The 56,745-nt window shown below is 65.4% G+C and carries 49 protein-coding genes and 2 tRNA genes (1 of these 51 only partly in view); 29 read left to right on the top strand and 22 right to left on the bottom strand.

All coding sequences use genetic code 11. The features are described 5' to 3' along the window. Positions 1-1,579: the 5' portion of a DNA repair protein RecN gene (gene recN, locus IOC61_RS09135; RefSeq protein ID WP_195688522.1), read on the bottom strand. The gene continues 95 nt to the left of window position 1, outside the view; only the first 1,579 of its 1,674 coding nucleotides appear in the window; its start codon is at positions 1,577-1,579; its stop codon lies off the left edge, out of view. A gap of 274 nt (positions 1,580-1,853) precedes the next feature. Between recN and grpE the strand changes: the two genes are divergently transcribed. The 3 genes from grpE to dnaJ all read left to right on the top strand — a co-directional run bounded on the left by grpE (position 1,854) and on the right by dnaJ (position 5,796). Continuing rightward, positions 1,854-2,483: a nucleotide exchange factor GrpE gene (gene grpE / locus IOC61_RS09130; RefSeq protein WP_195688521.1), complete on the top strand. Its 630-nt coding sequence runs from the start codon at positions 1,854-1,856 to the stop codon at positions 2,481-2,483. A 125-nt stretch (positions 2,484-2,608) separates the two neighbouring features. Beyond that, positions 2,609-4,540, top strand: coding sequence for a molecular chaperone DnaK (gene dnaK / locus IOC61_RS09125; RefSeq protein ID WP_195688520.1), 1,932 nt, complete (start codon positions 2,609-2,611; stop codon positions 4,538-4,540). Positions 4,541-4,644: 104 nt separating this feature from the next. Next, entirely contained in the window at positions 4,645-5,796 is a 1,152-nt protein-coding gene (gene dnaJ, locus IOC61_RS09120; RefSeq protein ID WP_195688519.1) for a molecular chaperone DnaJ, read from the top strand. Positions 5,797-5,890: 94 nt separating this feature from the next. On the opposite strand, the gene IOC61_RS09115 is transcribed toward dnaJ, so the two are convergent. After that, complete coding sequence (locus IOC61_RS09115; RefSeq protein ID WP_195688518.1) at positions 5,891-6,508, bottom strand: HNH endonuclease; 618 nt, start codon at positions 6,506-6,508, stop codon at positions 5,891-5,893. 381 nt (positions 6,509-6,889) lie between these two features. Next, positions 6,890-7,855, bottom strand: coding sequence for a magnesium/cobalt transporter CorA (gene corA / locus IOC61_RS09110; protein ID WP_195688517.1), 966 nt, complete (start codon positions 7,853-7,855; stop codon positions 6,890-6,892). Positions 7,856-8,034: 179 nt separating this feature from the next. Between corA and IOC61_RS09105 the strand changes: the two genes are divergently transcribed. The 6 genes from IOC61_RS09105 (at position 8,035) to greA (ending at position 15,378) form a co-directional block, all read left to right on the top strand. Next, on the top strand, positions 8,035-8,313 hold the full coding sequence (locus tag IOC61_RS09105; RefSeq protein WP_195688516.1) for a DUF2218 domain-containing protein: 279 nt from the start codon (positions 8,035-8,037) through the stop codon (positions 8,311-8,313). Then, entirely contained in the window at positions 8,310-9,224 is a 915-nt protein-coding gene (locus tag IOC61_RS09100) for a DMT family transporter (protein WP_324254708.1), read from the top strand. The genes IOC61_RS09105 and IOC61_RS09100 overlap by 4 nt, the downstream gene beginning before the upstream one ends. Before the next feature lie 57 nt (positions 9,225-9,281). Beyond that, the gene (dapB, locus tag IOC61_RS09095; protein ID WP_195688515.1) at positions 9,282-10,088 is read left to right on the top strand and encodes a 4-hydroxy-tetrahydrodipicolinate reductase; all 807 of its coding nucleotides are present in this window, start codon (positions 9,282-9,284) and stop codon (positions 10,086-10,088) included. A gap of 368 nt (positions 10,089-10,456) precedes the next feature. After that, entirely contained in the window at positions 10,457-11,605 is a 1,149-nt protein-coding gene (carA, locus tag IOC61_RS09090) for a glutamine-hydrolyzing carbamoyl-phosphate synthase small subunit (RefSeq protein WP_195688514.1), read from the top strand. 69 nt (positions 11,606-11,674) lie between these two features. Further along, the gene (carB, locus tag IOC61_RS09085) at positions 11,675-14,905 is read left to right on the top strand and encodes a carbamoyl-phosphate synthase large subunit (protein ID WP_195688513.1); all 3,231 of its coding nucleotides are present in this window, start codon (positions 11,675-11,677) and stop codon (positions 14,903-14,905) included. Then, positions 14,902-15,378, top strand: a complete 477-nt coding sequence (gene greA, locus IOC61_RS09080; protein ID WP_195688512.1) for a transcription elongation factor GreA — start codon at positions 14,902-14,904, stop codon at positions 15,376-15,378. Before carB ends, greA begins: the two co-directional genes overlap by 4 nt. Before the next feature lie 246 nt (positions 15,379-15,624). Here the strand turns inward: greA and yhbY are convergent, their stop codons facing one another. After that, positions 15,625-15,951: a ribosome assembly RNA-binding protein YhbY gene (gene yhbY, locus IOC61_RS09075; protein ID WP_195688511.1), complete on the bottom strand. Its 327-nt coding sequence runs from the start codon at positions 15,949-15,951 to the stop codon at positions 15,625-15,627. Between the two features lie 167 nt (positions 15,952-16,118). Here yhbY and rlmE point away from each other — a divergent pair, with 167 nt between their 5' ends. The 15 genes from rlmE (at position 16,119) to pnp (ending at position 31,949) form a co-directional block, all read left to right on the top strand. Further along, entirely contained in the window at positions 16,119-16,778 is a 660-nt protein-coding gene (gene rlmE, locus IOC61_RS09070; RefSeq protein ID WP_195688510.1) for a 23S rRNA (uridine(2552)-2'-O)-methyltransferase RlmE, read from the top strand. Positions 16,779-16,980: 202 nt separating this feature from the next. Further along, positions 16,981-18,966, top strand: a complete 1,986-nt coding sequence (gene ftsH, locus IOC61_RS09065; RefSeq protein WP_195688509.1) for an ATP-dependent zinc metalloprotease FtsH — start codon at positions 16,981-16,983, stop codon at positions 18,964-18,966. Between the two features lie 228 nt (positions 18,967-19,194). Next, positions 19,195-19,980 (top strand): dihydropteroate synthase, encoded by a 786-nt coding sequence (folP, locus tag IOC61_RS09060; RefSeq protein WP_311430735.1) that lies wholly within the window; start codon positions 19,195-19,197, stop codon positions 19,978-19,980. Next, entirely contained in the window at positions 19,980-21,338 is a 1,359-nt protein-coding gene (gene glmM, locus IOC61_RS09055; protein WP_195688507.1) for a phosphoglucosamine mutase, read from the top strand. The genes folP and glmM overlap by 1 nt, the downstream gene beginning before the upstream one ends. A 90-nt stretch (positions 21,339-21,428) precedes the next feature. Further along, entirely contained in the window at positions 21,429-22,178 is a 750-nt protein-coding gene (gene tpiA, locus IOC61_RS09050) for a triose-phosphate isomerase (RefSeq protein ID WP_195688506.1), read from the top strand. 4 nt (positions 22,179-22,182) lie between these two features. Next, on the top strand, positions 22,183-22,545 hold the full coding sequence (gene secG / locus IOC61_RS09045; RefSeq protein WP_195688505.1) for a preprotein translocase subunit SecG: 363 nt from the start codon (positions 22,183-22,185) through the stop codon (positions 22,543-22,545). Between the two features lie 34 nt (positions 22,546-22,579). Beyond that, positions 22,580-22,666, top strand: a tRNA-Leu gene (locus IOC61_RS09040). 142 nt (positions 22,667-22,808) lie between these two features. Next, positions 22,809-22,885 (top strand) — tRNA-Met (locus IOC61_RS09035). Between the two features lie 243 nt (positions 22,886-23,128). Then, positions 23,129-23,590, top strand: coding sequence for a ribosome maturation factor RimP (rimP, locus tag IOC61_RS09030; RefSeq protein WP_195688504.1), 462 nt, complete (start codon positions 23,129-23,131; stop codon positions 23,588-23,590). A gap of 82 nt (positions 23,591-23,672) precedes the next feature. Beyond that, the gene (gene nusA / locus IOC61_RS09025) at positions 23,673-25,163 is read left to right on the top strand and encodes a transcription termination factor NusA (RefSeq protein WP_195688503.1); all 1,491 of its coding nucleotides are present in this window, start codon (positions 23,673-23,675) and stop codon (positions 25,161-25,163) included. Positions 25,164-25,280: 117 nt separating this feature from the next. Beyond that, positions 25,281-27,809: a translation initiation factor IF-2 gene (infB, locus tag IOC61_RS09020; RefSeq protein WP_195688502.1), complete on the top strand. Its 2,529-nt coding sequence runs from the start codon at positions 25,281-25,283 to the stop codon at positions 27,807-27,809. 16 nt (positions 27,810-27,825) lie between these two features. Beyond that, positions 27,826-28,233, top strand: a complete 408-nt coding sequence (gene rbfA / locus IOC61_RS09015; protein ID WP_132042116.1) for a 30S ribosome-binding factor RbfA — start codon at positions 27,826-27,828, stop codon at positions 28,231-28,233. Further along, complete coding sequence (gene truB, locus IOC61_RS09010; protein ID WP_195688501.1) at positions 28,233-29,150, top strand: tRNA pseudouridine(55) synthase TruB; 918 nt, start codon at positions 28,233-28,235, stop codon at positions 29,148-29,150. The genes rbfA and truB overlap by 1 nt, the downstream gene beginning before the upstream one ends. 78 nt (positions 29,151-29,228) lie before the next feature. Further along, positions 29,229-29,498 (top strand): 30S ribosomal protein S15, encoded by a 270-nt coding sequence (rpsO, locus tag IOC61_RS09005; protein WP_110070029.1) that lies wholly within the window; start codon positions 29,229-29,231, stop codon positions 29,496-29,498. Between the two features lie 315 nt (positions 29,499-29,813). Next, positions 29,814-31,949, top strand: coding sequence for a polyribonucleotide nucleotidyltransferase (gene pnp / locus IOC61_RS09000; protein ID WP_195688500.1), 2,136 nt, complete (start codon positions 29,814-29,816; stop codon positions 31,947-31,949). A gap of 107 nt (positions 31,950-32,056) precedes the next feature. Here the strand turns inward: pnp and IOC61_RS08995 are convergent, their stop codons facing one another. The 11 genes from IOC61_RS08995 to dksA form a co-directional block, all read right to left on the bottom strand. Further along, positions 32,057-33,232, bottom strand: a complete 1,176-nt coding sequence (locus tag IOC61_RS08995; protein ID WP_195688499.1) for an acetyl-CoA C-acetyltransferase — start codon at positions 33,230-33,232, stop codon at positions 32,057-32,059. Between the two features lie 180 nt (positions 33,233-33,412). Continuing rightward, positions 33,413-33,793, bottom strand: coding sequence for an aspartate 1-decarboxylase (panD, locus tag IOC61_RS08990; RefSeq protein ID WP_195688498.1), 381 nt, complete (start codon positions 33,791-33,793; stop codon positions 33,413-33,415). A 28-nt stretch (positions 33,794-33,821) separates the two neighbouring features. Further along, positions 33,822-34,670 carry a pantoate--beta-alanine ligase gene (gene panC / locus IOC61_RS08985; protein ID WP_195688497.1) on the bottom strand — a complete coding sequence of 283 codons (849 nt, stop codon included), beginning with the start codon at positions 34,668-34,670 and terminating at the stop codon, positions 33,822-33,824. Positions 34,671-34,761: 91 nt separating this feature from the next. Beyond that, positions 34,762-35,553 carry a 3-methyl-2-oxobutanoate hydroxymethyltransferase gene (panB, locus tag IOC61_RS08980; protein ID WP_195688496.1) on the bottom strand — a complete coding sequence of 264 codons (792 nt, stop codon included), beginning with the start codon at positions 35,551-35,553 and terminating at the stop codon, positions 34,762-34,764. A gap of 112 nt (positions 35,554-35,665) precedes the next feature. After that, on the bottom strand, positions 35,666-36,166 hold the full coding sequence (gene folK / locus IOC61_RS08975) for a 2-amino-4-hydroxy-6-hydroxymethyldihydropteridine diphosphokinase (protein WP_195688495.1): 501 nt from the start codon (positions 36,164-36,166) through the stop codon (positions 35,666-35,668). After that, positions 36,163-37,569, bottom strand: a complete 1,407-nt coding sequence (pcnB, locus tag IOC61_RS08970) for a polynucleotide adenylyltransferase PcnB (RefSeq protein ID WP_195688494.1) — start codon at positions 37,567-37,569, stop codon at positions 36,163-36,165. The genes folK and pcnB overlap by 4 nt, the downstream gene beginning before the upstream one ends. An 897-nt stretch (positions 37,570-38,466) precedes the next feature. Continuing rightward, on the bottom strand, positions 38,467-39,870 hold the full coding sequence (locus tag IOC61_RS08965; protein WP_195688493.1) for a sigma-54-dependent transcriptional regulator: 1,404 nt from the start codon (positions 39,868-39,870) through the stop codon (positions 38,467-38,469). Beyond that, a complete protein-coding gene (locus IOC61_RS08960; protein WP_195688492.1) occupies positions 39,867-42,803 on the bottom strand; it encodes an ATP-binding protein in 2,937 nt (978 codons plus the stop codon). The genes IOC61_RS08965 and IOC61_RS08960 overlap by 4 nt, the downstream gene beginning before the upstream one ends. Before the next feature lie 89 nt (positions 42,804-42,892). Continuing rightward, positions 42,893-43,069 (bottom strand): hypothetical protein, encoded by a 177-nt coding sequence (locus IOC61_RS08955; RefSeq protein WP_195688491.1) that lies wholly within the window; start codon positions 43,067-43,069, stop codon positions 42,893-42,895. Between the two features lie 16 nt (positions 43,070-43,085). Then, entirely contained in the window at positions 43,086-43,988 is a 903-nt protein-coding gene (gene gluQRS, locus IOC61_RS08950; protein WP_195688490.1) for a tRNA glutamyl-Q(34) synthetase GluQRS, read from the bottom strand. Positions 43,989-44,072: 84 nt separating this feature from the next. Beyond that, positions 44,073-44,510 carry an RNA polymerase-binding protein DksA gene (gene dksA, locus IOC61_RS08945; protein WP_132042104.1) on the bottom strand — a complete coding sequence of 146 codons (438 nt, stop codon included), beginning with the start codon at positions 44,508-44,510 and terminating at the stop codon, positions 44,073-44,075. Positions 44,511-44,763: 253 nt separating this feature from the next. Between dksA and IOC61_RS08940 the strand changes: the two genes are divergently transcribed. Next, complete coding sequence (locus IOC61_RS08940) at positions 44,764-45,924, top strand: pyridoxal phosphate-dependent aminotransferase (protein WP_195688489.1); 1,161 nt, start codon at positions 44,764-44,766, stop codon at positions 45,922-45,924. A gap of 9 nt (positions 45,925-45,933) precedes the next feature. Continuing rightward, positions 45,934-46,692: a DNA/RNA nuclease SfsA gene (gene sfsA / locus IOC61_RS08935; RefSeq protein WP_195688488.1), complete on the top strand. Its 759-nt coding sequence runs from the start codon at positions 45,934-45,936 to the stop codon at positions 46,690-46,692. A 42-nt stretch (positions 46,693-46,734) separates the two neighbouring features. Here the strand turns inward: sfsA and IOC61_RS08930 are convergent, their stop codons facing one another. The 6 genes from IOC61_RS08930 to IOC61_RS08905 form a co-directional block, all read right to left on the bottom strand. Further along, on the bottom strand, positions 46,735-47,190 hold the full coding sequence (locus tag IOC61_RS08930; RefSeq protein ID WP_195688487.1) for a DUF4426 domain-containing protein: 456 nt from the start codon (positions 47,188-47,190) through the stop codon (positions 46,735-46,737). 56 nt (positions 47,191-47,246) lie between these two features. Continuing rightward, positions 47,247-47,843, bottom strand: a complete 597-nt coding sequence (metW, locus tag IOC61_RS08925; RefSeq protein ID WP_195688486.1) for a methionine biosynthesis protein MetW — start codon at positions 47,841-47,843, stop codon at positions 47,247-47,249. After that, positions 47,840-48,997 (bottom strand): homoserine O-succinyltransferase MetX, encoded by a 1,158-nt coding sequence (metX, locus tag IOC61_RS08920; protein ID WP_195688485.1) that lies wholly within the window; start codon positions 48,995-48,997, stop codon positions 47,840-47,842. The genes metW and metX overlap by 4 nt, the downstream gene beginning before the upstream one ends. Before the next feature lie 42 nt (positions 48,998-49,039). Then, complete coding sequence (locus IOC61_RS08915) at positions 49,040-49,633, bottom strand: YggT family protein (RefSeq protein ID WP_195688484.1); 594 nt, start codon at positions 49,631-49,633, stop codon at positions 49,040-49,042. Positions 49,634-49,685: 52 nt separating this feature from the next. Next, positions 49,686-50,510 (bottom strand): pyrroline-5-carboxylate reductase, encoded by an 825-nt coding sequence (proC, locus tag IOC61_RS08910; protein ID WP_195688483.1) that lies wholly within the window; start codon positions 50,508-50,510, stop codon positions 49,686-49,688. Between the two features lie 74 nt (positions 50,511-50,584). Further along, positions 50,585-51,292: a YggS family pyridoxal phosphate-dependent enzyme gene (locus tag IOC61_RS08905; RefSeq protein WP_195688482.1), complete on the bottom strand. Its 708-nt coding sequence runs from the start codon at positions 51,290-51,292 to the stop codon at positions 50,585-50,587. Between the two features lie 80 nt (positions 51,293-51,372). Here IOC61_RS08905 and IOC61_RS08900 point away from each other — a divergent pair, with 80 nt between their 5' ends. Both IOC61_RS08900 and IOC61_RS08895 read left to right on the top strand, forming a co-directional pair. Continuing rightward, a complete protein-coding gene (locus IOC61_RS08900) occupies positions 51,373-52,401 on the top strand; it encodes a type IV pilus twitching motility protein PilT (RefSeq protein ID WP_195688481.1) in 1,029 nt (342 codons plus the stop codon). 56 nt (positions 52,402-52,457) lie between these two features. Continuing rightward, positions 52,458-53,603, top strand: a complete 1,146-nt coding sequence (locus IOC61_RS08895) for a PilT/PilU family type 4a pilus ATPase (RefSeq protein ID WP_195688480.1) — start codon at positions 52,458-52,460, stop codon at positions 53,601-53,603. A 22-nt stretch (positions 53,604-53,625) separates the two neighbouring features. On the opposite strand, the gene IOC61_RS08890 is transcribed toward IOC61_RS08895, so the two are convergent. After that, entirely contained in the window at positions 53,626-54,765 is a 1,140-nt protein-coding gene (locus IOC61_RS08890; RefSeq protein ID WP_195688479.1) for an anhydro-N-acetylmuramic acid kinase, read from the bottom strand. A 114-nt stretch (positions 54,766-54,879) separates the two neighbouring features. On the opposite strand from IOC61_RS08890, the gene tyrS reads away from it, so the two are divergent. Next, a complete protein-coding gene (gene tyrS / locus IOC61_RS08885; protein ID WP_195688478.1) occupies positions 54,880-56,079 on the top strand; it encodes a tyrosine--tRNA ligase in 1,200 nt (399 codons plus the stop codon). Positions 56,080-56,745: the final 666 nt, after the last annotated feature.

The following is a 56,745-nucleotide window of genomic DNA, read 5'->3' as shown; positions in this document are numbered from 1 at the left end:
CGCCGACCCGGCCGGCCTCATCGAGCAGTGCCATGCGGGTCAGGGTGGTGTCGCCCTCGGCCTGCTTCTCGATATGTAGATGGCGGTGGGCCTGAGCCGCCACCTGGGGCAGGTGGGTCACCGTCATCACCTGCCCCTGTTCGCCGAGCCGGCGCAGCAGCTGGCCGACGATCTCGGCGGTGGCGCCGGAGATACCCACATCCACCTCGTCGAACACCAGGCTGGGGATGGTGGAGTGGCGTGCCGCCACCACCTGGATCGCCAGGCTGATGCGCGACAGCTCGCCCCCCGAGGCGACCTTGGCCAGTGGCCGTGCTGGCTGGCCGGGATTGGCGGCAATCAGGAAGCGCACGCTGTCCAGCCCTTCGGCGGCGGGCGTCTCACGCTCGCTCACCTCGACCTCGAAGCATGCCTTGCCCATGGCCAGGAAGGCGAGCTGCTCCTGCACGGCCTCGCCGAAGCGTGCGGCCGCCTGGCGGCGCGCCTCGCCTACCTCCCGGGCCAGGCGCTTCCACTCCTCGCGCAGGGCCTCGACCTCGGCGGAGAGGCTGTCCAGGTCCTGGTCACCCTCCTCGAGGGTCGCCAGCTCGGCCTGCAGGTCCTGATGCAGCGCCAGCAGCTCCTCGGGCATCACATGGTGCTTGCGTGCCAGGCGGTGCACGGCCCCCAGGCGCTCATCCACCCAGGCCAGGCGCTCGGGGTCGAGCTCGGTATCCGCGGCGAGGTGGGTCAGTTCGCGGGCCGCCTCCTCGACCTGGATGCGCGCCTCCCCGAGCATGGCCAGCGTCTCCGCCAGGCGGCCTCGGTCGCAGCCAGGCAGCGTTTCGAGCCGAGTGATCGCCTGGGTGAGGCAGCTGATGGCGCCACCCTCGTCGCTGTCGCAGCACTCGCTGGCGAACTGCGCCTCGCGCAGGCGCTCCTCGGCGTGGGCCAGCTCCTCCTGCTCCTCCTCCAGGGCCTTCAGTTCGCCCTCGGCGAGGCCCAGCTGGTCGAGCTCCTCGACCTGGTAGCGCACCAGCTGGCGGCGGGCGCTCAGCTCGTCGCCATCCTCGGCCAGGCGCTTGAGCCGTCGCCGGGCGGCCTGCCAGGCGCGAAAGCGCTCGGCCATGCTGGCGACGGTGTCGCGATGTCCGGCGAAGTCGTCGAGCAGGCGCAGATGGGTCTCCTCGCGCAACAGCTGCTGATGGGCATGCTGTCCATGCACCTCGATCAAGTGCTCACCCAGGCCGCGCAGATCGGCGATCGTCACCGGCTGGCCGTTGATCCATGCCTTGGAGCGGCCGTTGGCACTGACCACTCGCCGCAGCAGGCAGTCGTCGCCGGGCAGCTCCCGGGCGGCCAGCCAGTCCCGGGCTTGGGGCAGGTCGGTGATATCGAAGCGGGCGGAGAGGTCGGCGCGCTCCCGGCCGTGGCGCACGCTGGCGGCATCGGCGCGCTCGCCCAGGCAGAGGCCGAGGGCCCCGAGCAGGATCGATTTGCCGGCGCCGGTCTCGCCGGTGATGGCGGTCATGCCGCCGGCGAGCTCCAGCTCGAGATGGTCGACGATGGCGAAGTCGCGAATGGCAAGTTCCGTCAGCATGGTGTCTCCCCGGGCGGGCCTGTCTGCTGGCTACTGTTCATGCATACAAGAATTGAGTTTTTATACAGTAGTTCAGGGCTCCCGACAATGCACGGTCGGTCGATGAAACCTGGTTTGAAAAACGAGTTGAATCGCGAGTTGAGACTCGATGCCTTGAGTTCCGACGAGGCGTCCCCATATAGCGGGCATAACCGTTTCACGTAGCCATACATGCAGCATCGGCGCCCTCGCGACGCCGTTTTCGCACCCTAGACAAGCGCTTCAGGAGAGACCCATGGCCAAAGACCCCCAGACCCCGCTGGACGAGGAGCTCAAGCGCCACGAGGAGGAGGCAGAGCCCCAGGCCGAGCCGGAGCTCGTGGAAGGTGAGCTGGAGGACGCGGCCGAGGCCGCTGATCAGGCCGACCAGGCAGCAGCGGAGAGTGACAACCCCGAGGCCGAGGTGCTGGCGGCCCGTGTCGAGGAGCTCGAGCAGAGTGTAACGGAGGCCAAGGACCAGGCGCTGCGCGCCGCCGCCGAGGCCCAGAACGTACGCCGCCGCGCCGAGCAGGACGCCGAGAAGGCGCGCAAGTTCGCCCTGGAGAAGTTCGTCAAGGAGCTGCTGCCGGTGGTCGACAGCCTCGAGAAGGCGCTGGAGGCCATGGCCGACGGGGCGAGCGAGAGCCATCGCGAAGGTGTCTCCATGACCCTCAAGCTGCAGCTCGATGTGCTCGGCAAGTTCGGCGTCGAGGTGGTGGACCCCGCCGGTGAGCCCTTCGACCCGCAGTACCACGAGGCCATGGCCATGGTGCCCAACCCCGAGCTCGACCCCAACAGCGTGATGGAGGTGGTCCAGAAGGGCTATCTGCTCAACGGTCGCCTGGTGCGTCCGGCCATGGTGGTGGTCAGCCAGGCTGCCGGCTGAACGGCAACAAATCCGGGTCGCAGGGCTTGAAAAGTTCTCCGCGGCCCCCAGATAGAAAGCAACTCCGCGGCGCAGGCCGCTGAATACCACTCCTGAATACATCACACGACTTTCGAGGATTTCCTATGGGACGCATCATCGGAATTGACCTGGGTACCACTAACTCCTGTCTCGCCGTGCTCGACGGTGACAGCGCCAAGGTGATCGAGAACGCCGAGGGTACCCGCACAACACCTTCCGTCATCGCCTACACCGATGATGGCGAGACGCTGGTTGGGCAGTCGGCCAAGCGCCAGGCGGTCACCAACCCCGAGAACACCCTGTATGCCATCAAGCGCCTGATCGGTCGTCGCTACAAGGACGACGTGGTCCAGAAGGACATCAAGATGGTGCCCTACAAGATCGCCGAGGCCGACAATGGCGACGCCTGGGTCGAGGTGAAGGGCAAGAAGCTGGCACCGCCCCAGGTCAGCGCCGAAGTGCTGAAGAAGATGAAGAAGACCGCGGAAGACTACCTGGGTGAGGAAGTCACCGAGGCGGTCATCACCGTGCCGGCCTACTTCAACGACAGCCAGCGCCAGGCCACCAAGGACGCGGGTCGCATCGCCGGCCTCGAGGTCAAGCGCATCATCAACGAGCCGACCGCGGCGGCGCTGGCCTACGGCATGGACAAGTCGCGTGGCGACAAGACCATCGCTGTCTACGACCTGGGCGGCGGCACCTTCGATATCTCCATCATCGAGGTGGCGGATGTCGACGGCGAGACTCAGTTCGAGGTGCTGGCCACCAACGGTGACACCTTCCTGGGTGGTGAGGACTTCGACCTGGCGCTGATCAACTACCTGGTCGACCAGTTCAAGAGCGACAGCGGCATCGACCTGTCCGGCGACAACCTGGCCATGCAGCGCCTCAAGGAAGCCGCCGAGAAGGCCAAGATCGAGCTCTCCAGCGCCCAGCAGACCGACGTCAACCTGCCGTACATCACGGCCGACAACACCGGTCCCAAGCACCTCAACGTCAAGGTGACCCGTGCCAAGCTCGAGTCGCTGGTCGAGGACCTGGTCAAGCGCTCTCTCGAGCCCTGCAAGACCGCGCTCAAGGATGCCGGCCTGTCCGCCTCCGAGATCGATGACGTCATCCTGGTCGGTGGTCAGACCCGCATGCCCATGGTCCAGCAGTCGGTTGCCGACTTCTTCGGCAAGGACGCCCGCAAGGACGTCAACCCGGACGAGGCCGTGGCCGTGGGTGCTGCCATCCAGGGCGGTGTGCTGGGTGGCGACGTCAAGGACGTGCTGCTGCTCGACGTCACGCCGCTGACCCTGGGCATCGAGACCCTGGGTGGCGTGATGACGCCGCTGATCGAGAAGAACACCACCATCCCGACCAAGAAGACCCAGACCTTCTCAACCGCGGATGACAACCAGACCGCCGTGACCATTCACGTGCTGCAGGGTGAGCGCAAGCAGGCGGGCGGCAACAAGTCACTGGGTCGCTTCGACCTGGCCGACATTCCGCCGGCACCGCGCGGCGTGCCGCAGATCGAGGTCGCCTTCGACCTGGACGCCAACGGCATCCTCAACGTGTCCGCCAAGGACAAGGCCACCGGCAAGGAGCAGTCGATCGTCATCAAGGCCTCCAGCGGTCTCTCCGACGACGAGATCGAGCAGATGGTCCAGGACGCCGAGGCCCACGCCGACGAGGACAAGAAGTTCGAGGAGCTGGTTCAGCTGCGCAACCAGGCCGATGGCATGGTCCACGCTGCACGCAAGACCGTGGAAGAAGCCGGTGAGCACGCCACCGACGAAGAGAAGGAAGCCATCGAAAGCGCCGCCAAGGAGCTGGAAGAGGCCATCAAGGGTGACGACAAGGACGACATCCAGGCCAAGCTCGACAAGCTGACCGAGGCCTCCGGCAACCTGGCGCAGAAGATGTACGCCGCCCAGGCCGAAGCCGGCCAGCAGGAAGGTGCCGAGGCGGGCGACGCCGATGCCAAGCCGGAAGATGACGTGGTCGACGCCGAGTACGAAGAAGTCAACGACGACCAGAAGAAGCAGTAAACTACGCATCTGAACGACGCATCTAAGCCATGGATGACACCAGCGCGGGGGCCTGACTCCCGCGTTGGTGTTTCCGAGGGACCGCGACGGAGGCGGACAGACCCATGTCCAAACGCGACTATTACGAGGTGCTGGGCGTAGAGCGCGGTGCCGATACCAAAGAGATCAAGAAGGCCTACCGCCGGCTCGCCCAGAAATTCCATCCCGACCGCAATCCGGATGATGACGGCGCGGCGGAGAAGTTTCGCGAGGTCTCCGAGGCCTACGAGGTACTCAGCGACAGCGAGAAGCGTGCCGCCTATGACCAGTTCGGTCATGCCGGCGTTGATGGCCAGGGTGGTGGCTTCGGCGGAGGCGGCTTCGGTGGCGCCGGTGCCGGTGGCTTCAGCGATATCTTCGGTGACGTATTCGGCGATATCTTCGGCGGCGGCGGTGGCCGGCGTCACCCCAACGCTCCGGCCCGTGGCAGCGACCTGCGCTACAACCTCGAGCTCGACCTCGAGGATGCCGTATCCGGCACCAGCGTGGATATCCGTGTGCCGCGCCATATCGAGTGTGAGCGCTGTGACGGCGACGGTGCCGAGCCGGGCTCCAGCAAGGAGACCTGCCCGACCTGTTCCGGCCACGGTCAGGTGCGCATGCAGCAGGGCTTCTTCGCCGTGCAGCAGACCTGCCCGACCTGTCATGGCTCCGGTCAGCACATCAAGGTGCCCTGCCACAAGTGTAATGGCGAGGGGCGTGTACGCGAGACCCGCACCCTGTCGGTGAAGATTCCCGCCGGCGTGGATACCGGCGACCGTATTCGTCTCAACGGCGAAGGGGAAGCCGGCATCAACGGCGGCCCGCCCGGGGATCTCTATGTGCAGGTGAATCTCAAGCCCCACCCGATCTTCCAGCGCGACGGCCGCAACCTGCAGTGCGAGGTGCCGATCAACTTCGTCGATGCGGCGCTGGGTGGCGAGCTCGAGGTGCCCACCCTGGCGGGGCGGGTCAAGCTGAAGATCCCGGCCGAGACCCAGACCGGCAAGCTTTTCCGCCTGCGGGGCAAGGGCGTCAAGCCGGTGCGCGGTGGCGCGCCTGGCGACCTGATCTGCAAGGTGGTGATCGAGACGCCGGTGAAGCTCACGGAAGAACAGAAGGAGCTGCTGCGTCAGTTCCAGGACAGCCTGGGTGGTTCCAGCAGTGCCCACCACTCGCCCAAGAAGAGCGGCTTCTTCGACGGCGTGAAGAAGTTCTTCGAGGATATGAAGCCGTAGCGGCTTTCTTCCTGGCAAGCGCCTGGCAGGGCCCCGTCACCTCTCGGTGACGGGGCCCTGCTGCATTTCAAGGCATGACTCATCAAGGCATGTTTCAGCGCCGCAGGTGGTCCAGGCGCCAGGCCAGGGCCTCGGAGGCGGGCCGCCAGCGCTCATTCCTGGGCAGCACCAGCGGCTGGCGATCGAGGCGGCACAGCCAGTCGTTGTCCGCTACCAGATGGTCCACCGCGGGGCTGACATGCCAGTGGTGATCCGGTCCCGGCGCGATCAGGTGGTTATCCATGGCCCAGTGCAGGTTGGGAGTTAGCGCCAGGCCGTTGCTCGGCCGGTCGTCCTGGGTAACGCTGAAGGGAATCAGGTGGGCCGCCTCGACCAGGTAGCGATAGTCGGGAGTGATATAGCGCAGCCGGCTGGCCGCGCAGCGATAGTCGTAGGCTTCCAGTACCAGCGAGCGAAAGGCGGCTGAGCGGGCGGGGGCCGGGGCGGCCTCCTTGATCCCGTCGGCGAGTCGTTCCGGATGCCGCTGGTAGTCGCCGCTGGCCAGTTCGGTGTCGAGGTAGCTCATCAGGCGCTCGAGCGTAGCCTTGTCATCGCCAAGGTAGCGATGGGCCAGCAAGGAGCAGGCCTCGCGGGCGAGGTCGCTCTTCTGCAGGGCGGCGAACAGCTCGTCATCGAGCCGGGCAGAGCTGAAGCGCTCGAGCAGCTGATTCATCGATCTTGGCTGACCCAGCTGGTCGGCCACGGGGGCCAGGCTATCGGCGTAATCGGGTGACCAGAGCTTGCCTGAGGGACCTTCTCGGTTCCTCAGTGCCCATATGGGCATCCATGGCCGAGCGCGATGCCGTTCCCCCGTTACAATCTCAAAAATATCGTGATATCGAGCGATCAGTCGGGTATCGAGAGAGACTCGAAGGGATGGGATATGACCTGCTTGAATTTCGCAGATGATTGCCAGCAAAAGGCATGGCTGATGAGGGGCAGGTTTCCCGGTACTAAGATCAACCTTGAGTCGTGACAGGCATTCTAGCCTCTTATGCATTGCTCCCTCCCTTTTGATCTCGCATTTCCGGTTCATGACACCTGGAAACCGCGCTTACAGCCACCCGGCTCGGCGGAAGCGTCGATAGAGGCCGCCGCAGGCGCCACCCATGGCCAGCAGGGCCAGAGGGTAGCCAATCCGCCAGTCGAGCTCGGGCATATGGGTGAAGTTCATTCCCCAGATGCCGGCGAAGATGGTGGCCACGCCGAAGATCGCCGCCCAGGCGGCGAGCCGTTTGTTCACCTCGCCCTCGTCGATGGCCACCATCGAAAGGTTCACCTGGATGGCGGTGATGATCATCTCGCGGATGGTGTCCACCGCCGACTCGATGCGGTGCAGGTGGTCGTAGACGTCGCGGAAGTACTCCCGGGTTTCGCGGCAGAGTGCCGGCACCCGGCCGCCGAACAGATGACTGACCGCCTCGCCCAGCGGCATGGCGGCGTGCTTCAGCTGCATGGTCTGGCGCTTGAGCTGGTAGAGCCGCTCCAGGCTGGTGCGAGCCGACCCTTGAACGAAGATCTGGTCCTCGATGCTCTCCAGCTCCGCCTCCAGTGCCTGCACCATCGGGAAGTAGTGGTCGACCACCGCATCCAGCAGCGCGTAAAGCACGAAGGCCGGCCCCTGGCTGAGCAGCTTGGGGTCGCTCTCGCAGCGCCTGCGCACCTCGGCGAAGCCCTGGCCCGGGTGCAGTCGCACCGAGAGCACGTAGCCGGGGCCGGCGAATACCGCCACCTGCCCAGACTGCAATTCGCCCTCGGTCATGGAGACCATGTGCATGATCATGAACAGCGCCGAGTCATACTCCTCGAGCTTGGGGCGCTGATCACCCTTCAGGGTGTCCTCCACGGCCAGCTCATGAAGGCCGAACGCCTCCTGGTAGTGTGCCATCTCCTGTGCGCTGGGGTCGTGCAAGGCCACCCAGACAAAGCGGTCGGGTTGCCCCAGGTAGTCGCCGATCTGGTCGGGCTGGATATCGTGCAAGCGGTGGCCCTTGTCGTAGACCACACAGTTGATGAGCATTGGCTAACTCTCCCGGTCATGACTGGTGTCCTGGATAGCCCTAGTGTGCCAGGAAGTCACCCGATGTGACTCCCGTTGGCGCCGGTGGCATGGAGGGCTGCGTAGGCGGGGAGGGGGTGGCGTTCCACGAGGCGGCATCATAGTCTGAAGCCTCGACATTTCTGCAGAGGATAAGCGTTATGCCTATTTCACGCGCCGAGTTGCACGCCGAGGATGCGGCGGCCCTGATCGATCAGCTCTGCAAGCGATGGGCCGGTGCCAAGGAGATAGATCGTGCCAGCGATCCGGTGCAGGTGACCTTCGAGGAGGGCAGTTGCTACCTGCAGGCCCAGCCAGACAAGCTGCTGGTGGTGGTGGAGGCTCTGGATGATGAGAGCCACGACGAACTCGAGCGCCAGGTGGACAATGCCCTGGATGAGCTCCGGGGCGTCGAGCTGGATATCGTCTGGGAGGCGTGAGCCAGAACGTCACCCTCCGTGGCGCCCACCTCGGCATGCTGGTGTGGGCGATTCTGGTAGGGCTCTCCTTTCCCGTGGTGGGGCTGATGAGCGAGCTGCCGCCGCTGCTGCTTACCGCCCTGCGCTTCGCCATCGCCTGTGCCGGCCTCTATCTGCTGGCCAGGCGTTCGGCGAACTTCGTGCCGTGTAGGCAAAGCCTGTTGCTCTATGCGCTGATGGGGACATGTCTGGCCGGCTTCTTCGCGGCGATGTTCTGGGCCGCCCATCACGCCACGGCACTCTCCATGGCGACCCTGTATGTCACGGTACCGCTGCTGGCCTTCCTGTTGGGGCGAGGGTTGCGAGTGGAGGCCCCGGGCTGGCGGCTGCCGGTGATCCTCGCCCTGGGGGCCGTTGGTGCTCTGGGGCTGGCTGTTGCCGAGGGGTGGCAACAGGGCGGCGAGCTGAGTTTCGGCCTCGGCGAGGCGGTGTTCTTCGCGGGCTGTCTCTCCTCGGCGCTCTATCCGGTGCTTAGCCGCTGGGGGTTGGCCAAAGAGTATCTGCCGGAGTCGGCGGCGGTACGTACCTTCTGGAGCCTGGGGCTGGGGGGCGCGCTGGTCGGCGCGCTGGGACTCGCCACCGAGCCACTGAGGCATCTTGCGAACATGACCGCCCTGGACCTGGCGCTACTGGTCTATCTGGGACTCTGCTCCAGCGCCCTGACCTTCTGGCTGATGCAGCGAGCCACTGCGGCGCTGACCCCAGGAGTGGTCACCGCTTACGGCTATCTGGTGCCTTTCGTCTCCATGATGCTGCTATTCATACGCTCGCCGCAGCAGATCGGCTGGGTGTGGCTGCCCGGCAGCCTGACGGTACTGCTGGCCATGGTGCTGCTGATGCGGCATGAGCGGCCTTCGCCACGGCTGGGGTAGCCTTCGCTCTGATATACTCCGGTCATTCGCCAACCTACCGCTTACGCAGGAGTTCCTATGACCCGTATCGCCATCGTCGGTGTCGCCGGCCGCATGGGCCGCACCCTGGTCAACGCCGTTCAGCAGGATGATGGCGCCACCCTGGCGGGGGGCATCGTCGAGCCGGGCAGTACGCTGGCGGGAGCCGATATCGGCGAGCTGGCGGGAGTCGGCAGGCTGGGCGTGGCCGCCGTGGAGTCGCTGGAGGCCATCGTCGATGACTTCGATGTGCTGATCGACTTCACCGCCCCCCAGGTCACGCTGGCCAACCTGGCGTTCTGTGCCGAGCATGGCAAGCGCATGGTGATCGGGACCACCGGGCTTGCCGATGAGGAGCTGGCCACGCTGGAGAGCTACAGCGAGCGGCTGCCCTTCGTCTTCGCGCCCAATATGAGCGTCGGGGTCAATCTGACCCTCAAGCTCCTGGAAACCGCGGCCAAGGCGCTGGGCGACGAGGGCTATGATATCGAGGTGATCGAGGCGCACCATCGCCACAAGGTGGATGCGCCCTCCGGCACGGCGCTCAAGATGGGCGAGGTAATGGCCGATGCCCTGGAGCGTCCGCTCAAGGAGTACGGTGTATACGAGCGTGTAGGTCAGTGTGGTCCGCGCAGCGACAAGGAGATCGGCTTCGCCACCGTGCGCGCCGGGGATATCGTCGGTGAGCATACGGTGATGTTCGCCACCGAGGGTGAGCGCATCGAGATCACTCACAAGGCCTCCAGTCGCATGACCTTTGCCAAGGGCGCGGTGCGCGCGGCACGCTGGGTCGCCGGTCAGGGCAACGGCCGCTATGCGATGCAGGACGTGCTCGGTCTGGAGTGACTCGGTCAGGAGTGAGGGGCCCCTCGGGGTCAGACCCCAGCGATGACGGCCCTGCTCGCAAGGTGCTCCAGCACTGTGCCGTTACCTCGGCGGGGGTCTGACCCCGTAGGGTAATAGCCCTGACCATGGTGGCGGGGGGTAGTCGCCGGGCAGCGATTCCTGTAATATCCCCAAAATTTTGGCCGGGCGCATGGGTGAGAGCCCCTTCACAGCGCTTGTTGCTTCGGCCCCCAGAGTTCTGAGCACATCAGTTCCGAGCGAATGACAACAAGCGGGATGAAACCGGTCCATATCAGGTTTCATCCCGCTTTTTTGCGACTGGCGTACGGCGGCGCTGAGAATCCCTTGACGAGCAGGAGGACGTTACCTTGAACAGACCCGCGATACTGGCCCTGGAAGACGGCAGTGTGTTTCATGGCACGGCGATTGGCGCCGATGGACAGACCAGCGGTGAGGTGGTGTTCAATACGGCCATGACCGGCTATCAGGAGATTCTTACCGATCCCTCTTATGCTCGCCAGATCGTCACCCTGACCTACCCTCATATCGGCAATACCGGCGTCAATGCCGAGGACGTGGAGTCCAGTGGCATCGCCGCCGCCGGCCTGGTGATTCGCGACCTGCCGCTGCTGGCCAGCAACTTCCGCTGCGAGCAGACCCTCTCCGACTATCTCAAGAGCCAGAATGTGCTGGGCATCGCCGAGATCGACACCCGTCGCCTGACCCGCCTGCTGCGTGACAAGGGTGCCCAGAACGGCGCGATTCTGGCCGGTACCGAGGCCGAGGGTGAGGATGTCGTCGAGCGTGCACTGGCCGCCGCCCGTGACTTCCCGGGCCTTGCGGGCATGGATCTGGCCAAGGTGGTCTCCTGCAAGGCGCCCTACGAGTGGACCGAGGGCGTGTGGACCCTGGGTCAGGGCTACAACGACGCCAGCCAGGGCGAGCGTCCCTTCCATGTGGTGGCCTACGACTTCGGCGTGAAGTACAACATCCTGCGCATGCTGGCCTCCCGCGGCTGTCGTCTCAGCGTGGTACCGGCCCAGACTCCGGCTGCCGAAGTGCTGGCGATGAACCCGGATGGGATCTTCCTCTCCAACGGTCCCGGTGACCCCGAGCCCTGCGACTACGCCATCACGGCGATCCAGGAGCTCCTCGAGAGCGGGATTCCGATGTTCGGCATCTGCCTGGGGCATCAGCTGCTGGCGCTGGCCAGCGGTGCCAGCACCATGAAGATGAACCACGGCCACCACGGCGCCAACCATCCGGTGCAGGATCTCGATAGCGGCCGCGTGATGATCACCAGCCAGAACCACGGCTTCGCCGCCGACGAGGCACAGCTGCCGGCCAACCTGCGTGCCACCCACCGTTCGCTGTTCGACGGCACCCTGCAGGGGGTCGAGCGCACCGACTGCCCGGCCTTCAGCTTCCAGGGGCACCCCGAGGCGAGCCCGGGCCCGTGCGACGTGGCGCCGCTGTTCGAACGATTCGTCGAGATGATGCGAGCTCGCGGGGCCTGAGTTAGCGCTTAGAGCCAGTTAGAGCCAGAGATACGTCACCACTCGTCACCTACTTCTGCGGGAAGCACCATGCCCAAGCGTACCGACATCCAGAGCATCCTGATCATTGGCGCCGGCCCTATCGTCATCGGCCAGGCGTGTGAATTCGACTACTCCGGCGCCCAGGCCTGCAAGGCGCTGCGCGAGGAGGGCTACCGGGTCATCCTGGTCAACTCCAACCCGGCCACCATCATGACCGACCCGGCCATGGCCGATGCCACCTATATCGAGCCGATCACCTGGCAGGCGGTGGAGAAGATCATCGAGGCCGAGAAGCCGGATGCCATTCTGCCCACCATGGGCGGGCAGACCGCGCTCAACTGCGCCCTGGAGCTGGACAAGCATGGCGTGCTGACCAAGCATGGCGTGGAGATGATCGGTGCCAATGCCGATGCCATCAACAAGGCCGAGGACCGTGACCTCTTCGACCAGGCCATGAAGCGCATCGGTCTGGAGTGCCCCAAGGCCAAGGTGGCTCACACCATGGACGAGGCCTGGGAGATCCAGGGCGAGCTCGGCTTCCCGGTGATCATCCGCCCCTCCTACACCATGGGCGGCTCCGGCGGTGGCGTGGCCTACAACAAGGAGGAGTTCGAGGAGATCTGTACCCGCGGCTTCGAACTCTCCAACAACCACGAGCTGCTGATCGACGAGTCGCTGCTGGGGTGGAAGGAGTACGAGATGGAGGTCGTGCGTGATCGCAACGACAACTGCATCATCGTCTGCGCCATCGAGAACTTCGACCCCATGGGCGTGCACACCGGTGACTCCATCACCGTGGCCCCGGCCCAGACGCTGACCGACAAGGAATACCAGATCATGCGCGACGCCTCGCTGGCGGTGCTGCGCGAGATCGGCGTCGAGACCGGCGGCTCCAACGTGCAGTTCGGCGTCGACCCCAGGACCGGGCGCATGGTGGTCATCGAGATGAACCCGCGGGTGTCGCGCTCCTCGGCGCTGGCCTCCAAGGCCACCGGCTTCCCGATCGCCAAAATCGCCGCCAAGCTGGCCGTGGGCTACACCCTGGACGAGCTGCAGAACGACATCACCGGCGGCCAGACCCCGGCCTCGTTCGAGCCCTCCATCGACTACGTGGTCACCAAGATTCCGCGTTTCACCTTCGAGAAGTTCCCCCAGGCCAATGACCGTCTGACCACCCAGATGAAGTCGGTGGGCGAGGTGATGGCGATCGGCCGCACCTTCCAGGAGTCGCTGCAGAAGGCGCTGCGCGGCCTGGAGACCGGCAACGATGGCCTGGACCCCAAGGTGACCCGCTTCGATGCCGACGGGATGGCCTTTATCAAGGGCGAGCTGCAGGCCGCCGGGGCCGAGCGCATCTTCTTTATCGCCGATGCCATGCGCGCCGGCATGACGCGCGACGAGATCTTCGCGCTGACCAATATCGACCCCTGGTTCCTGGTTCAGCTCGAGGACCTGATCGTCACCGAGGGCGAGGTCGCCAAGCGCTCGCTCTCCGAACTCGACGCCCGCGAGCTGTTCCGCCTCAAGCGCAAGGGCTTCTCCGACGCCCGCCTGGCCTCGCTGCTCGGTGTCTCCGAGAAGGAGTTCCGCAAGACGCGTCAGAAGGCCGGTATCCGTCCGGTCTACAAGCGGGTCGACACCTGTGCCGCCGAGTTTGCCTCGGACACCGCCTACATGTACTCCACCTATGAGGAGGAGTGCGAGGCGGAGGTCTCCGACCGTCAGAAGATCATGGTGCTGGGCGGTGGGCCCAACCGGATCGGCCAGGGCATCGAATTCGACTACTGCTGCGTCCACGCCGCCTTCGCCATGCACGATGACGGCTACGAGACGGTGATGGTCAACTGCAACCCGGAGACCGTCTCCACCGACTACGACACCAGTGACCGCCTCTATTTCGAGCCGGTGACCCTGGAGGACGTGCTGGAGATCGCCGACAAGGAGCAGCCGGTCGGTGTGATCGTGCAGTTCGGCGGTCAGACCCCGCTGAAGCTGGCCCGCGAACTGGAGGCCGCCGGCGTGCCGATCATCGGCACCACCCCGGATGCCATCGACCGCGCCGAGGACCGTGAGCGCTTCCAGCAGATGATCGACAAGCTGGGTCTCAAGCAGCCGCCCAATGCCACCGCGCGCAGCTTCGAGGAGGCCTTCGCCAAGGCCGAGACCATCGGCTATCCGCTGGTGGTGCGTCCCAGCTATGTGCTGGGCGGGCGCGCCATGGAGATCGTCTATGACGCCTCCGAGCTCGAGAGCTACATGACCCACGCGGTCAAGGTCTCCAATGACTCGCCGGTGCTGCTCGACCACTTCCTCAATGCCGCCGTCGAGATCGATATCGACGCGGTCAGCGACGGCAAGCAGGTCGTGATCGGCGGCATCATGCAGCATATCGAGCAGGCCGGCGTGCACTCCGGTGACTCCGCCTGTTCACTGCCGCCCTACTCACTGCCCGCCGAGGTGCAGGACGCGATGCGCGAGCAGGTTCGCCAGATGGCGGTGGAACTGGGCGTCAAGGGGCTGATGAACGTGCAGCTGGCCTGGCAGGACGGCGAGATCTACATCATCGAGGTCAACCCGCGCGCCTCGCGTACTGTACCCTTCGTCTCCAAGTGCATCGGCACCTCGCTGGCCCAGGTCGCCGCACGCTGCATGGCCGGCACCACCCTCGAGGAGCAGGGCTTCACCCGCGAAATCGTGCCGCACTTCTTCAGCGTCAAGGAGGCGGTCTTCCCGTTCAACAAGTTCCCGGGGGTCGACCCGATCCTGTCGCCGGAGATGAAGTCCACCGGTGAGGTGATGGGCAGCGGAGACACCTTCGCCGAGGCCTTCTACAAGGCGCAGCTGGGGGCCGGCGAGGCGATTCCGCCGCTTTCCGGGCCGCGCAAGGCGTTCCTCTCGGTGCGTGAGCCGGACAAGGCGGGTGTTATCGGGGTGGCCCGTTCTCTGATAACATTGGGCTTTACACTGTGCGCGACCGGCGGTACCGCGGCGGCCCTGAAGGCCGAGGGTATCGACGTCGAGGTCGTGAACAAGGTCTTTGAAGGCCGCCCGCATATCGTCGATCTGCTCAAGAACGACGAGATCGCCTATATCGTCAATACCACCGAGGGTCGCCAGGCGATCAACGACTCCTCGGTGATCCGTCGCACCGCGCTTGCCCGCAAGGTTCCCTACGCCACCACGCTGGCGGGGGCGAACGCCGTTTGTCTGGCGCTCGAGTACGGCAACGAGATCACGGTGCGGCGGCTACAGGAATTGCATGCAGGAGCTGCGCAATGAACAAGGTCCCGATGACCGTCGCCGGAGAGTCGCGTCTGCGCGAGGAGCTCGAGCACCTCAAGGGCGAGGCGCGTCCCAAGGTGATCGCCGCCATCGCCGAGGCCCGAGAGCATGGTGATCTCAAGGAGAACGCCGAGTACCATGCGGCCCGCGAGCAGCAGGGCTTTATCGAGGGGCGTATCCAGGAGATCGAAGGCAAGCTCTCCAACGCCCAGGTGATCGATGTCACCAAGCTGCCCAGGACGGGCAAGGTGATCTTCGGCGTTACCGTGGAGCTGCTCAACCTCAACAACGACGAGGAAGTGACCTACCGGATCGTTGGCGAGGATGAGGCGGATATCAAGCAGGGCAGGATCTCCGTGACCTCGCCCATCGCCCGTGCCCTGATCGGCAAGGAGGAGGGTGACGTGGTGGTGGTCAAGACCCCGGGTGGCGATGTCGAGTATGAGATCTCGGGCGTCGAGCATCTGTGACTCCAGCTGTAAGCTTTAAGCCGTAAGCTGTAAGTCAAAACCTCAACACCCCCCAAGGCGTCGCCTTGGGGGGTGTTGTCGTATGGAGCCGCCGGTGGGAGGGATGCTTCGCATCGCGACTGGCGCCGCAGGCGCCCGGCGGTGCCGGCCGGCTCGGGGTGGCCTGTTCGGGAGGTCTTCGGCCTCCGTCGCGAGACAGGGTCTCCCTCCTACCTCGAGGGGTGCCTCCCTACCTCAAGGCGTACCTTAACGTCGCCCGTGGTGGTCCGCGTAGCGCTGGACGTTGGAGAGCTTCGGGTTGGCCCTGGGGTTGGCGCGATAGAGCAGCGCCATCTTGCCGATCTTGTGGACCAGCTCGGCGCGGCTGGCCGCGACCAGCTCCTCGAGCATGGCCTCGCGCTCATCGCGCTCCGGCAGGGCGAACTTCACCTTGATCAGCTCGTGGTCGTTGAGGGCTCGGTCGAGCTCCGCCAGCACTCCCTCGGAGATGCCGTTCTCGGAGATCATCACCACCGGGTTGAGGTGGTGGCCGATGCTGCGAAATGCTTTCTTTTGTGCCTGTGACAAGCTCATGGTATCTTGCATCTTCTCGGTTGCGCGCAACCAGCCATGGTACGCGCAAATCGTCACGCCGAAAACGTCTTCGGCGAAAGCGCCGTTTCAGCCGGCCACTCCTCGGCGCTCCGGTACCGTTTTTTGCTCCGCGCCAAGTCTTCTCCCGTTACGTCCCAGGTGATGCCGTGGCCCGTTCCCGCACCTCATCCCCCGCCTCTGGCAAGCACTCCGCAAGCAAGACCAGCAAGGGCTGGTTGAAGGAGCACTTCGATGATCAGTATGTGCAGCGCTCCAAGCTGGAGGGGTATCGCTCGCGGGCCAGCTACAAGCTGCTCGAGCTCGACGAGAAGGATCGTCTCCTCGTTCCGGGCATGACCGTGATCGACCTGGGGGCGGCCCCCGGTGGCTGGAGTCAGGTGGCCGCCGAGAAGGTGGGGCCCGAGGGGGTGGTGATCGCCTCCGATATCCTCGAGATGGATGCCCTGGCCGGGGTCGACTTTATCCAGGGAGACTTTACCGAGGAGGAGATCCTCGAGGCGATCCTTGCGACGCTGGGCGAGCGCCCGGTCGACCTGGTGATGTCCGACATGGCACCCAACATGAGTGGTATGGCCGCCATCGACCAGCCCCAGGCGATGTATCTGGTGGAGCTGGCGCTGGACCTGGCCGGCCAGACCCTGCGCCCTGGTGGAACCTTCCTTGCCAAGGTGTTCCAGGGCGAGGGCTTCGATGAATACCTGAAGGCGCTGCGTGGCGCCTTCACGCGGGTGGTGACCCGCAAGCCCGGCGCCTCGCGGGCGCGCTCCCGCGAGGTCTATCTGCTGGCGCAGGGCTTTCGCGGTTGACTCGAGAGGTCATGGCGCCGTGATAGCCCTGGCCTAACGGGGCGATTGAAGGACAAGGCAGAATAATGTGTGTCACAGTGCCTGTTGCGAATGACCGCGTATGTAGTTGCATAGTGGCGGTGGCCGAACGCGGCCGGCTCCTGTAGTGTCCAACGTGCCAGGTCCTTGCGGCCGATAGATTTCAGATATTGAGGGTAGTCCCTTGAACGATATGGCGAAGAACCTGATCCTGTGGTTGGTCATCGCGGCGGTGCTGCTGACGGTGTTCAACAACTTCAGTGTCGACAGCTCACCCCAGACGATGAACTACTCCCAGTTCGTCCAGCAGGTGCAGAACCAGCAGGTGCGCAGCGTCACCATCGATGGCTATACCATCAATGGTGAGCGTACCGATGGCTCCCAGTTCCAGACCATCCGCCCCGCGGCGGAGGACCCCAAGCTGATGGATGACCTGCTCTCCAGCAACGTCACCGTGGTGGGCAAGAAGCCCGAGCAGCAGAGCCTGTGGATGCGATTGCTGATCGCCAGCTTCCCGATCCTGCTGATTCTGGCGATCTTCATGTTCTTCATGCGCCAGATGCAAGGCGGCGGGGCCGGCAAGGGTGGCCCCATGAGCTTCGGCAAGTCCAAGGCCAAGCTGCTCTCCCAAGATCAGATCAAGACCACCTTCGCCGACGTCGCGGGCTGTGACGAGGCCAAGGAGGAGGTCGAGGAGCTGGTCGACTTCCTGCGCGACCCCACCAAGTTCCAGCGCCTGGGTGGCACCATCCCTCGCGGCGTGCTGATGGTGGGCCCGCCCGGCACCGGCAAGACGCTGCTCGCCAAGTCGATTGCCGGCGAGGCCAAGGTGCCGTTCTTCTCGATCTCCGGCTCCGACTTCGTCGAGATGTTCGTCGGCGTGGGCGCCTCCCGTGTGCGTGACATGTTCGAGCAGGCCAAGAAGCAGGCGCCCTGCATCATCTTCATCGACGAGATCGACGCCGTGGGCCGCTCCCGCGGGGTCGGCATGGGCGGTGGCAACGACGAGCGCGAGCAGACCCTCAACCAGCTGCTGGTGGAGATGGACGGCTTCGAGGCCAATGAGGGCATCATCGTCATCGCCGCCACCAACCGCCCCGACGTGCTCGACCCGGCCCTGATGCGTCCGGGACGCTTCGACCGCCAGGTGGTGGTGCCGCTGCCCGATATCCGCGGCCGTGAGCATATCCTCAACGTGCACCTGCGCAAGGTGCCGCTGGCCGATGACGTCAAGCCGTCGCTGATCGCTCGCGGCACGCCCGGCTTCTCCGGTGCCGACCTGGCCAACCTGGTCAACGAGGCCGCCCTGTTCGCCGCGCGTCGCAACAAACGCCTGGTGGGCATGGAGGAGCTCGAGCTGGCCAAGGACAAGATCATGATGGGGGCCGAGCGCCGCTCCATGGTCATGACCGAGAAGGAGAAGCTCAACACCGCCTATCACGAGTCGGGCCATGCCATCATTGGCCTGGTGATGCCGGAGCATGACCCGGTCTACAAGGTGACCATCATCCCGCGTGGCCGTGCCCTGGGCGTGACCATGTTCCTGCCCGAGCAGGATCGCTACAGCCTGTCGCGGCAGCAGATCATCAGCCAGATCTGCTCGCTGTTCGGTGGCCGCATCGCCGAGGAGATGACGCTGGGGCCGAACGGGGTAACCACCGGTGCCTCCAACGATATCAAGCGCGCCACCGAGCTGGCTCACAACATGGTCGCCAAGTGGGGGCTCTCCGAGGAGATGGGCCCGGTCATGTACGACGAGGATGAGTCGCACCAGTTCCTGGGTGGCCCCGGTCAGGGCGGCAAGCTCAAGTCCGGCGAGACCATCTCCAAGCTCGACAGGGAGGTACGCAAGGTCATCGACGGGTGCTACGAGCAGGCCCGCGTGATCCTCGAGGAGAATCGCGACAAGCTCGACGCCATGGCCGATGCGCTGATGAAGTACGAGACCATCGATGCCGACCAGCTTAAGGACATCATGGCCGGGCGCACGCCGCGACCGCCCAAGGATTGGGAGGATGGAGACTCCTCCGGACCTGGCGCCCCGGTGACCGAGGGGGCTCGCGACGCGGCGACCCCGGATGAGCCGGAGCAGGTCGACGGTGACGAGGATGACGACGAGGAGCCGCGTCGTCGGCCCTCCGACCCGCTGGGTGGCCCGGCCGGCTCCTGAGCCCGCAGCCCATCCCTGTCAGGCGCCCCCCGCGGGGGCGCCTTTGCCTTTCTGATCGGCCCGTTTTCTCTATCCTTCAATTCACTATCATTCAATTCTCTGTTCTTCAGTTCACTACCCTTCAACTTGTTACCCTTCGATTCACCTACCCTCCGAGCGAAGATGAACGCGAACTCCCCCTCCCTGATGTGCGGTCGGCATCGGCTCGACCTCTCCTACCCCCGCGTCATGGGGATCCTCAATGTCACCCCCGACTCCTTCTCCGACGGGGGGCACCATGTGTCCCTGGACGATGCCCTGCGCCATGCCGAGCGCATGCTGGCGGAGGGGGCGGCGATCATCGATGTCGGCGGCGAGTCGACCCGTCCCGGGGCCGATGGGATCTCGCCCCAGCAGGAGCTCGAGCGGGTGGCGCCGGTGGTGGAGGCGCTGGTCCGTGAGCTGGATGCCCTGGTCTCGGTGGATACCAGCAGTCCCGAGGTGATGCGCGAGAGTGCCGCCCTGGGGGCCGGCATGATCAACGATGTGCGCGCCCTGGAGCGTGAGGGGGCGATGGTCGCCGCCATCGGCAGCGGCCTGCCGGTGTGTCTGATGCATCGCCAGGGCGAGCCCCGCGACATGCAGCAGGGGCCCCGTTATGATGTGCCCATCGAGGAGGCGGTAGCCGAATATCTCGCGGCGCGCGTGGCGGCCTGCGAGCAGGCTGGCCTGCATCGTGATCGCATGCTGCTCGACCCGGGCTTCGGCTTCGGCAAGACGGTGGAGCACAATCTACGCCTGCTCAACCGCATGGAGCGTCTTGCCGAGCTCGAACTGCCGATGCTGGTGGGCATGTCGCGCAAGAGCATGATCGGCAAGGTGCTCGAGCGCCCGGTGGAGGAGCGCCTGCCCGGCGGCCTGGCGCTGACGGCGCTGGCGGTAGAGCGCGGCGCCCGCATCCTGCGTGTCCACGATGTCGCCCCCAGCGTGGATGCGGTGAACATGACCTGGGCAGTACTCAAGGAGAGTTGCTGATGGCTCGACGCTATTTTGGAACGGATGGAATTCGCGGCACCGTCGGCGAGGCACCGATCACCGCCGACTTCATGCTCAAGCTGGGCTGGGCCACCGGGCATGTGCTCGCCGCACGCCATGGCAAGCGGCGCTGCCGGGTGCTGATCGGCAAGGACACCCGCATCTCCGGCTACATGTTCGAGTCGGCCCTGGAGGCGGGACTCTCGGCGGCGGGGGTCGATGTGGCCCTGCTCGGCCCCATGCCGACCCCGGGTATCGCCTACCTGACACGCACCTTTCGTGCCGATGCCGGCATCGTGATCTCGGCATCCCACAATCCCTTCGCCGACAATGGCATCAAGTTCTTCTCCACCGACGGCGCCAAGCTCAACGATGAGGTCGAGGAGGCGATCGAGGCGATGCTCGATGAGCCGCTGACCACCGTGGCCGCGGACCGCCTGGGCAAGGCCGAGCGCATCGATGATGCCGACGGCCGCTATATCGAGTTCTGCAAGTCGACCATCCCCGATCGGGTCAGCCTCGAGGGGCTCAGGGTGGTGCTCGACTGTGCCCACGGTGCCACCTACCACATCGCCCCCAGCGTGTTTCGCGAGTTGGGTGCCGAGGTGAGCGTGATCGGTGCCGCCCCCGACGGGCTCAATATCAATCGTGAGGTAGGCTCCACCCATCCGGCGGCGCTGCGCGCGGCGGTGATCCAGCAGGGGGCCGACCTGGGAGTGGCCTTCGACGGTGACGGCGACCGGGTGCTGCTGGTGGATAGCGACGGCCGCGAGATCGATGGCGACGACATCCTCTATCTGATCACCCGCGATCGCCATGCGCGTGGCGAGCTGGGTGGCGGCGTGGTCGGCACCCTGATGTCGAACTTCGGCCTGGCCGCGGCGCTGGAGACCATGGGGGTGCCCTTCGAGCGCGCCAAGGTCGGCGACCGCTATGTCATCGAGCGGCTCGCCGCCAACGGCTGGCAGCTGGGTGGTGAGTCCTCCGGTCATATCGTCTGTGGCCATGTACAGACGACCGGCGACGGTATCGTCTCGGCGCTGCAGGTGCTGGCCATCATGATGCGCGAGGGCAAGTCGCTGCAGAGTCTGCTGGCGGGGCTGGAGAAGGCCCCTCAGGCGCTGGTCAATGTGCGGCTGACCCCCGGCAGCGATGCCCGGGCGGTGATGGCGATGCCGGCCCTCAAGGAGTCGGTGAGCGAGGTCGAGAGGGAGCTCGGTGAAGAGGGGCGGGTGCTGCTGCGCCCCTCCGGCACCGAGCCGCTGATCCGCGTGATGGTCGAGGGTCGTCCTCACCTGGACGTGGACGGTCTGGCACGGCGTCTCGCCGAACGGGTCGAGGCGCTGCTCGGCGCCTGAGGACTCGCTGGTCGAGGGCTCGGGGGTGGCCGGTTGTCTTGACAGGGCCTCTCCTATACCATTTCGCTCCATCTTGAAAGAGGACAGTCGATGCGCACGCCGCTGATCGCCGGCAACTGGAAGATGAACGGCTCGACCGAGCTGGTCGAGGCCTTCGGTCAGGCCTTCTCGAGTGCCGCGCTACCCAACTCCCTGGAAGCGGCGATCTTTCCGCCCTATCCCTATCTGGGGGCGGCGCGAGCTGCCTTCGCCGAGACGCCGCTGGCGCTCGGTGCCCAGACGCTCAATCCGCACCCGGCGGGGGCGCACACCGGCGAGGTGAGTGGCCCCATGCTGCGCGAGTTCGGGGTCCAGTATGCCCTGGTGGGGCACTCCGAGCGTCGTCAGCTCTATCGCGAGAGCGACGAGCAGGTGCATGAGCGCCTGCTGGCCGCGCTCGAGGTCGATATCGTGCCGGTGCTCTGCGTGGGCGAGAGCCTCGCCGAGCGCGATGCCGGTAATACCCTGAGCGTGGTGCTGCACCAGGTCGGGTACGTGATGTCGAGGCTGGGGCCGGCGCAGCGCGAGCGCGTGATCATCGCCTATGAGCCCGTCTGGGCCATTGGTACCGGCCGTACCGCCACTCCCGAGCAGGCTCAGGAGGTCATGGCCGGCATTCGCGCCTACCTGTCCGAGTTCGATCGCGGCCTGGCGGATGGGTTGCGGCTGCTCTACGGCGGTAGCATGAACGCGGGCAATGCGGCCGAGCTGCTTGCCCAGCCCGATATCGACGGCGGCCTGGTGGGCGGTGCCTCGCTCAAGGTCGACGATTTCCTAGCCATCTGTCAGTCAGCAGGTTGATTCCATGCAAGTTGCCATTCTTATGATCCACGTGGCGGTCGCCATCGCCCTGGTCGTCCTGATCCTGCTGCAGCAGGGCAAGGGGGCCGAGGCCGGTGCCGCCTTCGGTGGCGGTGCCTCCCAGACCGTGTTCGGCTCCCGCGGTAGCGGCGGCTTCCTGTCGAAGTTTACCGCCGTGCTGGCGGCTGCCTTCTTCGCCACCTCCCTGACCCTGGCCTGGTTCGCCAGCCAGGCCAGCGATGCCCCCGAGGCAGGCATTCCGGACGCGCGCCTGATCGAACAGCAGAATAACGTGCCGACCCTTGACGAAGGGGGCTCGAGCATGGATAATGCTGCGCCAGTGCTGGAGAGCGGCGACGAGCAGTAATGCGTCGTTTCGCCATCATCCAGCCTCCCCTGATGCCGAAGTGGTGGAATTGGTAGACACGCTATCTTGAGGGGGTAGTGACCTTACGGTCGTGCGGGTTCAAGTCCCGCCTTCGGCACCATCTGATTCATCGCGGCGTCCCTGGTTAACACTCGATGGTTAACATGACGATGCCGACGATCCTTCAGAAGCAGGATTGGCAAAGCGGTGTGCAGCTCTTGACGTATTCGTCGGCTGCGTGTAATATCACCGACCTAGATTGATGCGGGGTGGAGCAGTCTGGTAGCTCGTCGGGCTCATAACCCGAAGGTCATCGGTTCAAATCCGGTCCCCGCTACCATCTTCCGGCAGGTGCCTGTCGAACATGCAAGCTAGCATGATCGAGTGAAGGGGCAGCCATTGACCGCCGGAGTGGTTTACAGGTTTCTTGTGAAAGCCCCTTCCTGTGAAGGGGCTTTTTGTTAGCAGCTTGCTCAGGGCGCCAAGCGTCGGGGCACTGTTCCGGGCAATGCCAATCAGCCACCTGACTTTCCAGTTCACTCCCGGCCAGGTGCCTGATGCAACGGCTGTAGGAGTCTATTCCGTGGCTACCAAGGATGCTGCGCTACACACCTTGATCGACCCGGTGGTTACCGCCATGGGTTTCGAGCTGTGGGGCATCGACTATCTCTCCCAGGGTAAGCACTCGCGTCTGGTGATCTATATCGATCACGAAGACGGCGTCTCCGTCGACGACTGTGCGGACATCAGCCGCCAGATCAGTGCGCTACTCGATGTCGAGGACCCGATTCACGGCGAATATCGCCTCGAGGTCTCCTCTCCGGGGATGGATCGCCCCCTGTTCACCCTCGATCACTTTTCCCGTTATCGCGGCCACGAGGTGGCACTGAAGCTGCGTGCGCCCTTCGAGGGGCGGCGCAAGTTCCAGGGCCTGCTGGCCGGCGTCGAGGGTGACGAGGTGCTGGTGCAGGTCGATGGCGAGGAGTACTGCTTCCCCGTCGACGGCATCGATCAGGCGCGCGTGGTGCCCCGTTTCGAGGATTAGCCCGCGGTTCAAGGATTCGGCCTCCCCCGGGGGAGGCATGTTGAGCATCAGCTCGAGAACAGCTTTCTGGCGAGGCAAAGGCATGAGTAAAGAGATTCTGGCGGTCGTGGATGCGATCTCCAACGAGAAGGGGGTTCCCCGCACGGTGATCTTCGAGGCCGTCGAGGCGGCCCTGGCCAGCGCGTCGCGCAAGCGCTTCGAGGATGAAGAGGCCAGCGTGCGGGTGCATATCGATCGCAGCACCGGCGAATACGAGACCTTTCGTCGCTGGGAAGTGGTCGAGGACGATGACTTCGACGGCCCCGACCACCAGATCAAGCTGACCTTTGCCGAGCGTCGCGATCCGCCCCTGGGCCTGGGTGACGTGGTCGAGGAGCGCATCGAGAATGCCGAGTTCGGTCGCATCGCCGCCCAGACCGCCAAGCAGGTGATCGTGCAGAAGGTGCGCGAGGCCGAGCGTGCCGAGGTCGTGCGGCTCTATGCCGATCGCGAGGGTGAGCTGGTCTCGGGCATCGTCAAGAAGACGACCCGCGATGGCCTGATCATCGACCTGGGCGACAACGCCGAGGCGTTCCTGCCGCGCAGCGAGATGATTCCCGGTGAGCGCTACCGCATGAACGAGCGGGTTCGTGCCCTGCTGGTCAAGGTCGACCCGGAGGCGCGCGGTGCGCAGCTGATCCTGTCGCGTACCTGTCCCGAGCTGATCATCGAACTGTTCAGCATCGAGGTGCCGGAGATCGCCGAACAGCTTATCGAGATCAAGGGGGCCGCTCGCGACCCCGGGTCCCGCGCCAAGATCGCGGTGAAGACCAACGACCGCCGTATCGATCCGGTGGGGGCCTGTGTGGGCATGCGTGGCTCACGGGTCCAGGCCGTCTCCACGGAGCTCCAGAACGAGCGCGTCGATATCGTGCTGTGGGACGACAACCCCGCCCAGCTGGTGATCAACGCCATGGCGCCGGCGGATGTCGCCTCCATTCTGGTTGACGAAGATGCCCACGCCATGGACGTGGCCGTCGCCGAGGACAACCTGGCCCAGGCCATCGGTCGCAGCGGTCAGAACGTGCGTCTGGCCTCCGAGCTGACCGGCTGGCGGATCAATGTGATGACCGAGGCCGAGGCGGAGGACAAGCGTGACCAGGAGGTCGATAGCCTGGTCGAGCAATTCGTGCAGCACCTCAATATCGACGACGATGTGGCGCGCCTGCTGGTGGAAGAGGGCTTTACCACCCTGGAGGAGATCGCCTACGTACCGGTTGAGGAGATGCTCGAGATCGAGGAATTCGATGAAGAGACCATCGAGGAGCTGCGCTCGCGTGCCAAGGATGAGCTGCTCAACCTCGCCATCGCTTCCGAGGAGGCGCTGGATGGTGCCCAGCCAGCCGACGACCTGCTGGAGATGGACGGCATGGAGCGCCACCTGGCCTTCATCCTGGCCAGCCGGGGAGTCGTCAGCATGGAGGATCTGGCCGAGCAGTCCGTCGATGATCTTCTGGATATCGAGGGCATGGACGAGGAGCGTGCCGCGTCACTGATCATGACTGCCCGTGCGCCCTGGTTTGAAAACGAGTAGTTCGCACAGGAACGGCTCGAAGGCGAATAACGTGCAGACAAGGGTCCGATGCCCAGCGCTCGGACCGGCAGTATTCGAAGCGAACAGAATTGGGGTCACGGGCTCAGGAGGGTCTACATGTCAGACATGACCGTTAAGGATTTTGCAGCGAAGGTGGGACGCGACGTTCCCCGCCTGCTGGAACAGATGAAACAAGCCGGGCTCAAGCACAAGTCCGAGAGCGATGCCGTGTCCGAGGAAGACAAGCGTCAGCTGCTCGACTTCCTGACCAAGAGCCACGGCGGCAGCGCCGAGAAGGCCGCGCCGAAGAACCGCATCACCCTGACGCGCAAGACGCGCAGCCGCATCAACACCGGTGAGCGGGGCAAGACCATCGAGGTGCAGGTGCGCAAGAAGCGTACCTACGTCAAGCGCGCCGAGGAAGAGACCAAGCCGAAGCAGGTGGAGGACACCGGTCCGCGCCAGCTGGTCGGCGACATGGCCGACTCCCAGCAGGCTCAGGCCGCCAAGGAAGCCCGCGAGGCCGAGGAGGCCAAGGCGCGTGCCGCCGAGGAGGCCGCGCGCGAGGCCGCTGCCAAGCTGGAGGCCCAGAAGGCCGCCGAAGTGCCCGATATCCCGGTGCCCGAGCTCGAGACCCCGGCACCCGGCGACGAGCCCCCGGCCCCGCCCAAGGAGGGCCGCACCGATCGCCGCACCGCGCCGCCCAAGAAGGCCGCCGCCAAGAAGGGGCGTCACGATCGCGATGACGACCGTGGCGAGCGCGAGGACCGTCGCCGTGGCGGCAAGAAGGCCAAGCGTGCCGAGCGCCGCGGCGGCCGTCGTGGTGGCAGCAGCAGCCAGGGCAACGGCAAGCACGGCTTCCAGAAGCCGACCCAGCCCATCGTTCGTGAGGTCTCGATCCCCGAGTCGATCAGCGTCGCCGAGCTGGCCGACAAGATGTCGATCAAGGCCAACGAGGTCATCAAGACCATGTTCACCATGGGCGCCGCGGTGACCATCAACCAGACCATCGATCAGGACACCGCCGCCATCGTGGTCGAGGAGATGGGTCACACGCCCAAGCTGGTCAAGGACGATGCGCTCGAGGAGGAAGTGCTGGACAGCATCTCCTACGAGGGTGAGGAGCTGACCCGCGACCCGGTGGTGACCGTGATGGGTCACGTCGACCACGGCAAGACCTCGCTGCTCGACCATATTCGCCAGGCCAAGGTGGCCACCGGCGAGGCCGGCGGTATCACCCAGCATATCGGCGCCTATCATGTCGCGGCCGATAAGGTGAACAACTCCCACGGTGTGACCTTCCTGGACACCCCGGGCCACGCGGCCTTTACCGCCATGCGTGCCCGCGGTGCCAAGGCGACCGACGTGGTCATCCTGGTGGTGGCCGCCGATGACGGCGTCATGCCCCAGACCATCGAGGCGATCGAGCACTCCAAGGCCGCCGAGGTTCCCATGGTGGTCGCCGTCAACAAGATCGACAAGCCGGCCGCCGATCCGGATCGCGTCAAGAACGAGCTCTCGCAGCACGGCGTCATCTCCGAGGAGTGGGGGGGTGACACCCAGTTCGTGCATGTCTCCGCCAAGACCGGTGAGGGCATCGATGCGCTGCTCGAGGCGGTGCTGCTGGTCTCCGAGGTGCTCGAGCTCAAGGCCGTCCCCGAGGCACCCGGCAAGGGTGTGGTGGTCGAGTCGCGCCTGGACAAGGGGCGTGGTCCTGTGGCCACCGTGCTGGTCCAGAACGGCACCCTCAAGCGTGGCGATATCGTGCTGGCCGGCCTGCACTACGGCCGCGTGCGTGCCCTGACCAACGAGCTGGGCAAGCAGGTCGAAGAGGTCGGCCCGGCGATGCCGGTGGAGATCCAGGGCCTCGACGGGACGCCCGAGGCGGGTGACGACTTCATGGTGGTGGCCGACGAGAAGAAGGCCCGTGAGGTTGCCAACTTCCGTCAGGGCAAGTATCGCGAGGTGCGCCTGGCACGCCAGCAGAAGGCCAAGCTGGAGAACATGTTCAGCCAGATGGGCCAGGATGTGGCCGCCAAGCTCAACATCGTGCTCAAGGCCGACGTCCAGGGCTCCCTGGAGGCGATCAAGAGCGCCCTGGAAGAGCTCTCCACCGCCGAGGTGGAAGTGGCAGTGGTCTCCTCCGGTGTGGGTGGCATCACCGGTACCGACGCCAACCTGGCACTGGCCTCGGAGGCCATCGTGGTCGGCTTCAACGTGCGTGCCGATGTCGCGGCCCGCGAGATCATCGAGCGCGAAGGCCTCGACCTGCGCTACTACAGCGTCATCTACCAGCTGATCGATGAGGTCAAGCAGGCGATGAGCGGCATGCTGGCACCGGAGTGGAAGGAAGAGATCGTCGGCGTGGCCGAGGTTCGCGACGTCTTCCGTGCACCGAAGATCGGTGCGGTGGCCGGCTGTATGGTGGTCGAGGGTACCGTCTTCCGTAACAAGAAGATCCGCGTGCTGCGCGACAACGTGGTGATCTACGAGGGTGAACTCGAGTCGCTGCGTCGCTTCAAGGACGATGTCCAGGAAGTGCGCAACGGCATGGAGTGCGGCATCGGCGTGAAGAACTACAACGACGTCCAAGTCGGCGACAAGATCGAGGTCTTCGACCAGATCAAGGTCGAGCGGACGCTCTAAGCGCCAGGAGTCAAGCATGCGCGAGTTCAAGCGTACCGACCGGGTGGCCGACCAGCTCCAGAAGGAGCTGGCGGTCCTCATCCAGCGCGAGGTCAAGGACCCGCGCCTGGGCATGGTCACCGTCAGCGGCGTCGAGGTCAGTCGTGACCTCGGCTATGCCGACGTTCACGTGACCCTGCTGGGCGAGGATACCCCGGAGCGGATCAAGGAGAACCTCAAGGTTCTCAAGCAGGCCGCCGGCTTCCTGCGCGGGCAGATCGCCCGGCGCATCAAGCTGCGCCACGTGCCGGAGCTGCGCTTTCACTACGACGAGAGCGTGGTGCGCGGCCAGCGCCTCTCCTCGCTGATCGACGAGGCGGTGGAGAGCGACCGCACCCGCCTGGGTGAGGAGCCGACTTCCGATGACGAGGGTGAGCGGGACTGATGGCACGTCGACGTCGCGGCCTCCCCGTCAATGGCGTGCTGCTGCTGGACAAGCCCGCGGGCCTGACCAGCAATCACGCGCTGCAGCAGGCCCGACGCCTGTTCCAGGCCCAGAAGGCCGGCCACACCGGCACCCTGGATCCGATGGCGACCGGCCTGCTGCCGGTGTGCTTCGGCGAGGCGACCAAGTTCTCCGCCCATCTGCTGGCCTCCGACAAGGTCTACCGTACCCGGGTGGAACTGGGCGTGGTGACCGATACCGGTGATGCCGAGGGTGAGGTGGTCGAACGCCTGGCGATCCCGGCTCTGACCGCTGCCGAAGTGGAGGCCGTGTTGGCTCGCTTTCATGGCGAGATCGAGCAGGTGCCACCGATGTACTCGGCGCTCAAGCACCAGGGGCGCAAGCTCTACGAGCTGGCCCGCGAGGGCAAGTCGGTCGAGCGTGCAGCGCGGCGCGTGACCGTGTATGATGCCCGGCTCGTTTCCTTCGAGGGCAGTGCCTTCGAACTGGAAGTGTCGGTCAGCAAGGGGACCTATGTGCGTACCCTGGCCGAGGATATCGGACGCGAACTGGGCAGCGGGGCACATATCAGTGCGCTGCGTCGCCTGACCACCGGGCCCTTCGGCGCCGACGGCATGCTGACCCTCGAGTCGCTGCAGGCTCTGCCCGACCAGTCGTCCCGGGAAGCGACGCTGCTGCCAGTCGACGTGCTGGCCGCTCACCTGCCGCGACTCGAGGTCGACGCCGAGGCGGCCCGACGCCTGACCCAGGGTCAGGCGGCCGCGGTGGATGCCGGCGATATCGCCGTCGGCGAGACGGCAAGACTCTACTGCAACGATGCCTTCCTGGGTCTCGGTGCGGTGACGACGCCACAGGAGGTGGCGCCGAAACGGCTGCTGAGCACCGCAGCCGATTGAGGGAGAAACGCCCGAGACTGCAAATATGCGTGGTCTCACACACTCATCATTCAGGCATATTGCTTACTGGAGAGACAGATGGCACTGACAGCCGAGCAGAAGTCCGCAATCGTCAGCGAATTTGGTCGTGGCGAGAACGACACCGGTTCCCCCGAAGTTCAAGTGGCCCTGCTGAGCGCCAACATCGATGGCCTGCAGGATCACTTCAAGACCAACAAGCAGGATCACCACTCCCGTCGTGGCCTGATCCGCATGGTCAACCAGCGCCGCAAGCTGCTGGACTACCTGAAGCGCAAGGACTTCGAGCGCTATCAGGCTCTGATCCAGCGCCTGGGCCTGCGTCGCTAAGCGTCGCACCCCACGCGGTAACGAAACGGGCAGCCTTCGGGTTGCCCGTTTTGTTTGTTGGGCCATCTAGCGGGCCTGGGCCCGGAGCTGATCCGGCGATAGGTTTTCGGGGAGGCGCTGTGAACCCGTCCCTGGGCGCTACCTCGGCCATCCCTGGTCCTCGGACCTCCCCTTCAGCCTATCCCCGGCGCTCCTCACGAAGGAGATAAGGGGAAATCTTGCTATCCGGTGGCCGCGGGGCGCGTCAACCCCTAAAATGGTCGGCGAAGTCGAAACGACCCAAACACAGAAAAGTAGATATTGAAGGAAGTCGCCGTGAATCCGGTCAAGAAGACATTTCAGTACGGTCGCAGCACCGTCACCCTGGAAACCGGGCGCATCGCCCGCCAGGCCTCCGGTGCCGTAATGGTCACCATGGACGATACCGTGGTGCTGTGCACCGTGGTCGCCAGGAAGGATGCCAATCCCGCGCAGCCATTCTTCCCGCTCTCCGTGCACTATCAGGAGAAGACCTATGCGGTCGGCAAGATCCCCGGCGGCTTCTTCAAGCGCGAGGGGCGCCCCACCGAGAAGGAGACGCTCACCTCGCGGCTGATCGATCGCCCGATCCGACCGCTCTTCCCCAAGGGCTTCATGAACGAGGTGCAGGTCGTCTGCACCGTGCTCTCCACCGATCGTAACCATGATCCGGATATCGCGGCGCTGCTTGGCACCTCCGCGGCCCTGGCCATCTCCGGGGTGCCCTTCAGTGGCCCCATCGGCGCGGCCCGCGTCGGCTTCAACGAGGAGCAGGGCTACTTCCTCAACCCCACCGTGGAAGAGCTCACCACCTCCGAGCTGAACATGGTCGTCGCCGGTACCGAGAAGGCGGTGCTGATGGTCGAGTCCGAGGCCGATGAGCTGCTCGAGGACGAGATGCTCGGCGCCGTGCTCTACGGCCATATGGAGATGCAGACGGCGATCCAGGCCATCAACGAGCTTGTCGCCGAAGCGGGCAAGCCGAAGTGGGACTGGCAGCCGCCGGAGGAGAACACCGCGCTCAAGTCCGCCATTGCCGAGGCCTTCGAGGCCCGCGTGGGCGAGGCCTATCGCATCACCGACAAGATGCAGCGTCAGGATGCCCTGTCGGCCCTCAAGGCCGAGGCGGTGGAGCAGCTGGCCGGTGAGGAAGAAGGCAAGTTTGCGGCCGACGATGTCAAAGGCGCCTTCTCAAGCCTCGAGAAGCGCGTGGTACGTGCCCGTGTGGTGAAAGGCGAGCCGCGTATCGATGGCCGCGACCACAAGACCGTGCGTCCGCTGGAGATCGAAGTGGGCAGCCTGCCCAAGGCCCACGGCTCGGCGATATTTACCCGTGGCGAGACCCAGGCCATCGTGGTCGCCACCCTGGGTACCCTGCGTGACTCCCAGCTGATCGAGTCGCTGGAGGGGGAGCGCAAGGACCGCTTCCTGCTGCACTACAACTTCCCTCCCTACAGCGTGGGTGAGGCCGGCTTCATGGGCGGCCCCAAGCGTCGCGAGATCGGCCATGGCCGCCTGGCGCGTCGCGGCGTGCAGGCCATGCTGCCCGACGAGGCGGAGTTCCCCTACACCATCCGGGTGGTCTCCGAGATTACCGAATCCAACGGCTCCAGCTCCATGGCCTCCGTGTGCGGCTCCTCGCTGGCCCTGATGGATGCCGGCGTGCCGATCAAGTCGCCGGTGGCGGGTATCGCCATGGGCCTGGTCAAGGACGAGGACGGCTTTGCCGTGCTGACCGACATCCTCGGTGACGAGGACCACCTCGGCGACATGGACTTCAAGGTGGCCGGCTCCGCCGATGGCGTGACCGCCCTGCAGATGGACATCAAGATCGAGGGCATCAACGAGGAGATCATGGAGCAGGCGCTGCAGCAGGCCCTGGAAGCGCGCCTCAGCATCCTCGAGCAGATGAATGCGGTGATCAACCAGAGCCGTGCCGAGGTCTCCGAGAACGCGCCCTCCATGGCGACCATCAAGATAGATCCCGAGAAGATCCGTGACGTCATCGGCAAGGGTGGCGCCACGATCCGCAAGATCTGCGAGGATACCGGCGCCTCCATCGATCTCGATGATGACGGCACCGTGCGCATCTATGCCGAGGACAAGTCGGCGGCCAAGGCGGCCATCGACACCGTGCTGGCGATCACCGCGGAGCCCGAGATCGGCAAGCTCTACCGTGGCAAGGTGGTGCGCATCGCCGACTTCGGCGCCTTCGTCAATATCATGCCCGGCACCGACGGTCTGGTGCACATCTCCCAGATTGTGCCGGAGCGGGTCAATGACGTGCGTGACTTCCTCAACGAGGGCGACGAGCCCATCGTCAAGGTGCTCGATATCGACAACCGCAACCGGGTGAAGCTCACCATCAAGGAGATTACCCCGGAAGAGAAGGCGGCATTCGAGGCCGAGGCGGTCGCTGAACCCGAGCTGTAAGCGCCTTCGGCGAGCTGTAAGCGATAAGCTGTAAGCCGTAAGTAAAACCGCCCCCGCAGCCTGGCTGCGGGGGCGGTTCTGTTTAGGCTTGTCTTCGAGCTTCGAGCTTATCTTTCGATGGCCAGCGCCACGCCCTGTCCACCACCGATGCAGAGGGTGGCGAGGCCCTTCTTGGCGTCACGGGCGATCATCTCGTGGACCAGGGTCACCAGGATGCGGCAGCCGGAGGCGCCGATGGGGTGACCGATGGCGATGGCACCACCATTGACGTTGATCTTGCTGGCATCCCAGCCCAGCTCCTTGTTGACGGAGAGGGCCTGGGCGGCGAAGGCCTCGTTGGCCTCGATCAGGTCGAGGTCGTCGATGCTCCAGCCGGCCTTCTCCAGGCAGCGGCGGGTCGCCGGGGCCGGGCCGATGCCCATGATGGAGGGCTCGACACCGGCATTGCTGTAGGCCTTGATGCGGGCCAGTGGCTCGAGGCCCAGGGCCTTGGCCTTCTCGGCGGTGCACAGCATCACCACGGCCGCACCGTCGTTGATGGAGGAGGCGTTGCCGGCGGTAACGGTGCCATCCTTCTTGAAGGCCGGGCGCATGCCGGAAAGCTTCTCGGCGGTCACGTCACGCGGGCCCTCGTCGGTGTCGAAGACCACCGGATCACCCTTGCGCTGGGGAATCTCCACTGGAACGATCTGCCCCTTGAACTTGCCCTCGCGGATGGCCGCGGCGGCCTTCTGCTGGGAGTCGGCGGCGAATGCATCCATCTCCTCGCGGGTGATGCCGTACTTTTCGGCCAGGTTCTCGGCGGTAATGCCCATGTGGTAGTTGTTGAAGGCGTCCCACAGGCCGTCGTGCACCATGCTGTCCACGGCCTTCCAGTCGCCCATGCGCTGGCCGTTACGCGAGTTGGGCAGCACGTGGGGCGAGGCGGACATGTTCTCCTGGCCGCCGGCGATGATCAGCTCGGCATCGCCGCAGCGGATCGCCTGAGTGGCCAGGTGCAGCGCCTTGAGGCCGGAGCCGCATACCTTGTTGATGGTCATGGCCGGCACGCTCTCGGGCAGTCCAGCCTTGATGGAGGCCTGGCGCGCCGGGTTCTGACCGACGCCGGCGGTCAGCACCTGGCCAAGCAGCACCTCGTCCACCTGGTCGCCGGCGACGCCGGTAGTCGCCAGGATATCCTTGATCACCTGGGCACCCAGGTCGCTGGCAGGGACGCCGGCCAGGGAACCGCCAAATGAGCCGACGGCGGTGCGGCGGGCGGCAACGATAACCACTTCTTGCATGGGAGCACTCTCCTTGCTGGAAAGACGAGCTTACGGCCCTGTCACGACAGCCGGACACGACCGGGGCCTCCAGCATAGGGGAGTCTTGTGCGCTGCCGCAATGTTTGCGTGCGGCTCTTTGGTGGTAAGCGTTCGAGAGGGAGGCAGCCCGGCGACGAGGCCGGGGATGCCGTTTGTTGCTCAGGCCATCTGAACGGGAATGGCGTGGCTGGTGTGGCTGACCCGGTTGCCTTCCTGGAGGTAGACCAGGGCGGGCTGGTGAGCGTCCAGCTCGCTGTCGCTGTAGTGGGCGTAGGCGCAGATGATCACGCGGTCGCCTTCACCGGCGAGATGGGCGGCGGCACCATTTACCGAGATCACTCGGGAGCCCTCTTCGGCGCGAATCGCGTAGGTGGTGAAACGCTGACCGTTCGCGACATTGTAGATCTGGACCTGCTCGTTCTCGCGGATGCCGGACATGTCGAGCAGCTCGCCGTCGATGGCACAGGAGCCCTCGTAGTCGAGCACGGCGTGGGTGACGCGGGCCATGTGCAGCTTGGCCTTCAGCATGACGGTATACATCGAGACAGCATCCTCCGGTTGGGCCGCATCATTGCGGCAGGCTCAGGGCGAGATTGTCGATCAGCCGGGTAGGGCCGAGACGGGCGGCGGCCAGCAGTATCGCTTCACGGGTCGAGACGGTCACCGGGCCGAGGTCGGCGGCGCGCAGCTCCAGGTAGTCGGGGTCGAAGCCGGCCTCCTTCAGCTCTGCCCATCCTTGCTCCAGGCTGGCGGAGGCCTCCCCACCGGACTCCAGCGTATCGCGCAGCTTGCAGAGGATGGCGTAGAGGTGCGGGGCGATGCGGCGCTGCTCGGCACTCAGGTAGCCGTTGCGCGAGGAGAGCGCCAGGCCGTCCTCGGCACGCACGATGGGCACGCCGAGAATCTCGATGGGAAGGTGCAGGTCGGCGACCAGGCGTCGGATCACCGCCAGCTGCTGGTAGTCCTTCTCGCCGAAGCAGGCGAGGTCGGGCTGCACCAGGTTGAAGAGCATGCCGACTACCGTGGAGACGCCATCGAAGTGGCCGGGGCGCGAGGCCCCACACAGCCCCTCGGTCATTTCGGGCACCACGATGCGGGTCTGGGCTTCCAGGCCTCGTGGATAGAGGGTGTCGGTGTCCGGGGTGAAGAGCAGGTCACAACCGGCCGTCTCGAGCCGTGCCTGATCCTCCGCGAGGGTGCGCGGATAGGCGTCGAGGTCCTCGCCGGGACCGAACTGCAGCGGGTTGACGAAGATGGTGGCGACCACCACCTCGGCCCGCTGACGGGCGGCGGCGACCAGGGCCAGATGACCTTCGTGAAGATTGCCCATGGTGGGCACCAGGGCGACGCGGTCGCCGCGCCGGCGGGCGTCGCCCAGCGTTTCACGCAGGGCGGGAATGTCTCTCAGGGTACGCATGGCAAGGTTCCGGCTAGAAGCGGTAGTAAGCTACGTTTCTTGAAAACTGGGGCTGAAAACCGAAGTTAAATATTAAAGTTGACAAACAAAGTTAAAAACAGTGCTCCTCGGCGGGGAACCGCCGTGCCTTGACGTCCTCGTGGTAGCGTCGAAAGGCGCCATGGATGTCCTCGGCCTCGGCCATGAAGTTCTTGACGAAGCGTGGCTTGCGGCCCGGGGTGACGTTCAGCAGGTCGTGCATGACCAGAATCTGGCCATCGGTGTCGGGGCCGGCGCCGATGCCGATCACCGGCACGTCGAGGGCCTCGGTGATGGTGCGGCCCAGATCGGCCGGCACGCACTCCAGCAGGATGACCGAGGCGCCGGCCTCGACCAGGGTGCGGGCGTCCTCGAGGATCTGGCTGGCGCGGTCGGCATCGCGGCCCTGCACCTTGTAGCCACCCAGCTGATAGACGGTCTGTGGCGTCAGTCCCAGATGGGCACATACCGGCACGCCCCGGCGGGTCAGTTCACGGATGCCGTCGGCCATCCATGCCTCGCCCTCCACCTTGACCAGCTCGGCTCCGGCACGCATCAGTTCGCCGGCGTTTTCCAGCAGCCGCTCCTGGCTGGCATTGCCCATGAAGGGCAGGTCGACCATCAGCAGGCTGGCGCCCTTGCCACGAGCCACGCAGCGAGTGTGATAGCAGATCTCCTCCAGCGTGACCGGCAGGGTGCTGGTATGGCCCTGCAGGACCATGCCCAGGGAGTCGCCCACCAGCAGTACGTCGATGCCGGCATCGCTGGCGGCCCTGGCGAAGGAGGCGTCGTAGGCGGTCAGGCAGCTGAAGGTGTCACCGGCGCGCTTGTAGGCCTGCAGCGTGCTCAGGGTGATGGGTTTCATGGCGTGCTCTCTCGGTTATGACGTCGGGTCGCGGCGTGGAGTGCCGGCCCGTGTAACCCACGATTGTTACCCGAATGGGCATGCTGTGTCGATGGGTAACACTTTCTGGCGGTCACTCCTCCTCGAGCGGTAACACCTCACTCGAGAGGTTGTCGGCCAGCGCGGCCTTCAGGTCAGCCACTCGTCGCCCGTCGGGGAGGCGCAGTCGTGCATCAACGGCCAGCAGTGGCACCAGCACGAAGGCGCGCCGAGTCATCTCCGGGTGTGGCACCGTCAGGCGCGGCAGACACAGGGTGCTGTCACCGAACAGTAGCAGATCCAGGTCGAGGGTGCGGGGACCCCAGCGGCGAGCCCGTACGCGGCGGTGGCGTTGCTCCAGGGCCTGCAGCTGGTCGAGCAGTGCGAGTGGCGAGAGGCGTGTTTCCAGGCAGGCCACGGCATTGATGAAGTCGGGCTGGTCCTGGGGGCCGACGGGACGGCTGGCATACAGGGGCGAGGCGGCCACATGGCGGGTCAGCGGCAGCCGATCGAGCGCCTCGATGGCCGACTCGATCTGTCGGCGGGGGCTCTCGAGATTGCTGCCCAGACCGACCCAGGCGCGCTGCAGGCTCATGTCTCCGAGCCACCGCCATTGTTGTCGCGGGGCTTGCGACGGCGGCGACGCCGTTTGCGGCCGGGCTTGCCACTGCCGGCGGGGTTGGCGCCGACCCGGTCGAGCAGGCGAGCCTGTTCGTGCTCATCGGCATTCTGGAAGTCGGTCCACCAGTCGCCGAGGCCCGGGGCCAGTTCACCGGCGGTTTCGCGTAGCAGCAGCATATCGTAGGCAGCGCGGAAACGCGGATGCTCTCGGGTCTGGAACACTCGGCGGCCGCGGCGCAGCGGCAGGCGTTGCTGGAGGTCCCAGATATCGCGCATGGGCATGCTGAAGCGCTTGGGGATCGACACATGCTGGAGCTGGCGCGAGATCACCTGCTGGGCAGCGGCCTGCAGGGCGGGGATCGGCGGCAGCCCATTGGCCTCCTGTTCGGCCTGGCGAAGTACCACCGGTGGCCATAGCATGGCGGCGAACAGGAAGGCCGGCGTCACCGGACGCTCCTCATGGATGCGGCGATCCGTGCTGGCCAGGGCCTCCTCGACCAGGCGCTCGGCCCAGGGTAGCTCGTCCATGGCCTCGGCGGCCTCGGGTAGTAGCATCTCGAACAGGCCGTAGTGGCGCAGCAGACGGAAGGTCTCGACGCCGTGCCCGGCCATGAACAGCTTGAGTACCTCGTCGAACAGGCGTGCCGGGGGGATCTGCAGTAGCAGGGGGGCGAGCTCGTGGATCGGCGCCTCGGTGGCCGGAGCCAGCTGGAAGTCGAGCTTGGCGGCAAAGCGCACGGCCCGCAGCATGCGCACCGGGTCCTCGCGATAACGGGTCGCCGGGTCGCCGATCAGGCGCAGGGTGCGTGCCTGGATATCGCGAACGCCATCGGCGAAGTCGTGGATCGAGAAATCGGCGATGCTGTAATAGAGGGCGTTGATGGTGAAGTCGCGGCGCAGGGCATCTTCCTGAACATCGCCCCAGACGTTGTCGCGCAGCAGCAGGCCATCGTCGGACTGCTGGGCAATATGGTCGGCGTGGTCGTCACCGGGCTTGCCCCGGAAGGTGGTGACTTCGATGACTTCGCGGCCGAAGCGCACATGGACGATTCGGAAGCGGCGGCCAATGATCCGTGAGTTGCGGAACAGCCCCTTGACCTCTTCCGGTGTGGCGTTGGTAGCCACATCGAAGTCCTTCGGCATGCGCCCCAGCAGGGAGTCACGGATACAGCCACCGACGAGATAGGCCTCGAAGCCGGCGTTGTGCAACCGATAGAGAACCTTGAGGGCCGCATCGCTGAGATGCTGACGCGATACCGGGTGCTCCTCGCGCGGAATGACGCGAACCTCGGGTACGCCGGCGGTGGCTTCGGTACCGAACAGTGACTTCAGGCTCTCGCCGGGACTCTGCAGAAAACGGGTAAATCCTTTGAACATGCGGCGATATCGACTCGCAGGGCGGAGAAAGCTCGTGGTAAACGTGCAAAGGCATTGAGTGTAGCGGACCCCCAGGAGCTTGCATAGCATCGGGGCTTCTCCGTCTCCGATACCCGAACGTAGAAGGGGGAGGCCAATGGCCTCCCCCTCAAGCAGCGTTGCAGCGTCCATGCGGCTGTTTCTTCTTCGTGATGGCACATCGCCTTGAATACGCACCACAGTCACCAAGGAGTTCAGGCAAGCAGTGTTGTTGTCCTTGTTGGCGCTCCCGGTGGAGACCGCCTCGTATTCAAAACAATAATCCAACCACGACGGCAGTGAGTCTGCCTTCCCCCGGCGTGTTGGTGTTGTTTCCGGGGGTGCGCCTCGCGGGCCCGTTGTTCTTGTTGTGGGCGGGGCTGGCGCGTCGCGTCCTGATTTTTTTCCGGTGCCTCGTATTTTGCTGTTGTTGTTAGGCTCGAGGGGCCGGGCACGTCACTCTGTTGTTCTTGTTGATGTCGTGCCTGTAGCGGCACTGGCCCACGCCTCTTGGCATTGTTGTGGTGGGCCTGTGTCATCCGGGCTGCGCTGTTGTTGTTGTGGCCGTTTGTTGTGGCGGGCAGCGGATGACGCCGGAACTTGTTTTTCTTGCCCTGTATATTGCAGATGGCATGCCATTATCTTTTTATCGTCATAAAACCAAGATGTTACATGGGTGTCATCAAGTGGAGGCTTCTGCGGAGGGGCTGAGTGTTACCCCGATGGTGCAGTAATCGGGCATGTTCTGTGTGGGACGGTAACAAATGGTGCGTGGGGAGTGCGGACGCGCGGCTCGGTGTGCCAATTTCGGGCCGGAGGCCGGTCTTGCACCTTGGTCGAAGAGGGCTCGGGGTCAGGGGCGACTGGCCCTGGCGAGAGTCAGTCGGTCTTGCGGCGGGAGCTCTTCTTGCGCGGGATGCCGAGGCGCTGTCGGCGCTCCCATAGCGACTTGCGGCTGATGCCGAGCTTCTGGGCCAGTTCGGTCTCGCTCATATGGTCCTGGTTCTCCAGCACGAAGTGCTGGAAATAGTCCTCCAGGGAGAGGTCATCCACGGGGGCGCTATCGACGCTATCCGCCTTTTCGGGGGCGGGGGCTTGCTGAGTGGGGGCGGCGCGCCGCGACAGCGGGGGGGCACCGGAGGCCGCGGTGAGGCCCAGGTCGTCGGGGTGAATCAGGTGGCCCTCGGCCAGGATCACGCCACGTTCCAGGGCATTCTCCAGCTCGCGAACGTTGCCGGGCCAGGGGTAGTGGCGGATCTCGTCGCGGGCGGCGCGGGAGAGGCGCAGCCCACCGCGATCATGGCGCCGACAGGCCTTTTCCAGCAGGGCGTCGGCGATCAGCAGCACATCGTCCTCCCGCTCGCGGAGGGGCGGCAGGTCGATCTGCATGACATTGAGGCGGTAGTAGAGGTCGAGGCGGAACTCGCCGGTCTTCGACAGGGCCTGGAGGTCGCGGTGGGTGGCGGCGATCAGGCGCACATCGACGTGACGAGTCTCCACCGAGCCGATCTTGCGGATTTCGCCCTCCTGAAGCACTCGCAGCAGCCGTGCCTGGGCATCCAGAGGCAGCTCCCCGATCTCGTCGAGGAACAGGGTGCCACCGTCGGCGGCCTCTACCAGGCCGGTGCGTGCCGCACTGGCGCCGGTGAAGGCTCCCTTCTCGTGGCCGAACAGCTCCGACTCGATCAGCGTCTCGGGAATCGCCGCGCAGTTGACACAGATCAGCGGTGCCTGGGCTCGCTTGCTCTGCTGGTGCAGGGCGCGGGCCACCAGCTCCTTGCCGGTGCCGGACTCGCCCTGGACCAGCACGGTGACATCGGCCGGAGCGGTCTTGCTGATCCGTGCGTAGACCCGTTGCATCGCCTCGCAGTTGCCGATCATCGGCCGTGCCTGGCCGCCGGGGTCGGCGATATCGGGGGGAGTGGCTTGCAGGCTGCCCTGCTGGTGCAGCACACGGGCCACGGTCTCGAGCAGTTCATCGTGGTCGAAGGGCTTGGCCACGTAGTCCACGGCACCCAGCTTGAGGGCGTCCACGGCGGAGCGCATGCTGGCGTAGCTGGTCATGATCAGCACCGCTACCGGAGCGGCGCGGGTGATCAGTTCGGTGCCGGGCTCGCCTGGCAGGCGCAGGTCGCTGATCACCAGGTCGAAGCGTTGCGGATCCAGGGCCATGGCCTCGGCGACCGAGCCGGCCTCCTCGACTCGGTAGTCGTGGCGTTCGAGCAGGCGGCGCAGCGCACTGCGGATGATGGCTTCGTCTTCTACGATCAGGATCCGGCTCATCGGGGTCTCTCACCCTCCTTCTGGTGACGCGGCAGCCACAGGCTGATGCGAGTACCGCCCTCGCTTTCCGGCAGCGGTGACTCGACGTCCAGGGTGCCGTGATGTTCGGCAACGATGCTGTAGACCAGCGGCAGGCCGAGACCGGTGCCTTCGCCGGGGGGCTTGGTGGTCGTGAAGGGCTCGAAGAGGTGGTCGCGGACGCTGGGGTCGATGCCGGCGCCCTCGTCGGTGACACTGACCCTCACCCCCGAGCCTTCCGGGACGGTCTCGACGGTCACACTGTCTCCCGGTCCGCTGGCATCGCGAGCGTTGCCCAGCAGGTTGACCATCACCTGCAGCAGACGCTGGGCGTCGCCCTCCACGCACGCCTCCCGCGAACAGCGATTGTCGAAGCGCACATCCTCCCTCGAGCGGGCCAGGTGGATCAAGTGAATGGCTTCGTCGACCACCTCGGCAATGGCCACCGGGACGAGCTCGCGGCCGGCGAGGTGGCGGCCACCATGGGCGAAGCCCACCAGAGAGGAGACGATGCGCGAGACGCGATCGGTGAGCTGCTGGATCTGCTCGGTGGTCTCCACCACCTCGGGATCATCGGCCTCGAAGCGCAGGTTCTGTGCCAACGACGAGATACCGGTGATGGGGTTGCCGATCTCGTGGGCCACGCCGGCGGCCAGCTGTCCGATGGAGGCCAGCCGAGCGGCGTGGACCAGTTCATCCTCCAGCCATTTCATCTCGCTGTGATCCTCGATCAGGATCACCATGCCACCGGGCTCGCTGTGGCTGCCCTCCAGTGCGGCCTTGTGCAGGCTGAGATAGCGGGTGGTGCCGTCGAGAGTGACGGGGTGCTTGTAGAGCTGGCTTTCGGGCTCGGCGATGATGCGCCCCAGCAGCTCGTTCCAGGGAGCGGGCAGGCTCTCGCGCCTGGCGCCCACGACACCGCTGCCCTCGATGCCCGAGAGTCGGGCCAGCGCATCGTTCCACATCAGCAGCTCGCCATCCTCGCCGAAGGCGCATAGCCCCACGGGGAGTCGCGTGAGAGTGCGTCGATGGTAGCGGCGCAGGCCGTCGAGTTCCCGTGCCAGGCCGGTAAGCCGCGAGCGGTAGGCCTCCAGGCGACTCTCCACGAAGTGGATATCCTCGGTGGCGCCGGGGCCTCCCTGGCGGTAGGGCAGATAGCGGTCGACGATGTCCTGGGCCACCGAGGGACCCATCAGCCCGGAGAGGTTGGCCTGCAGGCGGTCGCGTAGCCGGCGCAGCGCGTAGGGACGGCCGTCAAGCGGTGAGAGGCCGAGATCATCCAGGGCGCGGTCGACCTCGCGCCGCGCCACCGACTCGCCCAGCGCACGGGCCAGGTGCGGCTTGAACTCTTCGCCGCTGGCGGCCTCCAGCGGCAAGCGCTTGGGACGGATCACCGCATCCACCGAACAGGCCTCGGCGGCGGCACGCTCCCCTTCGGATGTCGGGGTGGCCAGGGAGACCACGATAAGGACCATGGCGTTGCTTGCCAGGGAGACCAGGGTCACCGTGTACCAGGCCGGCTCGCCACTCAGCGCCTCGAGCCCGGGGGGAATGATCGCCAGGGCGGGGAGTCCGGTCAGCAGGGGCACCCATAGCCCGGAGAGCCATACACCCACCCCGACGATCAGCCCCGCTACCATGCCGCGCCGGTTGGCGCCCGGCCAGTAGAGCAGGGCCAGAAGTCCGGGGAGACACTGCGCCATGCCCACGAAGGCCGCGAGCCCCAGGCTGGTCAGGTCGTGGTGCACGCCGACGATGCGATAGAACAGCCAGCCGCCGAGCACCACCGCGGCAACCAGGCCGCGGCGCAGCCAACGTAGCCAGCGGTATAGGTCATGGTGGGCCTCAGGGGGGTGTGCCACCAGAAAGACATGGTTGGTCAGCATGCCCGACAGCGCCAGGGCGATCAGCAGGGTGGTGGCGCTGGTGGCGGCCAGCCCGGCGAGGAAGGCCAGGGCCTTCAGGGACAGGGACTCGGAGAGTCCGAACGCCAGGTAGCCGGTGTCGAAGGTGGCATCGAGCCCCAGGCGCTGGCCGGCCCACAGGATCAGCGGTACCGGTAGCGCCATCAACAGCAGGAACAGCGGCAGCGCCCAGCTGGCCTGCAGCAGGGTGTGGCGGGAGCGGGTCTCGGTAAAGACCAGATGGAAGATATGCGGCATCAGCAGGCCGGCGAAGAACAGCAGCAGCAGTGAGCGCCAGTGTGCCGGGTCGGTCTGGACCACACTGGACTGGAAGGCCTGGCCGGGGCCCTCGAGCCACGCCTGAACATCGGCGGGCCCATCGAAGATTGCGAACAGCGCGAAGCCACCGAGGCCCAGCATGGCAAGCAGCTTGATCAGCGAGGAGAGCGCCATCACGGCCAGCAGGCTGTCGTGTTGTCCGTCGATACGCTGGCGTCGCCCCACGAAGGTCATGTCGAACAGCGCCAGCAGCACACAGAAGACCAGCGCCAGCGTGGCCGGAGAAGCGGCGCCGGTCATCAGATAGATGGCGTTGCCCATGGTCTGCACCTGCAGGGCCAGCAGCGGTAGTACCGCCAGCAGGCTGACCAGGGTGATCAGGGTGCCGACCCAGCGCGAGCGATAGCGAAAGGCGAAGAGGTCGGCCAGCGAGGCCAGCTGATGGGTGCGTACCATGCGCTGGATCGGCACCAGCAGTACCGGGGCCAGCAGGAAGGCGCCGGCCATGCCCAGGTAGTAGGTCAGGTAGCCGTAACCGGAGGTGGCAGCCAGCTCCAGGCTGCCATAGATCGCCCAGGCACTGGCATAGACGCCCAGCGCCAGAACGTAGACGAGCGGGTGGCGGGTGACATGCGTGGAAATCCAGCCACGCTCCACGGCCAGTGCGCAGAGCCAGAGCAGCAGCAGGAAGCAGGCACCCACGCCGAGCATGCCGACCAGGCTAGCGTTCATCGAGCCTCCTCCTCTGCTCATGCTCCAGCGGCTCGGCGTCCGGCACGCCCCAGGTGATGCCAGCAGAGGTGATGCCCGGGGGTGCCAGACTAGCGCTCATCGAGCTTCCTCTTCTGCTCCAGCCACAGGGTCAGGGCGATCAGTACACCCCAGATGATGAAGGGACGGTACCAGGCCACGTCGGGAGTGGCCCAGCCGCTCATCATCAGCGGTGAGAGCAGGTAGCCGATAAACACCAGGAACAGCATCAGTCGATAGACGTACATGGCGCCTCCTTCTCCATCACGACGCCGTGACCCGATTGTCGGCGAGGGGCCGTTCGGCCCGGGGATGAATGCGCGCCACCGACCAAGCCTCCACGGCCCAGGCGAGCTGCTCGGTCACGGGGGCGGTGGCAAGTGTCTCCGGGGGCGCCTGGTCGAGCGCCTTCAGGGCGGCATGCAGCAGCGGGCGTACCGCGGCGTCCCGGGTGGGCAGCGCCGGGGCGAGGTTCTGCTTGGAAAGCTTCTGGCCACCTTCACCGATGATCAGCGGCAGATGCAGGTAACCGGGCGTGGCGGCACCCAGGGCGTGCTGCAGCTGGCGCTGCCAGGGGGTGTTGTCGAGCAGGTCGAAACCGCGTACGACGTTATTGATCTCTTGGTCGGCATCATCCACCACCACGGCGAGCTGGTAGGCCCACAGGCCATCCTTGCGCTTGAGTGCCACATCGCCGAGTCGGGCCGGGTCGAAGCGCTGTTCGCCAAACAGCCGGTCCTGCCATACCACCGGGCGCAGCCCCCGGTCGCTGCGCAGTCGCCAGGCCACCGGCTTGCCGGGGTCACGGACGCCGTGGCGGCACCAGCCGGGGTAGACGGGGTGGTCACGCCACTGCTTGCGCGAGCAGCTGCAGGGATAGGCGAGACCCTGATCGGTCAAGCGTTCGAGGGCGGCCTGATAGGCGTCATCACGGGCGTGCTGCCAGAGTACGGGACCGTCCCACTGCAGTCCAAAGGCCTCCAGCTGGCGCTGGATCTCGTCGGCGGCACCGGCCGGGCAGCGTGGCGGGTCGATATCCTCGATGCGCAATAGCCACTCGCCACCGGCCTGCCGAGCATCCAGGAAGCTGGCCAGGGCCGCAATCAGCGAGCCGAAGTGCAGTGCTCCCGAAGGAGTGGGGGCGAAGCGTCCGCGGTAGAGACTCATGCAGATTTCCAGGCGTCAGATGCGCAGACGGGCACCCTGGGGTGCCCGTCATGAAGGATCAGCCACAGCACCGGCATCGCCGGATCAGCCGCCCAGCTGCTTTTCCTTGAGCTCGGCCAGCGTCTTGCAGTCCACGCACAGGGTGGCCGTGGGACGGGCTTCCAGCCGGCGAATGCCGATCTCGACGCCGCAGGCCTCGCAGAAGCCGTAGTCGTCCTCGTCGATCATGTCGAGCGTCTCGTTGATCTTCTTGAGCAGCTTGCGCTCGCGGTCCCGGGTGCGCAGCTCCAGACTGAAGCCCTCCTCCTGGGTGGCGCGATCGGCCGGATCGGCGTAGTTGTTTGCCTCCTCCTGCAGATGGCGCACGGTGCGGTCCACCTCTTCCATGAGATCCTGTTTCCAGCCCAGCAGGATCTGTCGGAAATGCTCCAGCTGCTTCTCGTTCATGTACTCCTCACCCGCCGCCGGTTCGTAGGGGGTGAACTTCTCGGGAGCTTCCGTTTTCTTGTCGGCTACTGGCATGGTGCTGCCTCCTGGCATGGTGCTGCCTCGTTACTGGTGTGACTGCTGATCGATACTCGCCGCCTGGCAAGATATCTCACGCCAAAGGCATGCTTGTTTAGCCGATAAACCCTATCTTTGCAAGCTCGACTGGGCATATGGCTGCGATCTTGCCACCAAAGTCGCTACACTAGGGCCCAGTGACACCACACTTTGACCGTGCCGTGGGAGGATTGACTCCCTGGCATGTTGGCCCAACGACAGGAGTCCTGCCATGGCCTGGAGCCCCCGAGTCGATCAGGTCGCCCCCTTTCGGGTGATGAGCCTGCTGGAAACTGCCCAGGCCCGCGAGGCGGCCGGCCATGATGTGATCCATCTGGAGGTCGGCGAGCCGGACTTCCCGACCCCCGAGCCGGTGGTCGCCGCCGGTCAGGCCGCCCTGGCGGCGGGTCACACCCGCTACACGCCGGCGGCTGGGTTACCAGCCCTGCGCGAGGCGATCGCCGGCCACTACGCGGACCATTTCGGTGCCGAGGTGGATCCGCGACGCATCCTGGTCACCCCCGGTGCTTCCGGCGCGCTGCTGCTGGCCAGCCAGCTGCTGGCCGGGCCCGGTGACCGGGTGCTGATGGCCGATCCCAACTATCCCTGCAACCGTCACTTCATGGCCCTGGCCGGGGCCGAGGTGGATGTCGTGCCGGTCGGGCCGGAGAGTGGCTGGCAGCTGGATGCCGGGCTGGTCGAGTCCCACTGGCAGGCGACAACGCGGTTGGCGATGCTGGCGACGCCCTCCAACCCTACCGGTCATATGCTGGATGCCGGCCAACTGGCAGCGGTGGCCGAGACCGTGGCCGGACGCGGCGGTCATCTGCTGGTGGACGAGATCTACCAGGGCCTCTGCTATGACCTCGAGCCCCTCTCGGTGGCCTCGATCACTCCCGATGCCTTCGTGGTCAACAGCTTCTCCAAGTACTTCGGCATGACCGGCTGGCGCCTGGGGTGGCTGCTGGCGCCCGAGGAGGCAGTCGAGCCGCTGACGCGGCTGGCCCAGAACGTCTTCCTGGCCGCCCCCACCCCGGCCCAGCATGCTGCCCTGGCCGCCTTCGCGCCCGACTGTCGCGCCATTCTCGAGGAGCGCCGAGTCGAGCTGGGACGCCGCCGGGATGCGTTGCTGGCCGGACTTTCGCGGCTCGACCTCACTCCCTCGCTGCCGCCCCAGGGGGCCTTCTACCTGTGGCTGGATATTTCCCGCTACAGCCACGATAGCCAGGCCTTCTGCCAGCGCCTGCTGGAGGAGGAGAATGTCGCCATCACGCCGGGAGTCGACTTCGCCGTGCAGGGCGGCGAACGGCATGTACGTATTGCCTTCACGACCGGCATCGAGCGCCTGGAGGAGGCGGTGAGCCGACTCGAACGCTTCGTGGCGCGCCAGTAGATGGCGAACATGGCGTATCCCGAGCTGGTGCCAGGCGTGCTGTTGCGCCGCTACAAACGCTTCCTGGCCGATGTGCTTCTCGACGATGGCCGCGAGGTGGTGGCTCACTGCCCCAATACCGGCTCCATGCGAGCGGTGAACATTCCGGGTTGCCGGGTATGGCTATCGCCCAGCGACAACCCGAAACGCAAGCTGGCCTGGACCTGGGAGCTGATCGAGCTGCCGCAGCCCGATGGCAGCCTGGCGATGGCCTCGGTGCAGACCGGGCGGGCCAACCGCATCGTCGAGGGGGCGCTGCGTGCCGGGCGGGTCCCGGCGCTCGCCGGGTATGCCGAATTGCGGCGCGAGGTTGCGGTTGCCACTCAGGGAGAGAAGGCCTCGCGGATCGACTTCCGGCTCGACGATCCCGAGCGTGGCACGGCCTTCGTGGAGGTCAAGCAGGTGACGCTCAGGGAGCCCGATGGGCACGGCTACTTTCCGGATGCGGTGAGCGAGCGGGGCAGAAAGCACCTGGAGGCACTGATGGGCCTGGCGCAGGCGGGGCAGCGTGCGGTGCTGCTGTTCTGCGTGGCCCACGAGGGGATCCCCGACGTGGCTCCCGCCGAGCACCTTGATCCCGCCTATGCGGCTACCCTGCGCGAGGCAGCGGCGAACGGCGTGGAGGTGCTGGCGCAGCGCTGCCGGGTGCAGCGGCGTGACGGGAGGCCGGTCGATATCCATCTGGATGTCGAACTGCCGGTGGCACTCGAGCGCCGCTATAGCGGCTGAGGAAGCGTCGAGAGTGCGGCGGCCGGCGCCGCACCCCGGTCGCTAACGGTCGATATAGAAGCGCTGGATAAACTGCAACTGGGCCGGTTCGGCGTTGCGGTCGTGGAACACCTCCAGGTCGAAGCGCATCGGCGCCCCGTCGTCGATACGAAACACCGCCACCTGAGAGGGGGTGTCGCCGATGCGCAGGGTGCGGAAGCTCAGCGGCCTGCCGTCGTCACTCTCGCCGATGCCGCCGACCCGACCATCGACCCTGGCGGGCACGTTGCGGGTGGTGCCGTCTTCACGCTCCTCGAGCACGCTGACGTTGAGCAGCGCCAGTGCCGGGCTGCGCTGGATCTGGTGTTCACGCGCCACTGCCTCGGGCAGGAAGCTGGTGCTCACCGCGCTGTAGTGAATCTGGACGTCGCCTATCTGCTCGAACTGCTGGGCGGCGGCGGTGCTGGCCAGCAGTGCCAGAGTGCCCGCGAGCAGGGCGGACAGGATGCCTCGCGTCATGCGCTGACTCCTCATGCGCTTACCCCTCTTGCCGTCATTCACTGGACCCTTCCTGGTCAGCCGCGGGCGACCCGGAAGATGGCGATCTCGCCGAACAGGTTGGGCCATAGCCGCGAGGTCCAGTGGCCCTCGTGGTCGCCAATGCCCACTGCTCGGTCGACGATGATCAGACCCTTGTCGCGGCAGAGTTGTTCAAAGTCGTTGAAGGTCGAGAGATGAATGTTGGGCGTGTCGTACCAGGCGTGAGGCAGCGACTTGGAGACCGGCATGTAGCCACGGATGCCCAGATGGACCCGGTGGCGCCAGTAGGCGAAATTGGGGAAGGTGATGATCGCCTCGCCGGCCACCCGCAGCATCTCGTCGAGGGCGAGATCGGGACGGCGCAGGGCCTGCAGGGCCTGGGTCATTACCACCAGGTCACAGGCACCATCATCGAAGTTGGCCAGCCCGTCGTCGAGGTTCTGCTCGATGACATTGACTCCCTTGGCGATGCAGGCGGTGATGCCCTCGGGGTCGATCTCCAGGCCGTAGCCGGTCACCCCCTTGCTGCGAGCGAGGGTCGCCAGCAGGGTGCCATCTCCGCAGGCCAGGTCGAGGATATGGGCGCCGGTCGGCACCCACTCATGGATCAGCTTGAGGTCCGGGCGATTCATGGGCGTTCCTCCAGCCCCAGGTCCCGAGCCACCCGCGACATGAAGGCGGCAAACACCGCCTGGTAGCGGGGCTCGGGCATCAGGAAGGCGTCGTGGCCGTGACTCGATTCGATGTTGGCGTAGCTGACCGGCTTGCCGGCGCGGATCAGGGCATCGACCAGCTCCCTGGAGCGCGAGGGCGGAAAGCGCCAGTCGGTGGTGAAGCTGGTTACCAGGAAGGGGCAGCGGGCCGGGGCGAGGGCGCGGGCCAGGTCACCGCCATGTGCCGCCGCCGGGTCGAAGTAGTCCAGCGCCTTGGTCATCAGCAGGTAGGTGTTGGCGTCGAAGGAGGTGGAGAAGGTGTCGCCCTGATAGCGCAGGTAGGACTCGACCTGGAACTCGACGCCGTAGCCGAAGTTGAAGTCATGGTTACGCAGGTCGCGACCGAACTTGTGGCCCATGGCATCTTCCGAGAGGTAGGTGATATGCCCCACCATGCGTGCCAGCTTGAGCCCGCGTCGGGGTATCGCCGAATGCTCGGCATACCAGCCGTCGTGGAACTCGGGATCGGAGCGGATGGCCTGGCGCGCCACCTCGTTGAAAGCGATGTTCTGGGCCGACAGCTTGGGCGTGGCGGCGATGACCGCGGCGCTGCCGACGCGCTCGGGGTAGCTCAGGGCCCACTGCAGTGCCTGCATCCCGCCCAGGCTACCGCCGATGACCGCGGCGAAGCGCGTGATCCCCAGGCGGTCGGCCAGGCGGGCCTGGCTGTGGACCCAGTCGCTCACGGTCACCATGGGGAACTCCGGCCCCCACAGGCGACCCGTCGCCGGATTGATGCTGTTGGGGCCGGTGCTGCCGTGGCAGCCGCCCAGGTTGTTGAGCGAGACCACGAAGAAACGCTCGGTGTCGATGGACTTGCCAGGACCGATATGCGCATCCCACCAGCCCGGCTTGCGCTCCTCGGCGTCGTGGTAGCCGGCGGCGTGGTGATGGCCGGAGAGCGCATGACAGATCAGCACGGCGTTGGAGCGCTCGGCGTTGAGGGTGCCGTAGGTCTCGTAGACGAGGTCGTAGGCCGGCAGTGTCATGCCGCAGGCCAGGTCCAGGGGGTCGTCGAAGTGCGCCGTCTGGGGCGTCACCAGGCCGACCGAGTCGCGTGCGATCTCGGGCATTGGTCCTTCCATGTCCAGTCGTTGCAGGGTTCGCCGCTCTCGTCAGAGGCCTACCAGGGCCCCGGCGATCCCGGCGGCTCGGGTTAGCGAGGCCACCACGATACCATCGATCAGGCTGATGGCGATGAAGACGAAGATCGGTGACAGGTCGATCATGCCCAGCGGCGGTATCACCTTTCGCACCGGTGCCATGATCGGCTCGAGCAGCTGCATCACCAGCAGGGCGCCCGGATGGCTGGCGTTGGGCGCCACCCAGCTGAGGATGATCATCACGATCAGGGCGAAGAAGTAGATCTTGAGAATGGCGTTGGCCAGCGCCGCCACGGCGCCGATGGCCACCCCCGCGATGGATGGCATGCCGAACCCGGCGATCTGCAGGATAAGCACGATGCCGACCGCCTTGATCACCAGGCCGCAGGCCAGGGTGGCCAGGTCGAAGCGGCCCATCACCGGTCCCAGAAAGCTCTGGAAGGGGCGCACCGTCGGTTGGGTGACCTTGACCACCGACTGGCTGATGGGGTTGAAGTAGTCGGCCCGGGATGCCTGCAGCAGAAAGCGCAGCATCAACAGGAAGATGTAGATATTGATCAGGGTGTTGACCAGCATCAGGCCGGCGCTGCCCAGTTGGCTGCCCATATGGGCCCTCCTTAGAATTGGCTTGAAGTTGGGTAGCGTGTCGACACGCCGCTCAGTTCTCGTCGAGTTCGTCGGCCATCTCGCGGGCGCGAGCCGAACAGGCGTCCATGGCCTCGGCCAGGGTGGTGCGCAGGCCGGCCTGCTCCAGGTGCTCGATGGCACGCTCAGTGGTGCCACCGGGTGACATCACGTTGCGCTTGAGCTCGGCCGGCGTCTTGTCGCTGGCCATGGCCATCTTCGCCGCACCATAGGCGGTCTGCATCGCCAGTCGGCGAGCGGTCTCGGCGGGAAGCCCCTGGCGGATGCCGGCCTCCTCCATGGCCTCGAACATCAGGAAGAAGTAGGCGGGCGCGCTGCCGGATACGGCGGTGACGGCGTCCAGCAGTGCCTCATCGTCTACCCACTCCACCAGCCCCACGGCCTCCATCAGCTCGCTGGCCAGCTGCCGTTGCGTCTCGTCGACCCTGGCATTGGCGTAGAGCCCGGCGGCACCGGCGCCGACCAGCGAGGGAGTGTTGGGCATGCAGCGTACCAGCGGCAGGTCATCGCCCAGCCAGCGCTCGAGGGTCGCGGCGGGCAGGCCGGCGGCGACCGAGACGATCAGCGGCCGACGCGCCTGAATGGCCTCGCCCAGTCCCTCGCATACCTGGCGCATGATCTGTGGCTTGACCGCCAGCACCACCACATCGGCATCGCTCACCGCCGCGGCGTTGTCGGTGGCGGTATTGATGCCGAGCCGCTCACGAAGAGGGGCCAGCATGGTGTCATCGGGAGAGGTGGCGGTGATATCGCCGGCGCGGAAGCCGCTATCGATCATGCCGCCGATGATGGCGCCGGCCATGTTGCCGGCGCCGATAAAGGTGATTCGGTTTGCCATGGGGAGGTCCTGTGCTATTCGGGATGGTGTGCTATTCGGGGTAGGTGGCCGCCGCCGGCGACCGCGGCATTGGGTCACTCATGTCGTTGTCTTGCTCCGAAGACGGCGGTACCCAGGCGTACCAGGGTGGCGCCCTCCATCACGGCGGCCTCCAGGTCGTCGCTCATGCCCATGGAGAGGGTGTCCAGCGGTGCCTCGGGGAAGCGCTCACGGAGCTCTTCAAGGGCCTCGCGTAGCCGGGCCAGGGGTGCACGCTGGGCCTCCATACCCTTGGCCGGAGCGGGGATCGCCATCAGTCCGCGCAGGCGGAGGCGCGGCATGGTCAGCACCGCCTCGGCCAGCGTGGGCAACTCGGCGAGACTCACTCCCGACTTGGAGGATTCGGCGCTGATATTGACCTGCAGGCAGATGCTCAGAGGGGCGAGTGACGCGGGACGTTGATCGTTCAGGCGCCGGGCAACCTTCTCACGGTCTACGCTATGGACCCAGGAAAAACGCTCGGCTACCTCTCGACTCTTGTTGGATTGCAGTGGGCCGATGAAATGCCACACGATACCCTCGAGCTCGGCGAGCTCGTCCTGTTTGCTCAGCGCCTCCTGGACGTAGTTCTCGCCGAAGTCGCGCTGGCCCAGGTGCCAGGCCTCACGAATCATCGCGGCGGGCTTGGTCTTGCTCACCGCCAGCAGGCGTGCATCGGCGACCGGGCGGCCGGCCGCCTTCAGGGCATCGGCCAGGCGTTGCCGTGCGGCGGCAAGGGATTCGGAGACGGCCGGCTCGGTCATGTCTCAAGCTCTGTCATACTGGACCTCACACATATTGGGCCTCACAACAAGACGCATCCTATCGGGAGCAGGGAAAACGCATGGATATTACCGAACTGCTGGCGTTCTCGGCAAAGCAGAACGCCTCGGACCTCCACCTGTCGGCCGGGTTGCCGCCGATGATTCGCGTGGATGGCGATATCCGGCGGCTCAATGTGCCGGCCATGGAAGATCGTGAAGTCCGCAAGCTGATCTACGACATCATGGCGGATCGCCAGCGTCGCGACTACGAGGAGTACTTCGAGACCGACTTCTCCTTCGAGGTGCCGGGTATCTCGCGCTTCCGTGTCAACGTCTTCAACCAGGCCCGTGGCGCGGGGGCGGTGTTCCGCACCATTCCCACCGAGGTACTGACGTTCGAGGATCTGGGGATGGGCCAGACATTCCGCCAGCTCTCCATGCTGCCACGCGGCCTGGTGCTGGTCACCGGCCCCACCGGCTCGGGCAAGAGCACCACCCTGGCGGCGATGATCGATTACATCAACGACCATCGCTACGAGCATATCCTCACCATCGAGGACCCGGTGGAGTTCGTCCACCGCAGCAAGCGCTGCCTGGTCAACCAGCGTGAGGTACACCGCGATACTCTCGGCTTTGCCCCGGCGCTGCGAAGTGCCCTGCGCGAGGACCCGGACATCATCCTGGTCGGCGAGCTGCGTGACCTGGAAACCATTCGCCTGGCGCTGACCGCGGCCGAGACCGGTCACCTGGTGTTCGGCACCCTGCATACCACCTCCGCGGCCAAGACCATCGACCGGATCATCGATGTCTTTCCCGGTGACGAGAAGTCGATGGTGCGCTCGATGCTCTCGGAGTCGCTGCAGGCGGTGGTCTCCCAGACGCTGCTCAAGCGCATGAGCGGTGGTCGGGTGGCAGCCCATGAGATCCTGATTGCCACCTCGGCGGTGCGCAACCTGATTCGAGAGGACAAGGTGGCGCAGATCTACTCGGCCATCCAGACCGGTGGCAACCAGGGCATGCAGACCCTCGATGCCGCCATGGCCAAGCTGGTGGCGGACAACGTGGTGGCACGTGACGAGGCCCAAACCAAGGCCAAGGGCATCATCTGAACAGACAGTTGCGCAGAGCAGAAGAGAATAACGATACAGGTAGAGGGGGCGGGGATATGACGGCTCAAGAGTGGCTCAATCAGCTGCTGGATATCATGGTGCACAAGGACGCTTCGGACCTGCTGATCTCGGTGGGGGCCCCTCCCACTCTCAAGATGGCAGGGCGGCTCACGCCCCTGGGTGAGCAGAGACTCAGCGTTCAGCAGGTCAACGAGCTGGTCAATGTCACCATTCCGGAGTCGATGCAGGCCCGCTTCACGGCCGAGCGGGAGGCCAATTTTGCACTCAGCCGCAAGGGCAAGGGGCGTTTTCGAGTCAGTGCCTTTCAACAGCGCAACCAGAAGGCGATGGTGATCCGGCGCATCGGTTTCGATATTCCTCATCTGGAAGAGCTGTCGCTGCCCACCACTCTTGGTGATCTGGTCAACAACAAGCGGGGCCTGGTGTTCGTGGTGGGAGGGACCGGCACCGGCAAGTCGACCACCCTGGCATCGATGATCCAGCAGCGCAACGAGACGCTGGGCGGCCATATCATCAGCGTCGAGGACCCCATCGAGTACATACATCCGCACAAGAAGGCGATCATCAACCAGCGCGAGGTGGGAATCGACACCGAGTCCTTCGAGGTGGCATTGAAGAACACCCTGCGCCAGGCGCCGGATGTGATCCTGATCGGCGAGGTGCGTAGCCGCGAGACGATGGAGCATGCCCTGACCTTTGCCGAGACTGGTCACCTCTGTCTGGCCACCCTGCACGCCAACAATGCGAACCAGGCCCTCGATCGCATCATCAACTTCTTTCCCATCGAACGGCACGCCCAGATATGGCTCGACCTGTCGCTCAATCTGCGTGCCATCGTCGCTCAGCAACTGCTGCCCACACTGGATGGCGGGCGCTGCCCGGCCATCGAGATCATGCTCAACTCGCCGTTGATCGGTGACCTGGTGCGCAAGGGGGAGGTCTCCGAGATCAAGAACGTCATGGCCCGTTCACGGGACCTTGGCATGCAGACCTTCGATCAGGCGCTCTATGACCTCTACACGGCGGGTAGGGTTTCCGAGGAAGTGGCCATGGTGCATGCCGATTCGCCCAATGACCTGCGCATGATGATCAAGTTTGGCGGTGGTGCGGGCAGCAAGGGAGTCGATCAGGCCAAGGAGGCTGCCGCGTCACTCTCGCTGCGCAGCGAGGACGACTTCTGAGGCGCCTCCGCGTGGGGCGCTCCTAGGGGGCGAAGACGCCGCCCAGTACGCGAGGGCCTGTGGCCCCGGTCACACTGGGCAGGTTACCCGGCAGGCCCGCCAGGCGGCGCCAGGCCAGCCAGGCGAAGGCGCCGGCTTCCAGCCAGTCGGCGGGCCAGCCCCACTCGGCGCAGTCGCCCAGGGGCGTGTCGGGAAGGCGACGTGCCAGCCGACTCAGCAGGTCGCGATTATGGGCACCGCCGCCGCAGGGAATCAGCAGCGTCGGAGGCGGGGCAGCGAGGCGCTCCCGGGCCATCTCCACGGCCAGGGCGACGCTCGTTGCCGTCAGCTCGGCCAGCGTTGCCTGCACATCCTCGGGGCGCTCCCTGCCATTCAGGTGTTCTGCCAGCCAGTCGAGATGGAACAGTTCACGGCCGGTGCTGCGTGGCGGCGGCAGGTGAAAGAAGGGCTCTTCCAGCAGGGCTGCCAGCAGTGTGTCGTCAACCCGACCGGAGCCTGCCCAGGCGCCATCGGGGTCGAAGGCGCCGCCGCGATGGCGTGCGTGCCAGGCGTCCAGCAGGGCGTTGGCCGGCCCCGAGTCGAATCCCAGCGGCGCACGGCTGTCCGCCTCGGGTGGCAGCAGCGTCAGGTTGGCGAAGCCCCCCAGGTTAAGCACCAGCCGCCACTCGTCAGGGGCCCGGAACAGCGCCTGATGAAAGGCCGGCGCGAGGGGGGCGGCCTGGCCACTGGCCGCCAGGTCACGGCGACGGAAGTCGGCCACCACCGCGATGCCGGTAAGCTCGGCCAGCCGGCTGGGATTGTCGAGCTGCAGGGTGTAGGCGGGACCGCCGGCATGGCCATGCGGCGCATGCTCGATGGTCTGGCCATGACTGCCGATGGCTTCCACTCTCTCGTTCGGTACATGGCTGGCGGTCAGAAGTGCGGCCACGGCCTCTGCCTGAAGCTTGCAGAAGGCTTCCTCCGCCGCCGCAAGCTCGGCGAAGGCGACGTGGTCGGCGTGGCAGAGCTGCCATAACAGCGTGCGCAGTCGAGCCGGCATCGGTTCGGCATGGCTGGCCAGCAGCCTGGGCCGGCCGGCCGTTGGCTCGTCGTCGATCTCCACCAGGGCGGCATCTACGCCATCCAGGCTGGTGCCGGACATCAGGCCGATATAAAGAGTCATGGCGGTCCCTCGAGCAATATGGTGTCAGCGCGACGCATCGACACATGCTACCATTCTGCCCCATTCGATATGGCCCCGAGGGGTCGAGCAACCTGATACGTGGAGTGGGAGACGATGAGCGATGTGGCGAGCGCACTGGCGCTGCTGAAGCGGGGCACCCAGGAGATCCTGCTGGAAGAGGAGCTGGTCAAGAAGCTGGAGTCCGGGCGCAAGCTGCGCATCAAGGCGGGCTTCGACCCCACGGCACCCGACCTGCACCTGGGCCACAGCGTGCTGTTGACCAAGATGCGCCAGTTTCAGGACCTCGGCCATGAGGTCGTGTTCCTGATCGGTGACTTTACCGGCCGCATCGGCGACCCCTCCGGCAAGAACGTCACTCGCAAGCCTCTCACCGAGGAGGAGGTCAAGGCCAACGCCCAGACCTACAAGGAGCAGGTGTTCAAGATCCTCGACCCCGAGAAGACCGAGGTGCGCTTCAACTCCGAGTGGTTCACCGCCATGAGTGCCGCCGACATGATCGAGCTGGCCGGGCAGAGCACGGTGGCCCGCATGCTCGAACGCGACGATTTCGAGAAGCGCTACAAGAACGGCCAGTCGATCTCCATCCATGAGTTCCTCTACCCCCTGGTCCAGGGCTACGACTCCGTGGCCCTGAAGGCGGATATCGAGCTGGGCGGTACCGACCAGAAGTTCAACCTGCTGATGGGGCGCGAGATCCAGAAGCACTTCGACATGCAGCCGCAGGTGGTGATTACCATGCCGCTGCTCGAGGGGCTCGACGGCGTGCAGAAGATGTCGAAGTCGTTGGGCAACTACGTCGGGGTCGACGAGACGCCGGGGTCGATGTTCAACAAGCTGGTCTCCATGCCCGACAGCCTGATGTGGCGCTACTTCGAACTGCTCTCTCTCAAGCCCAACGAGGAGATCGAGGCGCTCAAGCGAGACGTGGAGGCCGGTGCCAACCCGCGTGATATCAAGATGGAGCTGGCGCGAGAGCTGATCGGCCGCTATCACGGTGACGAGGCCGCCGCCAACGCCCACCGTTCCGCGGGGAACCAGCTCGCCGATGGAGAGCTTCCCGAGGACCTTCCCGAGATCGAGGTGGACTTCGAGGGTAGCGCCCAGGCCCCGATCGCCACCGTGCTCAATCGCTCCGGACTGACCAAGAACAGTGCCCAGGCCAAGGACATGCTCGGTAATGGGCGCGTCAAGGTCGATGGCGAGGCCGTCGAACGTGATCATATGCTGGATACCGGGAAGAGCTATGTGATTCAGGCGGGCAAGAAGCGCTATGCCCGCGTGACGCTCAAGTAACGAAGGAGGGCCTGGTCGGCCACGGTCGACGAGGACGTTGCGCCCGCCGAGTGCGGGCGCCGCTGTTTCTGGCGGTTATCTCTCGCTTTTATCTCTTCACTTCTTTCGGCCTTCTTTTTTCAGCCCTCTTTCAGGCGACGACGTTAACCGAAGACTTCGCTCAGCCAGGATATCCACAAGGTGTTTCGATGAGGGGCTGTGGATGGGCTGGGTGCGAGCCGAGGCGCCGGCTTCGACCATTTATCAGGTCCCTGAAACTTTTTTACAGGAAGGCCTTGCGGACCCGCGGGGAAAGCCGTAAAGTACGCATCCGCTGCCGGCGACGGGCAAACGTTGCAGGCGGTGGAGGTGACAGAAGTGACTGTTCTGCAATGGTTTTTTCGCAAAGCGTCGAGAAACACCGGTTGACAGTCGCGGCAGATTCGCTAGAATGTGCGCCACTCGTGACGGCGGCCTCAAGGCCTCCGCGGCGATCCTCTCGAAACGACCCTTCAAGGGTTGAGTGTCGAAAGGTGTCGGTCGCTCGCAAGGTTCCTCGGAATGCTTCGCCGGGTTGACAATGACAGCCAGTCACGTAGAATACGCCTTCCTCGCAGGGCGCTGGCGAGACCGCCGCTTCTTCGGTATGCAGTTCGGTACCAGGTGATAAAGCGACGGCTCGACAGT

The sequence above is a fragment of the Halomonas sp. KAO genome, from assembly GCF_015595025.1.
GTDB lineage: Bacteria > Pseudomonadota > Gammaproteobacteria > Pseudomonadales > Halomonadaceae > Halomonas.
This window is presented reverse-complemented; position numbering and strand designations above follow the sequence as displayed.

What these genes read in the sequence shown, in the direction of transcription:
- grpE (WP_195688521.1), top strand. Translation starts at nt 1,854, where the DNA reads ATGGCCAAAGACCCCCAGACCCCGCTGGACGAGGAGCTCAAGCGCCAC.
- dnaK (WP_195688520.1), top strand. Translation starts at nt 2,609, where the DNA reads ATGGGACGCATCATCGGAATTGACCTGGGTACCACTAACTCCTGTCTC.
- dnaJ (WP_195688519.1), top strand. Translation starts at nt 4,645, where the DNA reads ATGTCCAAACGCGACTATTACGAGGTGCTGGGCGTAGAGCGCGGTGCC.
- IOC61_RS09115 (WP_195688518.1), bottom strand. Translation starts at nt 6,508, where the DNA reads ATGAATCAGCTGCTCGAGCGCTTCAGCTCTGCCCGGCTCGATGACGAG.
- corA (WP_195688517.1), bottom strand. Translation starts at nt 7,855, where the DNA reads ATGCTCATCAACTGTGTGGTCTACGACAAGGGCCACCGCTTGCACGAT.
- IOC61_RS09105 (WP_195688516.1), top strand. Translation starts at nt 8,035, where the DNA reads ATGCCTATTTCACGCGCCGAGTTGCACGCCGAGGATGCGGCGGCCCTG.
- dapB (WP_195688515.1), top strand. Translation starts at nt 9,282, where the DNA reads ATGACCCGTATCGCCATCGTCGGTGTCGCCGGCCGCATGGGCCGCACC.
- carB (WP_195688513.1), top strand. Translation starts at nt 11,675, where the DNA reads ATGCCCAAGCGTACCGACATCCAGAGCATCCTGATCATTGGCGCCGGC.
- greA (WP_195688512.1), top strand. Translation starts at nt 14,902, where the DNA reads ATGAACAAGGTCCCGATGACCGTCGCCGGAGAGTCGCGTCTGCGCGAG.
- yhbY (WP_195688511.1), bottom strand. Translation starts at nt 15,951, where the DNA reads ATGAGCTTGTCACAGGCACAAAAGAAAGCATTTCGCAGCATCGGCCAC.
- folP (WP_311430735.1), top strand. Translation starts at nt 19,195, where the DNA reads ATGGGGATCCTCAATGTCACCCCCGACTCCTTCTCCGACGGGGGGCAC.
- glmM (WP_195688507.1), top strand. Translation starts at nt 19,980, where the DNA reads ATGGCTCGACGCTATTTTGGAACGGATGGAATTCGCGGCACCGTCGGC.
- tpiA (WP_195688506.1), top strand. Translation starts at nt 21,429, where the DNA reads ATGCGCACGCCGCTGATCGCCGGCAACTGGAAGATGAACGGCTCGACC.
- secG (WP_195688505.1), top strand. Translation starts at nt 22,183, where the DNA reads ATGCAAGTTGCCATTCTTATGATCCACGTGGCGGTCGCCATCGCCCTG.
- nusA (WP_195688503.1), top strand. Translation starts at nt 23,673, where the DNA reads ATGAGTAAAGAGATTCTGGCGGTCGTGGATGCGATCTCCAACGAGAAG.
- infB (WP_195688502.1), top strand. Translation starts at nt 25,281, where the DNA reads ATGTCAGACATGACCGTTAAGGATTTTGCAGCGAAGGTGGGACGCGAC.
- rbfA (WP_132042116.1), top strand. Translation starts at nt 27,826, where the DNA reads ATGCGCGAGTTCAAGCGTACCGACCGGGTGGCCGACCAGCTCCAGAAG.
- truB (WP_195688501.1), top strand. Translation starts at nt 28,233, where the DNA reads ATGGCACGTCGACGTCGCGGCCTCCCCGTCAATGGCGTGCTGCTGCTG.
- rpsO (WP_110070029.1), top strand. Translation starts at nt 29,229, where the DNA reads ATGGCACTGACAGCCGAGCAGAAGTCCGCAATCGTCAGCGAATTTGGT.
- IOC61_RS08995 (WP_195688499.1), bottom strand. Translation starts at nt 33,232, where the DNA reads ATGCAAGAAGTGGTTATCGTTGCCGCCCGCCGCACCGCCGTCGGCTCA.
- panD (WP_195688498.1), bottom strand. Translation starts at nt 33,793, where the DNA reads ATGTATACCGTCATGCTGAAGGCCAAGCTGCACATGGCCCGCGTCACC.
- panC (WP_195688497.1), bottom strand. Translation starts at nt 34,670, where the DNA reads ATGCGTACCCTGAGAGACATTCCCGCCCTGCGTGAAACGCTGGGCGAC.
- panB (WP_195688496.1), bottom strand. Translation starts at nt 35,553, where the DNA reads ATGAAACCCATCACCCTGAGCACGCTGCAGGCCTACAAGCGCGCCGGT.
- folK (WP_195688495.1), bottom strand. Translation starts at nt 36,166, where the DNA reads ATGAGCCTGCAGCGCGCCTGGGTCGGTCTGGGCAGCAATCTCGAGAGC.
- pcnB (WP_195688494.1), bottom strand. Translation starts at nt 37,569, where the DNA reads ATGTTCAAAGGATTTACCCGTTTTCTGCAGAGTCCCGGCGAGAGCCTG.
- IOC61_RS08965 (WP_195688493.1), bottom strand. Translation starts at nt 39,870, where the DNA reads ATGAGCCGGATCCTGATCGTAGAAGACGAAGCCATCATCCGCAGTGCG.
- IOC61_RS08960 (WP_195688492.1), bottom strand. Translation starts at nt 42,803, where the DNA reads ATGAACGCTAGCCTGGTCGGCATGCTCGGCGTGGGTGCCTGCTTCCTG.
- IOC61_RS08955 (WP_195688491.1), bottom strand. Translation starts at nt 43,069, where the DNA reads ATGTACGTCTATCGACTGATGCTGTTCCTGGTGTTTATCGGCTACCTG.
- gluQRS (WP_195688490.1), bottom strand. Translation starts at nt 43,988, where the DNA reads ATGAGTCTCTACCGCGGACGCTTCGCCCCCACTCCTTCGGGAGCACTG.
- dksA (WP_132042104.1), bottom strand. Translation starts at nt 44,510, where the DNA reads ATGCCAGTAGCCGACAAGAAAACGGAAGCTCCCGAGAAGTTCACCCCC.
- IOC61_RS08940 (WP_195688489.1), top strand. Translation starts at nt 44,764, where the DNA reads ATGGCCTGGAGCCCCCGAGTCGATCAGGTCGCCCCCTTTCGGGTGATG.
- sfsA (WP_195688488.1), top strand. Translation starts at nt 45,934, where the DNA reads ATGGCGTATCCCGAGCTGGTGCCAGGCGTGCTGTTGCGCCGCTACAAA.
- IOC61_RS08930 (WP_195688487.1), bottom strand. Translation starts at nt 47,190, where the DNA reads ATGACGCGAGGCATCCTGTCCGCCCTGCTCGCGGGCACTCTGGCACTG.
- metW (WP_195688486.1), bottom strand. Translation starts at nt 47,843, where the DNA reads ATGAATCGCCCGGACCTCAAGCTGATCCATGAGTGGGTGCCGACCGGC.
- metX (WP_195688485.1), bottom strand. Translation starts at nt 48,997, where the DNA reads ATGCCCGAGATCGCACGCGACTCGGTCGGCCTGGTGACGCCCCAGACG.
- IOC61_RS08915 (WP_195688484.1), bottom strand. Translation starts at nt 49,633, where the DNA reads ATGGGCAGCCAACTGGGCAGCGCCGGCCTGATGCTGGTCAACACCCTG.
- proC (WP_195688483.1), bottom strand. Translation starts at nt 50,510, where the DNA reads ATGGCAAACCGAATCACCTTTATCGGCGCCGGCAACATGGCCGGCGCC.
- IOC61_RS08905 (WP_195688482.1), bottom strand. Translation starts at nt 51,292, where the DNA reads ATGACCGAGCCGGCCGTCTCCGAATCCCTTGCCGCCGCACGGCAACGC.
- IOC61_RS08900 (WP_195688481.1), top strand. Translation starts at nt 51,373, where the DNA reads ATGGATATTACCGAACTGCTGGCGTTCTCGGCAAAGCAGAACGCCTCG.
- IOC61_RS08895 (WP_195688480.1), top strand. Translation starts at nt 52,458, where the DNA reads ATGACGGCTCAAGAGTGGCTCAATCAGCTGCTGGATATCATGGTGCAC.
- IOC61_RS08890 (WP_195688479.1), bottom strand. Translation starts at nt 54,765, where the DNA reads ATGACTCTTTATATCGGCCTGATGTCCGGCACCAGCCTGGATGGCGTA.
- tyrS (WP_195688478.1), top strand. Translation starts at nt 54,880, where the DNA reads ATGAGCGATGTGGCGAGCGCACTGGCGCTGCTGAAGCGGGGCACCCAG.